Genomic DNA, 57,671 nt, shown 5'->3' on the forward strand with positions numbered 1-57,671 from the left:
GTTACCCATGTGAGAGTAAGTCATCGCCAGCTCATTATTCTAAACACCCCCTTCAATACAAGGGGGTGTTTTTTTATATATATAAATTGAATTTGAAAATAATTAAACCCTTGTAATTAAATAAGAAGCTCCATTCAGTTAATTTATGCTAAACAATAAATGCCTTAGTGATAAGGCTAATATCATAAAAACAACCCAACTAATTAGTTGAAAAGCTAAATAATAAACAATAATGAATGGTTCAAAAAATGAATGATTTACAATGAAATTTTTATTTACAAAGAGCATCAAAGTTGACTATTAAATAAAATGCCAATCCTAATTTGCAGATTGAGTATTAAAAATCAAGATTTCAGTCGAAAGGTTATATAAGAATTCATTCTTAGTAACTAAGAATAAATATAAAACTCTTAAAACTTGAATTTTCATGATTTTTTATGCCAATTGAATTATTAATCAATCTATTAAATGAATAGTCCACTAGAAAGTTGTATAGACAAAAATCCTAATTTATTGCATTTATATAAAATATGAATCTAGGTTCATTATTTTAAAAATACTCACAATTGGAGGTGAGATAAAAATGACAGCGCAGACAATGAATGTGAATGCTGTAATTGATAATGCAAAATTTAAACCCTTTCATTTATCAATCGTATTATGGTGTTTATTTATCGTAATTTTTGACGGTTATGATTTAGCAATTAATGGCGTAACGTTGCCACTTCTTATGCAAGAGTGGGGTATGACTTCTGTCCAAGCTGGGTTACTAGCGAGCACAGCGCTAGCGGGAATGATGTTTGGTGCGATGCTTTTTGGTATGTTGGCAGATAAAATTGGTCGAAAAAAAGTTATTTTAATTTGTGTAACCTTGTTCAGTGGTTTTACTTTTTTAGGAGGATTCGCAAGTAATCCAACAGAATTTGGAATTTTAAGATTTATTGCTGGACTTGGTATAGGCGGTGTTTTGCCAAATTTAGTAACTTTAACTTCTGAATATGCACCACAAAAATTGAGAAGTACCTTAGTTACGATTATGTTTAGTGGCTATGCAGTTGGCGGAATTATGGCGGCTTTATTGGGTGTAAAATTTACACCTGAATTTGGTTGGCAGATTATGTTCTTTATTGCAGGAATTCCATTATTAGTATTACCGTTTATATGGAAGTATATGCCTGAATCACTAACATTTTTAGTGAAACAAAAAAATTATGAACCTGCCTCAGGAATTATTAATAAGATCAACGCAGATTTAAATGTTAATTCTACAACTCATTTGGTTCTAAACGAAATTAAATTACCTGATGCATCGGTTAAATCTCTTTTTACTGATAATAGAGCGACAACGACGTTGTTATTTTGGTGCTGCTTTTTTATGTGTCTTTTAATGACATACGCATTAGGAAGTTGGTTACCAAAGTTAATGATGGCTGCAGGTTATTCTTTAGGAAGTAGTTTAACGTTTTTACTTTCATTAAATATTGGCGCTGTCATCGGTACTATTGGTGGTGGAATTCTAGCAGACAAATTTCATCTCAAACCTGTAGTGATTTCGATGTTTGTAATTGGAGCTTTTGCTTTATTTGGATTAAGTTTCAATTCGCCGCCAATGGTTATTTATCTACTTGTGGCATTGGCTGGTGCAGCATCAATTGGTACAAGTATTTTAATATATAGCTATGTAGCGCAATCTTATCCAATTGCTGTACGTTCAACTGGGATTGGTTGGGCTTCAGCAGTAGGGCGTATAGGTGCAATTGTCGGCCCCATTGTCATTGGTATTCTTTTAGGAATGGAATTGCCGCACAAATGGAATTTCATTGCAGTTGCTATACCAGCAGTAATTGGTGCAATAGCCGTATTATGTATTAAAAGGTCAAAAGTGATTGAAACAGTTCCTGAAAAAATAAAAATCGCATCTTCAATTACACAGTAGAATAAAAGCCTCATAAGAGGCTTTTTTTATAAATGTGATTTTAAAATTTTTTGATGCTCTTTAACCTGTTTGGCATAACGTTTACCTTGTTTTTTCATTTTTCGATTTGTGTTGTATCCAGTAGGTCCAACGTTGTAATAGGCCAGTGCTTTTTTCCAGCTACCAGCAGATTGATTATATTTTGATAGGATAAAAGTCCCACATTGTATATTAATATTTTCTTGAAAAAGGTCACCTGGACAAGATTGTTGCCAATATCTAGGGATAATTTGGGTAAGACCTACAGCACCTGCTGGTGATACTGCATAATTTCGATAACTCGATTCTTGTCGAATAAGTGCGGCCATTAACAGGGGGTCGACATCAAATTGTTGCGCACTTTGCACAATTAGTGGTGAAACCCTATTTGCGGTGTCTGGGTGTACAGAGTATGCCTTTTGAATACCTGTTGAAAGTTTTGCGGCGCGTTTTTGTACTGAACCACCACCTAAAGATGAGCAACCAACAAACACGATACACGATGATAGAACTAAACTATATTTAAGGAAAGTAAAGGATGGGGGAGGTGATTGTAAACGTTGTAAAAAAAGCAAAATAGTAACCGTGCAAATTCAATTTGCAAAAATCATAAGTAAGCTGGTGATTGGGGTCAAGCCCTAGATAAATTGGAGTGTTGTAGTTTTGCAATATATTGATGAGTAAGATAAATAGATCAGAAAAAATTTAAAATTGATTCAAAATTTTCTTATAATAATGCCATTATTAAATGCCTGAAATCATCATGACGCCAGCTTGTAAATTTTTGAAAAACAAAAAGATAGATTATTCTGTTCATGAATATGAGCATGATCCTAATGCTGAAAGTTTTGGTTTAGAAGCAGCTCAAAAATTGGGTTTATCTGTACATGAAGTTTTTAAGACACTTCTAGTGACAGATGATGTCAATTATTTTGTGACAATTTTACCAGTGGACCATCAACTTAATTTAAAAAAGGCGGCGAATGCTTTCAGTTGTAAAAAACTTAAAATGGCTGATCCGAAAGTGGCTGAGCGTCTGACCGGTTACTTAGTGGGTGGGATTAGTCCAATTGCTCAAAAAAAGCGACTTAAGACAGTCATTCACCAATCGGCAAGTTCTCTTAAAAAGGTGTACGTGAGTGGTGGCAAACGAGGGCTAGATATCGGATTAGATCCTCAATCATTGGCCCAAGTATTAGATGCTCAATTTAAGGACATTGTGGATCACACTTAATGTTTGATCACTACATTTGACGTAGATTGGTTAGATATTCTTGAGCGATAAAAATTTCTTGATCATCAGTTGGGCATACCTTGTTCCATTGATGTTCTTGATCTAATTCCCAAGCACGTTGATTATCGTTCAGATAATTCAGTAGACCATCTTTAATAATCATTTTCTTTAGTTTTTTATCTTCAATCGGAAAACAGGTTTCTACTCTTGAAAATAAATTACGTCCCATCCAGTCTGCACTTGAACAATATAATTTCTCATTGCCTTGATCTAGAAAATAGTAGACCCGTGTGTGTTCTAAAAAACGTCCTACAATGGATCTGACGCGGATATTTTCTGATAACTGTGGTACTTGAGGTCTTAATGAACAGATGGAACGAATGATCAGATCGATTTGAACACCTGCATTTGACGCTTGATAAAGTGCCGCGATTAATTTGGGTTCAGTTAAAGCGTTAACTTTGATAATAATATGCGCTTTATGACCAGACTTAGCATGGTGGATTTCATTGGCAATGAGTTTTAAAAGCTGTTCATGCAAGGTAAAAGGTGCATGGAACAGCTTTTTAGGCTTTGCCATTTTTCCCATACCTGTCAATTCTTGAAAGATTTTATGGACATCTTCACAAATGTCATCATCAGTGGTCAGAAGACCGTAATCGGTATACATTTTTGCATTACCAGCATGATAATTGCCAGTTCCCAAATGAACATACCGTTTCAGATGATCTGCTTCTCTACGAACAACCAGAATCATTTTAGCGTGAGTTTTATAGCCCACGATGCCATACACAACAACAGCTCCAGCTTCTTGTAGGAGGTTGGCGACCATGATATTGGATTCTTCATCGAATCTAGCACGTAATTCAATAATCGCAGTAACTTCTTTACCATTTCGTGCTGCTTCTGCTAAGACTTGAACGATCTCTGAATCTGGTCCGCTGCGATAAAGAGTTTGCTTAATTGCCAAGACATTAGGGTCTTTTGCAGCTTCTTTTAACAGGTTGATGACGGGTGAAAATGAGTCAAAAGGATGATGTAAAAGGACATCACGTTGTTTTAATACATCAAATATACTTTTTGATTGTCTCAATATCTTCGGTATCACGGGTTGATAGGGTTTAAACTTCAAATCTGGACAATCAAAATCTGAAAATAATCGAGCTAAATTTACAGGACCTTGAACACGATAGAGTTGTGAAGGTTCTAAAGAAAATTTTTCAAGTAGATATTTGTTAATCGTTTCTGGGCAATTGTGATCAATTTCAAGTCGAACTTCACGTCCAAATCTTCGCGAAGAAAGTTCATCTTTAAGAGCAACTGCCAAATCGTCTACATCGTCAGCTAAATTTAAGTCAGCATTGCGTGTAACACGGAATTGGTAGCATCCTGTCGCCTTCATTCCTGGAAATAAGTCATTGATATGTCGTTGCAGAATAGCCGACAACAGGATGTAATGTTGCTTACCTTCGCATAAGTCATCAGGAATTTTGACCGCCCTTGGCAAAGTTCTCGGTGCAGGTACGATCGCGAGCTCAATCTGACGACCAAAAGCATCTTTACCTTCAAGTGTGACAATAAAATTAAGGCTCTTATTGACTAAACGGGGAAAAGGATGGGCAGGGTCTAAACTGATGGGCGTGATTACTGGTTGAATAAATTTACTGAAGTAGTTTTGAATCCATTCAGTATATTTATCTAAAATTCCATTATATTGAATAAATTCGATACCATAAGATTTAAGTTGAGGAATGAGCTCGTTATTAAGTATCTGATATTGTTCTTGAACCGCATGATGCGTTGTTTTAGATATTTGTTCTAAAATAATTTCATTGGGAATAGCATCAGGTGCAGTTGTTATTTGATTTAATTCGATCTGTTTTAAAAGTCCAGCAACGCGTATTTCAAAAAACTCATCTAAATTCCGAGAAAAGATGATTAAAAAATTTAGTCGCTCTAATAAGGGGTGGTGAGGGTCTTTAGCTTGAGCTAAAACTCGTTTATGGAATTCTAATAATGAAAGTTCGCGATTAATGTAAGTGTCTGAATTGTGTTGAAAGTTTTCGAAAGAGTGCATAGTACCAATTATTGCTTTAAAAGCCGTCAGGAAAGACCTTGCAGCGATGGTACGTTTGATGTGTGACAGTAATATTACATTGGTTGGTATATATACGATATATATAAGTTATTGGATTTATTTTATTTCAATAAAAAAGCACACTTTTGAAGTGTGCTTTTTTGTCCTTTCTAATTTAGAAGTCGTAGCGGAAACCAAGTGAGAGACCTGTAGAATTTTCACCGTTGGCGCCTGCAACATTATTCGTTCTTGCTTGAGACCATGGATTTAAATTAACATTTTCATCATTAAGTACAGTTGCTAAATTGGCATAGACACGCACAGCTTTGTCTAAACGATGCTCAACACCTAATGCTAATAGAGTTGAGTCTCTTTCATCAGCATCTACACTACGTTGAAAAACTTGACCACGAACTGTAGTTTTTGGTGTTAATTTATAGTCTGCAGCTACACCATACACATCTGAATCACGATTGTCCTGACCGTCAACTTTAGCCATTTGATAGAATGCGCCAAGATTTAAGCTGTCAGTAAGTTTGTAGGCGCCAGCGATACGTAATGCATCACGATCAGAACTAGCACGAGCATTCGTTGCATTCTCTTCATACATCGCATATGCAATAGCAAAATCGATAGGGCCTTCTTTGTAGGTCAAAGCAAGATCGTACGCTTTGTTGTCTTTTTCAGCTTGACCATTCTCTTGTTTATCGATGGTAGTTCCAGAGTGTAGTGATAATGCAGCAGCAACATTAAAACCATTTCCGAATTTAGGAGATTTATATTCAATGGTATTTTCATTACGTTCATCGAAACGTTGATCACTTACACGAGTCACGTTACGTAAATCACCAACTTGATCACCGAAATAATTTACTGGAGAACGAGCTGCTTTAAAGGGTGTGTCGAAACGACCAACTTTTACTTGACCAAAGTTACCTTTCAAACCAACGAAAGTATCACGAGTTGAAAATTCAGTACCACCATCAGTGTTACCACTTGTAAAGTTAATTTGTTGTTCGATTTGGCCAAAAACAGTCATGCCATTTTCTAATTTTTGTTCAGCTTTAAAGCCTAGACGAGATGAGTTAGATGATAGACCTACTTCATTATAATCTTTACCATCATCAAGGTAATCTAATGAAACATGTGCGCGACCATAAATTTTAACGTCAGCTGCCATTGCGATTGCTGGTGTAATTAGTGTTGCCCCAACTGCTAATGCACAAAGTGTTTTTTTCATTTCTAGCTCCAGTAAAGACTGATTTATTGTCCTAATAATCATGATCAGTAGTTTTTTTGTAACTACTGTTCTCTATTGGTGCTAAGTATTCATTACAAATAAGTCAGTAATATTAAGAATTTATTTCATTATCATGAAAATGGATAGAAACAATTTATAGTAATCAAAAGGCATAAAACAAAAAAAAGGAGCCAAAGCTCCTTTTTTTATGAGGATCTGTTATAAAGCAGCTTTAATCTTCTCAGCCAAAGCCTTGATACGTTCTTGATCACCCATTTGTGCTGCGTGTTTCCCCAGTTCATGGATTGAACTTGGAATAAGATGAAAGTGTACGTGAGGCACGGTTTGCCCAGCTGCAGCACCAGATAGCTGCATCAACACTATACCTTTTGCATCTAGTGCTTTTTCAATCGCTTTTGCAATTTTTTGAACGATTTGAATCGTGTATGCTGCAGTGTTTGGGTCCAAGTCGAGTAAAGTTACGGCAGGTGATTTAGGGATGACTAAAGTATGACCATCTGCTTGAGGCATAATGTCCATAAATGCAAGAACTTGCTCATCCTCATACACTTTAATTGCAGGAAGTTCACCACGTAGAATTCTTGCAAAAATATTTTGATCATCGTAAGCCATAACTATTCCCAGAATGTAATTAGATTGAATTATTTACAGTTCAATTCTTTCTGACGTTGCTTAATGGAGTCAAGCTTTTGTTGCTCTTTTTCAGAGAACTTAGGTTTAGTTGTATTGCAATTTTCATTGCCGAACTTTGCCTTAGTATCTGGATCTTTAAAACAGAAGCCTTTTGATGCATAGATGATGTTGTAATCATCTTTAAGTTTTTCACACTCTTTTGTAGTGTCGGCAAAAGCATTGACCCCAGCTGAAATAGATACAGCAGTAATTAAACCTAATAAAAACTTATTCATGAGTATCCTCATTTAGAAATGGACATTTGAAATTGTCACATTTCAATTATATGGGCTTTATATGTGAATTCAATGGCGAAAATTTATTCTAAGGTAATTTTGCTCCATGATTCGTACATTTTAACTGCTGTCGAAAAATCACTATTAGGTTCAGCTATTGCATTAGCAGCACCAATTAGACTTTGAGTAAGCGTAATGACAGGTGCGGATAATTTTGCTTGATGGATGAGGTCTACTGCGATACCAGTGTCTTTGCTCAGTAACGGTAAGGCAAAAGTATTTGGAAAACTTCGATTTAATACCCTTTGAGGCAATACATTTTCAGTCACACCGCTTTTACCACTTGAAGCATTGATGCACTCTAATGCTTCATTTAAATCCACACCATGTGCTTTGAGTGCAGTAAAACCTTCAGCAGCGGCACATAAGTGAACAGCCAAGAGCATGTTGTTCACTGCTTTCACAGCAAAACCAGATCCTGAGTCTCCTACATGCTTAATCAGTTTACCCATGGCTTGCATTGCTGGTAATGCAGCTTCAAAAGCAGCTTTTTCACCACCTACCATGAAGGTTAAAGTCGCATTTTCAGCACCGATAGTTTGTCCGCTAACAGGTGCGTCTAGAAAAAATACACCTTTTGATTTTAAAAAAGCTTGTTGTGCTTTAGCTGCATCAGGCACGCCACTGGTGCAGTCTACCCAAATTGATCCAGATTTAATGTCGACTTGATGAATGATCTCATTGACTTGCTGACTCGTTGGTAAGCAACTAAAAATGATATCAGCTTGGGCAGCTTCTTGCAGTGATACAGCTTGAGTTTGATATTCAGTTGCATGTTGTTTGGCTTTCTCGAAATTTCGATTCCATACCAAAACTGATTCAAAGTGTTTTGGTAAATGAGCTGCCATACGGTAACCCATTGCGCCTAATCCAATAAATGCAACTGTCGTCATTTTCTTTACTCTATTTGTGTTGAACGCTCTGCTAACCAGTAAGCAAGTTCAGGCCAAAATTGATCGGCACTTTTTTGACTCGACATTAAACCTAAATGCCCACCAGGAATAAGAGTAAACGTGACATCACGACTATTTGTCAATTCAGTCAATGGTCTAACAGCATCAGCTGTGACCATTTGATCGCTTGAACCCGCGCCAATCATAAGAGAGCAGTCTATATTTTTTAATTCGATTTTCTTATCTTGAAGTTCGATATAACCATTTTTTAACGGATTTCTTAACCAGACATTGAATAACATGTCTTGGTTTACCCCAGCAGGATAATCAATCATATGATTGAGGAAATAACCTAAAGTGGCATGTTCATGCAAAAGTTTTTTATCATCAAGATTCAGTAATAATTGTTTATGGCCTTCATACCAACCTTTTGGATCTAAAATTTTAAATCCAATTGCATTTAAAATACCTGGGGAGTGAATGAGGCGATTAGGAATACGACCGTTATAGACTTTATGTTTGAGTAGTCGAGTTCTTTCAAGATAGCGATTCATCTTAGCATATAGCTTTCCGATACTGCCTGAAGCAAAGCTATCAATTGGACTACCTAAAACGATTAGATTTTTTACATGGTTCGGCTGTCTGAGCGCTGTGTACAACAGAACAAATATTCCTGCCATACTCCAGCCATGTAAAGAAATTTGATCAGATTTAGCGTGTGTGCATATTTGATCGATACAATTCGGGATTGCATCATCAATAAAACCTAAAAAGTTGAGATCGCGATCTTTATAGCTAAAGTGTCCCCAATCCAATAAATACACATCAAAACCTTGCTCTGTATAATATTTGATAAGAGAACGGTATGGATAAAGATCATAAATATCCATCTTGATCGCTAAAGGCGCGACAAAGACCAATGGCTCAACATATTTTTTATTTTCAGATGCGTAATATCGAATTTTACTCGATTTATGAGTACCTATCACTTCATACGGCGTTGCTTGAGATAAAACCAAAGATTTACCGTAAAAAATGCGAGTCCCTAAATTTTTTAACTTGCTTTGTTTAGAACGCCAGTTAGTTTTTAAATGTTCCATGAAGGTTGAAGATCTCATAAGCATGTGATTTGAACGAAGTCTAAGCGATATTTATATATTTTACCTTGACCTTAAATGCTTTGGGCGCTCAAAATGTTGGCAATTATTCACAAAGGCAGTTTTTAGGACTGATTTAGAGCAATGAGCCAGCAAGACGACATTGAATACCAACTTGATACATTAGCACTTCGTACAGGTCATACGCGCAGTTTTGAAGGTGAGCATGCTGAACCTATGTTTCTAACTTCTTCGTTTGTATATGCAAATGCAGCAGAGGCAGCAGCTAAATTCTCTGGGAAAGAGCCCGGTAATATTTATTCTCGCTTTACAAACCCAACAGTCGCAATGTTTGAAAAAAGATTGGCTGCAATGGAAGGTGCTGAACGTGCAGTGGCAACAAGTACGGGTATGGCTGCGATCATGGCGGTGGCGATGTCATTCTTAAAGGCTGGTGATCATGTTGTATGTTCTCGAGCAGTATTTGGTTCAACCGTGGCCTTATTTGAAAAATACATTTCTAAGTTTGGTGTGACTGTCAATTTTGTTGATTTAACAGATTTAGATGCTTGGAAAGCTGCGATCAAACCAGAAACTAAACTACTATTTGTAGAATCTCCGTCAAATCCATTATCGGAAATTGCTGATATTCGTGCATTAGCAGATATCGCGCATGAAAATGATGCCTTACTCGCAATTGATAATAGTTTCTGTACGCCAGTGCTACAACAACCATTAAACTTGGGCGCGGATCTAGTTGTCTATTCAGCGACAAAATATTTAGATGGTCAAGGTCGTGCGTTGGGGGGTGCTGTCGTAGGTAGTCATCAATTACTTGAAGAAGTTTTTGGCTACGTTCGTACAACTGGGCCTTCTATGAGTCCGTTCAATGCTTGGGTTTTCCTAAAAGGTTTGGAAACGCTTCGTCTACGTATGAAGGCTCATTCTGAAAGTGCACAAAAGATTGCTGAGTGGCTTCGTCAGCACGATAAAATCGAGAAAGTATTCTTTGCTGGCTTAGCGGATCATGTAGGTCATGATTTGGCTAAACAGCAACAAAAAGGTTTTGGTGGTATCGTTTCATTCGTGGTAAAAGGTGGGCGAGAAGCTGCTTGGAAAGTGATTGATCACACTCAATTTATTTCTATTACTGGAAATCTTGGGGATGCAAAATCAACGATTACTCATCCTGCAACGACTACTCATGGTAAATTGTCTGATGAAGCGAAGGCTGCAGCTGGCATTGCAGAAGGTTTAATTCGTCTTTCAGTAGGTTTGGAAGACGTTGATGATATTATTGCAGACATTCAACGTGGTCTTGATTTAGTCTAATTTAAATTTGTTCGGAGTATACAAATGAACATTAACATGCTTATGCAACAAGCACAGCGCATGCAAAAGGAAGTAGAGTCCAATATTAAGAAAGCGAAAGAAGAGCTTGCACAGAAAGAAGTGCATGCTGAAGCTGGTGGTGGTTTGGTAAAAGTGACAATGACTTGCCGTAATGTGGTAAAACGCATTGAAATCAATCCAGAATTACTTCAAGACGATCCAGATATGATTGAGGATTTGATTGCAGCTGCTATGAATGATGCTGCACGCCAAGCCGAAGCGATTTCAGAAGAAACAATGAAGTCTGCAAATAGTGGTATGGGATTACCTCCTGGCTTATCAGGTTTATTTTAAGGATATTGCCGAGTGTTCAGCGAACGGTTTGACCAACTCGTCCAAGCACTGCGAATTTTACCAAGCGTTGGGCCTAAGTCGGCTCAGCGCATGGCGTTGCATTTGATCATGAAGAATAAGCAAGGTGCTTTGGCATTATCTGAAGCACTTAGCGATGCCGCTGATCATATCCATGAATGTTCTATTTGCCACTCATTGACTGAGAATGAGGTGTGTGACATTTGTCTGTCGCAAGACCGAGATGATACCTTGCTCTGTGTGGTTGAATCTCCTGCAGACGTGATGGCAATTGAGCAAAGTGGAAGTTTCAGAGGCAAATATCATGTATTGGGGGGGCATTTATCTCCTTTAGATGGTATAGGGCCTGAAGAGGTTGGCATACCTGCATTAGTTCAACGCTTAGCTGAAGGTCAGGTAGCAGAGGTTATTCTCGCTACCAATGCAACGGTTGAAGGACAGGCTACGGCACATTATTTGGTAGAAGCTACACGTCATTTGAATATCAAAATGACACGTATTGCTCAAGGTGTACCACAAGGGGGTGAGCTTGAGTATGTCGATATTCACACCTTAAGCCAAGCAGTTCATAATCGTATGCAAATGAAATAAGCACAAATTGTGCTTATTTTTTTGATTAGAGAAATATCACTTTTCTGAATAGTTTTTTAGTCAAAAAAAATATTAAATTTTTCATGTTTTATAACTATTTACAGTGTATACATAGATTTGCTTGACGCTTTAATTGAAAATTTATATTTAAAATTGATAATTTAAGCTAAAATACATCTCGATACCAATCTAGCACATTGTTTTTTATGATGTTTCAATTTATCCAAGAGCAAAAAGAACTCGAGCATGTTTTGACATTAATGAGTCAACAAGATGTTTATGGTTTAGATACTGAATTTATCAAAGTTGATACACTATGGCCAAAATTGGGTGTCTTGCAAATCAATGTCGCAGATCAGGTGTTTTTATTAGATGGTACACGTCTAGATTTTTCGAGTTTCTGGCCTAAAGTTTTTGCTGCAAAGCAAAATATTTTCCATGCTTGTAGTGAAGATATTGATCTGATTTACCATTATTCAAAAGGCAATCATCTTAATAATGTATTTGATACTCAGGTGGCTTTGTCTTTTCTCGGACACGGATTACAGGTCAGTTATCAAAATGCTCTCAAAGAAATTTTAAATATTGAAATTGATAAAGATCAAACACGTTCAGATTGGCTTGCACGTCCTTTAACTGAAGAGCAAAAAGTATACGCAGCGAATGATGTCTTATATATTATGAATTTAGCCGATGCGCTAAAAAATGAATTAGAGAAAAAAGGGCATTATCAGTATGTACTAGAGGATTGTAAGAGCCTCACGCTTGAGATTGCGACAGAAACGCCGAAAGAGAAACTATACGAAGATGTCGGAAATTATAGACACTCTCGAAAGCAGTTAATGCAGCTACAATTGCTCAGTGTTTGGCGTGAAGAAATGGTTAAGGCTTTAAATCAGCCTCGAAGTTTTATTCTGAAAAATGCCACTATGATTGATTTGGTGGAAAAAAATCCAAAAAATACATTTCAATTATCCCAAGTTAAAAATATTCGTCCGAATGTGGTTCGTGAGCACGGTAAAACGATTTTGGATATTATTGCGTTGCTGCCCCCAATGGAAGAATGGCCATTACGAATTGCTCGACCAATTAAACATTCATCTAAAGATATTACACATGATGTTGATAACATGATTGGTAATCTTGCAGAAGAGTTGGTGATCCCCAAAGAAGTGTTAATGCGAAAAAAATGGCTCGGGGCTTTATATCAGCATGTGGTTTTTCATGGCGATGAACAAGACTTACCTCAATATTTACTCGGTTGGCGTTATGATTTACTGACGAAGCCATTAATTGAGTTGCTTCATAAAGATGCACAATATTTGAGTATGCAAATGAAAGTCAATGAATGACTTCTCTCAAAATTTGATTAAAGAATTACCAGTCATCCTAAACTAGACTGATGCGTTAACAAACGCTAATGTTTCGACGTTTTTTTTGATGTATGCTTTGCTTTGAGTTTAAAAGGTGTTGTTTGAATCATGTGGTGTGAAATCTACAAATCTAGTAAGAAAGACGAAATGTATATTTACGTTGCGCGTCCTGAACAAGCGGAAAACCAAGAAGCTGTTGATCCGTTATCAGTATTATCTGATGCAATGAAAAATGCATTTGGCCGAGCGACATTTGTGATGTCACTGGAATTACATGCAGAACGCAAATTAGCGCGTGCAAATGTTTTACATGTGATGGATTCAATTCAGACGAAAGGATTCTTTTTACAATTGCCGCCTGAAGGATTGATCAATCCTAATGAGGTAGAGCCAGAGGGACTACGCGGTGCGTGATAATCAAGTTGGAGGATGGGATCAGTTTGTTTCAATGTTGGATTCAATTCCAGAATATAACATTGCAATTACCGTCTATATTCTCGGAACTTTGATTATTCTGTGGTGTTGGTACGGCATAGCGAAACGCCTACCTTCACCTTTAGGTGGAGTGACTTGGATTTTTGTATTTGCTGTTTTGGCAACACCAACGATTTCTGAAGGGCCCAATTCTGCCTTAGCACCCGCAACTTTTGGTTTGATCTTTGGGGTATTAACAAAAGATTCACCTTTGATCTGGTCCAATTTCTCATTGATTACCTTTGTTATTGCTTTAGGGTTATTGGCAGGTTATTTCTGGTCTAAGTACGCTTCTAAACAAAAGAATCCGAGACACACATCGTCAGTGAAGACACCACCACTTTAATTATCCAAATAAAAAAATAAGGTTTCATTATGTCTGTTGATGCACATCAATTTACGGGTACAGATCAATATATCGCCACAGATAGTCTCAAGCTTGCTGTGAAGGCCGCTCGAGCGTTGCAAAAGCCTCTTTTAGTGAAGGGTGAGCCAGGTACAGGTAAAACATTATTGGCTGAACAAGTTGCTGATAGCCTGGGTTTAAAACTGATTACTTGGCATATCAAATCAACGACGAAGGCTCAACAAGGTCTTTATGAATACGATGCCGTTTCAAGATTACGCGATAGTCAATTGGGTGATGAGCGTGTTTATGATATTAAAAACTATATTAAACCAGGTAAATTGTGGGAAGCATTTACCTCTGAAGAACGTTGCGTTTTATTAATTGATGAAATTGATAAAGCAGATATCGAATTCCCAAATGATTTGCTTCATGAACTAGACAAAATGTCATTCTTTGTTTATGAAACTGGTGAAACAATTACTGCAACACAGCGTCCAATTGTGATCATCACTTCAAATAATGAAAAAGAACTTCCTGATGCTTTTTTACGCCGTTGTTTCTTTCATTATATTGAATTTCCAGATGAACAGACCATGCGTGAAATTATTGCAGTACATTTTCCAAGAATTTCAACGACATTGGTCAGTGAGGCACTTCAGGTCTTCTTTAAGCTTCGCCAAATACCTGGTCTTAAGAAGCCACCTTCAACTTCTGAATTAATTGATTGGTTAAGCTTATTGATGGCTGATGATATGCCTGAAGATATTTTAAGAAACCATGATAAGTCAAAAGCAATTCCACCGCTGTATGGTGCGCTCATCAAAAATGAGCAAGATGTGCAGCTACTTGAGCGCCTCGCATTTATGACTCGTCGATAGGTGATACTATGTTCGTAAGACTGTTTTACACCTTGCGAAAATACGGAATTCCCGTAACGACGCGCGAGCTGATTGATCTGAATCAAGCAATTAGTCTAGGTTTGGTTTTTGCAGATCAAGATGATTTTTATCAGCTTGTGAAGACAGTCATGGTCAAGGATGAGCGTTACTTCGATAAGTATGATCGTGCTATGAAGGATTATTTTCAGGGCATTCAAACCTTTGATGTGGATGATTTGCTCAGTAAAGTTAATCAACTTCCTAAAGAATGGTTTGATTTAGAACTCCTTGAAAAACACTTAACACCAGAGCAACGTGAAGCACTACAAAGAGCAGGTTCTTTAGAAGAGCTTATGAAAATGCTGGAAGAGCGTTTGCGTGAGCAACATAAAAAACACCAAGGTGGTAATCGTATGATTGGCACTGGTGGCACTTCACCGTTTGGAGCTTTTGGTGATCACCCAGAGGGGGTGAGAATTGGAGGGCCGGGACGTAAAAAATCTGCGGTGAAAGTGTGGGAACAACGTAAATACCAAAATCTTGATGATGATCAAATTTTGGGAACACGTCATATGCAAATGGCGTTGCGTCGTCTGAGAAAATTTGCGCGTCAAGGTGCGGAAGAAGAGCTTGATATAGATCAAACGATTCGCGAAACGGCTAAGCAGGGAATTCTTGATGTACAGATGGTGCCAGAGCGTCGTAATCGAATTAAAGTTTTGATGTTGTTCGATGTAGGCGGTTCTATGGATGCCTATATTGCACAATGTGAAAAACTGTTTAGTGCAGCCAAAACAGAATTTAAGACTTTAGAATATTTCTATTTCCATAACTGTCTTTATGATTACGTGTGGAAAGACAATCATCGCCGTACTTCGACAAAAATGAATACCTTAGATTTATTTAATACCTATGGTAAAGATTATCGAGTGATTGTTGTTGGTGATGCAAGTATGGCGCCATACGAATTAAAATCTGCTGGTGGTTCTGTCGAATACATGAATGAAGAGTCGGGTGAAATTTGGTTGCGTCGTTTGCGCCAGCATTATGAAAAGACGGCTTGGTTGAATCCTGAAACTGAGAATTACTGGCATTACACTCAAACGATAGGAATGATCAAAGAAATATTTGAAGATCATATGTATCCAATGACTTTAAAAGGCATTGAAGATATGACTAAATTCCTCTCGCGCTAACTTTTTTAAATAATATTCATCTAAAGGATCTTGATATGAGCTATCAAATCAATGGTGTGGCATTGCCAAATGAAGAAGGTTTTTTTGGTGAATATGGTGGTCAATTCATTCCACCTCATTTAAAAGCAGCAATGGATGAAATCAATGTTGCTTATGAAGAAATTCGTAAAACACCTGAATTTCAAAATGAGCTTTCAGAGCTGTTTGCGCATTATGTAGGTCGTCCAAGTCCTTTATTTCATGCCAAACGACTTTCAGAACAATTGGGCGGTGCTCAAATTTATCTGAAGCGTGAAGATTTGAACCATACAGGTGCACATAAAATTAACCATTGTTTGGGTGAAGCTTTACTTGCTAAATACATGGGCAAGAAAAAAGTCATTGCTGAAACTGGGGCAGGTCAACATGGTGTCGCATTAGCCACCGCTTGTGCCTTGGTTGGTATCCCATGTGAAATTCATATGGGTCAAGTTGATATTGAAAAAGAACATCCAAATGTCGTGAAAATGAAAATTTTGGGTGCGAATCTAATCTCAGTCACTCGTGGAACAGCAACATTAAAAGATGCTGTTGATAGTGCTTTCGAAGAGTATTTGAAAGACCCTGATAGCTTTATTTATGCCATCGGATCAGTCGTTGGTCCACATCCATTTCCTAAAATGGTGCGTGATTTCCAAGCAATTATCGGTGATGAAATTAAAGTTCAATCACAAGACAGATTTAACAAATATCCTGATTATATAGTTGCTTGTGTTGGCGGTGGCTCAAATGCAATGGGAGCATTCAGTGCATTCCTTAATGATGGTAGTGTGAAATTGATTGGTGTTGAACCAGCAGGACATGGTTTAGATACTGATCAACATTCGGCAACACTAACTTTAGGTAAACCAAGTCAACTTCATGGTATGGCGTGTTATGTACTGGAAGATGAAAATGGCGAGCCATTACCTGTGCATTCAATTGCTTCTGGATTAGATTATCCTGGTGTGGGGCCTCAACACAGTTTCTTAAAAGATATTGGTCGTGTTGAGTACTCAACAGCAACTGATGAAGAATGTCTGAATGCATTCATGACTCTATCTCGAGTTGAAGGGATTGTGCCTGCATTAGAAAGTTCACATGCTGTTGCTTGGGCGATACGCGAAGCACCACAATTGTCCAAAGATACCATTATTGTGGTGAATTTATCAGGTCGAGGTGATAAAGACTCGGACTATGTGGCAGAAAAATTAGGTTTAAATTAACACATAAAAAAACCAGCTTAGGCTGGTTTTTTTAATTACATTTCTGGTGGTTCTTCATTCAAAGGCGTAAGAATATTTTCAAAGGAGGAAATTTCAATTGGAATGAGCGGCGTTTCGATTGAAAGATCTTGAACAGGTGTTTCAGTCGCTTGTTGAGCTTGTTGAGCTTGTTGAGCTTGTTGAGCTTGTTGAGCTTGTTGAGCTTGTTGAGCTTGTTGAGCTTGAACCATGGTTTTCATTATTTCATCAGCTGGTGCACTTAGTTCGTGTGCTTTTTTGCTGTCATATTTGGTGGCAAGTTCTTTTAAAATTGCGTAAGACAAATAACTTGTAAATGCTGGATTCTCGGATTTAGCCTTGGATGGAAGTAGAGAAACGCAAGCGGCATGAAATAAACCATGTTGTACGTATGTTGCATTGAATGCAGGATCTTTAGCTTTATCAGGATCACCTAAATAACCAATCTTGAAGCCAATTTCAGATGCAGCACAGGCATTGGTCACTTCAGAGGAGGGATTGCGATAGTCAGCATTTTTTTTGAAATATAGCACTTCTGCGATTGACATCATTTCATCTTGAATTTCTTTGAGTCGGCCATCTAAATTTTGGACTGCAAAATAATTTTTTAACTTAAATAGTGTTACAGTGCCTTCGAGCCATTTTTGAGGTTGTTCTGTATAATTCAAATTTGTATAACAGGCAGAAGTTTGCAGGGCGGCTTCAACAAATTCTTTGTTTTTTCTTGGATTTTTCATATCTTGATCAGCCCCTAAATATCCCATTTTGTAGGCTTTTTCATAGGTATTACATGCAGGCGTGATGAGCGTCTTTTTTTGATATGTCTTTGCTTTTTTTAGCAGCTCTATTTGATTCTTTATCGTTGGTTCAAGTTCAGATGCATAAGTGGAAGCAGTTACAAATAAAGCGGTGTAACACAATAACTTTTTATACATCATTAGTCCTTAGGCAAAAAAAATTCCATAATGTGATGACTTTACTAATGCTGTTTAAATAGTTCAATGACTCAATAAAAGAAAATCATTGTAAAAGATGACCAATTTCAATCTATTGTTCAAAATTGAGATCATGATTGAATTATCAAAAAAGCCCCCGAGATGGGAGCTTAGCTTTATCCTGAAATATACTGTTGAAGTTGTTCAATCAACACTTTTTGGTCTTCCATCGCGGCTTTAACCAAATCACCAATAGATACAATTCCGACGAGTCTATCGTCTTCTAATACTGGCAGATGGCGAATATGACGTTCTGTCATTAAATCTAAACACTCATCTACGGTGTTGCTTTTGCTTACAGATAAAACCGTACCAGTCATAATTTCTGAGACTGTAGTTAAGTCGGATGTACGTTGCATAAGTGCAATTTTACGCGTGTAATCCCGTTCAGATAAAATTCCAACAAGTCTTTCATCTTGTACGACAACAACGGCACCAATACCTTTTGTTGCCATTAATGTGATTGCTTCTAAAACCGTAGCATCAGGTGTGATGGTAGAGATTTCTGAATTGTTTTTATTTTGTAGGACTTGAGCTACTGTTGTCATAAAGGTTCCTCTTGTTGGTTATTCGTCCATGTATAAGTTAATAACTGAAATCTTAAATCTTTACAATCTTTTTAGTGGAATTTTCTGCTAAATAGATGGGCTCAAATGATTTTGAAAAAAGAGCATCTGCATGTGTGGAATAGTGAGCTTAAAGTGGCGATCTCGATGATTGCACAGAGCAGGTGTGACTTTTAGTCGCGTTAGGGTTGGGAGTAATGAATTTTTAAAATCATCAGGCGTTATTTTTCGAGGCTGATAGTGCGGCCAGTGAATTTTTGCATAATGTAAAGCCTGCACTGAATTGAGCCAGAAGGGAAATATGTAATCTTGATTGATTGATCGAATGGCCCAACCTTGATGTTCTGGATTGTACAGTCCCCACAGTACTCCACAATACATCATAGTTTTAAGGATATTAACTTTGAGTAAAAAATGCTTTGAATTTGGCTGCAACTGTACAAAGGTGTTCATGATCGTTCGATGATTCATTACCAATGATGATAAGTTCAGTCTAATGATTTTTTCTTAAAGTTTAGTTGCATTAATTTAAAGTTTGGTAAGCAAATATGTAATAAAAGAGCTAAAAAAAACGCCACGAATGTGACGTTTATTTATGCTTGCATTGTGGCCATATTTTGCCAATACTGTGCTTTCAAAGAATCACGTTCTACACGGAAACCTTGAAGATAGAGTTCAGCTAGAAACATCGCTGCTTTACCGTGACCCGCACGTGCTGCATTCTCAAGTTCTGAAACTGCATCTGTAAAATTCATTTCAAATTGAATGGTATTTACAGCATTCGAATACATATGTTCGAGGTCTTGTTGAGAGAATTGTTTAATCATATAAAACTCCTTATTCTAATTATGATTAGTACTACAGTTATAAAGACCTAAATTAGGTCAAAATGGAATATAACAAAGTAATATTAAACTAATATTACAATTTGCGTTAATTGTCAAATAAATTTTCAAGATAAATCTTTTAAAAAATACTTACATGATTAAACTTTAATCATTTTATATTGAGTTTATGATAAAACTGTAAATAACTATAAAGGAGAATGACTTATGACTAATACCATTGATGGTTTTACATTTGGCAATCCACCAGAGCCATCCGATATTATTGCGCTTGCACATCATCATAAAAAACAACTTGATGAAGCAATTTTTCATCAAGAAATCCATTTAGGTCACTACTGTTTAGAGCAGCGTAAACGTGTGCATGATTACACGCAGACGCTTGATCCTGCAGCGAAAGCTGAATTTTATCGCTATTATGACGGCGAATTAAAACGTATCGCCGTCATTGACGAAGAACACCCTGATGATGCTGAAGGTGGTTTAAGTGTTTTCACTATTTTTATCGTACTCGCGGTGATCGCTGCTATCTTATATTTTGGTGTTGTGCAGAATGTAGTCTCTTAAAGGTGAATAAGCGCCATTTTTGCATAATGGTTCTTCTTTAAATCAACGTTAACACTATATTTTTAAAGCATCTCGGATTACACTTAAGCTAATCCGAGGTTGTACATGCTCCATTTAAAAAAAATTTCGTCTGATCTTTTCTCACAATTAAATATTGAGCAGATTCAAAATGCTTTCATCATAGGCATTGTACTTTTTATTCTTATTGTCTCTAGTATTGCACTGAATCGTCCAATTAATTCAACCCACTTTGAACAAGTTCAAGCGCTCGCGGCTCAAAATCGTTTAGAGCGAACGCATGAAATGGCAACTTTGTTACTTGCAAAACCTAAGATTAAAAATATTGAATTTTATCGTTTGCTGAATGCTTATCATATCGAGAATGCTCATATAAAAATTTATCCAGCTATTGAAAAGTTGGATTAGTTTTCAATCTTATTCAGATTGAGCCCAAGATTTTGATTCAGTATTTCTTCGATCTCCTTGGCAGTGACACGGTCAGAGACAGCAATAACAGTCATTTGATCGGGGTGTAAATGTTTTTGTATTGCATTTTGAATATCTTGGCGAGTTAATTTTCGAATCTGCTCCTGATACTCATTTAGATAATTGGAATTAAGTCCATAAAAACCAATTGATGCGATTTGGGCATTAATATTTGCATTACTATTTAAGGTCATTGGAAAAGACCGAAGAATACTTTCTTTATTTTCTTTAAGCAAAGAGTCAGTAATTGGCTGTTTTTTGAAGTCAATGAATACTCGATGTGCGAGCTTTAAGCTTTCGAGCAATTGGTCTTGTTGTGTCGCATATCCAAAACTAAAAACGCCAGGTACCTGTGGTGTAGTCAGCGTACTCGATGCGCTATAGGTGAGTCCTCGTTTAACTCGTAACTCTTTTGATAAGATTGAATTAAAACTCCCACCACCAAACATTCTGTTGGCAACTTCCAAAGCGGCACGGTCTGGATGTGCTCGTTCTAAAGATAAATGACCCAATAATGCATGTGCTTGTAGGCTTTCGCGTTTTAGTACTGAAATTTTAAAACCTGATTCACTGACGGGAGTTGGAAGGTCGGGCTGCTTTTGCCCTTGCGGTAAATTGATACTGATCAGTTCCGAGATCTGTTGAGCTTGATCTTGAGTGAGTTGTCCTGTGATTGCTATATTGGAATTTTGAGCGACAAGCAATCGATCTCTAAATTCTTTGAGTAATTCAGGCGTAATGTTTTTTAAACTACCGACTGTCCCAGCTGTTGGTTGAGCATATGGATGATCTCCATACAGCATACGGTACAGTTGTATTGACATTAGTCTAGATGGATTCTCTTGAAGTTGTTTTTGCCCAATTTGAGTATTACTGAGCGCGAGATTAATGCCTGATTGTTTGAAGGTGGCATGTTTGATTAAATGCAGTAGTAAGTTCAATGCAGGGTCAAATTTTTCAGGATCATTTAACACTCTTAGTCGAACAACAAACATATCGCGATAGGCATTGAAAGAATATTTGGCGCCTAATCCCTCAAATGTGGTGGTAATCTGTTTGGCACTGAGCTGATCTGTTCCTTCAAGCATAAGGCGAGCTGTCATATTGGATATACCGTAAAGTCCTTTACCTATGACTTCATCTCGTGCAGATCCAGCATTAAATGTAATTTGAATGTCGACCATTGGCAGATCATTCGTTTCGACAAATAAGGTTCGTACATTTAAAGAGTTTTTAAGTTCTTGAACAAAAGGCGCTTGATAATTGTGCGAATTTTTTTTGATCTCTTTTAAGCTTAACAAGTTTTTGATTGAGCTTAGACCACTGGAATCTTCTTCGATGATTTGTTCAATTGGTTCAGCTTCTATAAGTTCCTCAGCATGCGACATTGAACTCAAGATGGCACCACACAATACACTCGTTAAAAATAGAGAAGACAAATAATTCATAAAACGCCTAGTTGTTGTTTTTCTGTTCAGGATAAAGATGTAAAATGCTCAAATTGTCACGATTAAAATAAATATTGGCAATGCGTTGTAAATCATGCGGTGTGACTTTATCGAAGTAATCAGGGAGTTGATCAATCATGCGATAGTCTAGATCATTGATGCTGAGCAAACCAATGAGTCGAGCTTGCCCAATAATATCATCTTGGCTATACACTAAATTGGAAACGAAATTCGCCTTGACCCGATTGAGTTCTTTTTCATTGACCAATTCTGATTTGAATAAATCTAGTTCCTGCTGTATGCGTTTTTGCGCTTGCTCAAGACTGATACCCTCAGCAGGTATGGCAGAGATTAAAAATAGGCTATCCCCACGATTATATGGATCATAACTCACATTAATTGAGGTCAGAATTCGCTTATCTCGGATCAGTCTGTCTTGTAGACGTGCTGAAATTCCGCCGTCCAATAGATTTTGAATAATGGTTAAAGCGTAGGCGTCTTGAGGGTTCTTTGCTGTTTTAATGGAATTGACATTCCAAGCCATAAACAAGTTGGGCACATGTACACCCTGATATTGCTCCATAAAGCGATATCCAATTCTTGAAAATTCAAGCACATCATTTCGCTCAGGAACTGATTTTTTTGGAATCTTATTAAAATATTTTTTGACTTCTCTAATGGTTTGTTCAGGATCTACATCCCCAATAATGACTAATGTTGCATTATTCGGTGCGTACCAAGTTTGGTACCATTTTTTTAAATCATTTAATTGAATGTTATTCAGATTTTTCATTAAGCCAATCACTGGTTGGCGATAGTGACTGGTCGGGTATGCAATCCATTTAAATCTTTCAAAAGCAAGGTTGCGAGGATTGTCCTCTGTTCGTTGCCGTCGTTCAGCCATTACAACTTTAATTTCGGGTTCGAAATCTTCTTGGCGCAGAACTAAATTTTGCATTCGATCTGCTTCTAACTCTAATGCCAGTGGAAGATATTTTTTAGGATAGAATTGATAGTAATTGGTGTAATTTGTGGATGTGAATGCATTGACACTACCACCATAAATTCGACTAAGGCGTGTAAATTCATCATTCGGTACTTTTTTAGTGCCTTTGAACATCATATGTTCTAGTACGTGTGAGATGCCGAGTAAATTCCCTGACTCGTCACTACTGCCGACGGCATACCAAATTTGACTAATTACTACAGGTGCGCGGTGATCTTCTCTAATAATGACTCTTAAACCATTATCCAGTGTTGTTTCGACGGTGTTTCGAGAGAGTTGAGCAGTTTGCTGATTTGCAAATGTCATCATCGGTGCTGATGTAATTGCAGCAATGATGATTGTCTGTTTGAAAATGAGTTGCAGAGAGAATTTGAGCCGGCTGAGAGACACAATTAATCCGAATAATGACTTTAAAATTATTCTTGATGATGTCGTATATTTATTCAAGATTGAACTGTTGCAATTTGGTTGATTGTTTTAAAAGTAATTGCAGATCGTGAATTTAAAGCAATCTATGCTAAACTCCATTCTTTTAATCGCAATGCTTTTCAAGGAATCGGCATGCAAGAACAGCAAAATAAATTCTTGATTGATGCGGATATTGGTGATGACGATGTCACCTTACCGAGCCTCCCGGCCGTTAATGTGCCTATTATCGAAAACAATGAAGTAGAAAAGCTGGAAACGGTGCCGGCCGTTGAAGAAACAAAACCGAAAGGTGGTTTCTTCAGTCGTATGAAAGAAGGCTTATCAAAATCTCGTAAAAATTTAGCTGATGGAATGATGAATATTCTAGTCGGTGGTAAAGAGATTGATGATGAGCTGCTCGAAGAAGTTGAAGAACAATTATTGGTCGCAGATATTGGGGTAGAGGCGACGAAAACAATTATTGCCAATTTGACTGAAAGAACTGCGCGTGGCGATTTGATCTACTCTCATTCTCTCTATAAAGCTCTTCAAGAAGAATTAGTTGCTTTATTAGCACCACGTGTCAAACCGTTACATATCGATCCTAATAAAAATCCCTATGTGATTTTGGTTGTGGGTGTAAATGGTGTAGGTAAGACAACCACAATTGGTAAACTCGCAAAACGATTACAAGGTGAAGGTAAAAAAGTCATGCTCGCGGCAGGCGATACTTTCCGTGCTGCGGCGACTGAACAGCTACAAATTTGGGGTGAACGTAACGATATTCATGTCGTTGCACAAGGTCATGGTGCAGACAGTGCTTCTGTAATTTTTGATGCTTTTGAAAGTGCACGAGCGAAAGGGATCGATGTATTGATTGCAGATACCGCAGGGCGTTTGCATAACAAAGGTCACTTGATGGAAGAGCTCAAAAAAGTAAAACGTGTTATGCAGAAAATTGATGCGACTGCACCGCACGAAGTGATGCTTGTTGTGGATGCTGGCACAGGACAGAACGCGATTAATCAAGTTGAAATATTTGATGAAGCTGTAGGTTTAACGGGTCTTACTATTACCAAATTGGATGGTACTGCAAAGGGTGGTGTGCTATTTAACATTGCGAGCCGCACACATGTGCCAATCCGATTTATTGGTGTAGGTGAAAAGATTGATGATTTGAGACCGTTCTCAGCAAAATCATTTGTCGCTGCATTATTTGATAACGAAAAATAATTATTCTTGGGTTAATTTAAAAAGCTCCTTATACGGAGCTTTTTTTATAAATAATTAAAATTCATAAGGTTAATCAAATATGAGAAAGCCGAATCTTTAGACTCAATACATTAAATACGCAATTTGTTCCAAAAATAGAACACTTTGTTATAAAGATAAGGCTGAAAAGGTTTCGTAATATGAATAAGATAGCATTATCGTTAGCACACAATGAATGTTAAAAATAAGGAATAAGTTATGTCTTTTCTAAATCAAATTAAAAATCGCCGTACCATCTATGCAATTGGTAAGAATGTTTCTTTAGACAATACTCAGATTGAAGAAACCATTAAAGAAGCGGTACGTCAAAGTCCATCGTCATTTAACTCACAGACATCACGTGTTGTAACACTTTTTGGTGAGTCACATGACAAATTTTGGAATATCGTTTTAGAAACGTTACGTAAAATTGTTCCTGCAGAAGCATTTGAGGGAACTCAAAATAAGATCAATAGCTTTAAAGCGGGTCACGCAACTGTATTGTTTTATGAAGATCAAGATACGGTGAAAGGTTTACAAGAGCAATTCCCACTTTATGCTGAGAATTTCCCAATTTGGTCTGAACATTCAACAGCTATTGCTCAATTTGCGGTTTGGACTGCATTGTCAGAAAAAAATATTGGAGCATCATTACAACATTACAATCCAATTGTGGATGAAGAAGTGGCTTCAACATTTGAAATTCCATCTTCTTGGAAACTTCGTGCTCAGCTTGTGCTCGGTTCAATCGAAGCGCCTGCAGGAGATAAAACGTTTATTGATGACGAAATTCGTTTTAAAACTTTTAATTAATCCAAATCATATAAAGGCACTTCGGTGCCTTTTTTTTATGACGAGTTCTGTCATTAAATTGTCATCGCTTGGTAGCATAGTAGTCATATCTAACAATCTAATATTGAGTTATTTATGAAATTAAAAATTGCGTCTGCATTGATATTTACGGGTTTGAGCAGTCAAATTTTTGCAGCGGCGACCTTGGAGGTTCCAGAGGAACTGGTCGTAATTTCAGTGAATAATCAAGAGGTTAAATCAGGACTATTTAAATCAAAAAAACAATACCAAATTGATGTGAATCAACCTTTGGTGAATGTTCGATATAATCAATACTTTGAACTACCTTTAAATAATCATGAGATCGTAAAGTCGGATATTCTTACTTTGAAATTGCCAGCCCTAGAGGATAATAAGTCATACAAATTGGATTTAATTCATCCACCACGAGATTTGGACCAAGCAAAAACATTCGCCAAAAATCCTCAATTGGCAATTTATAATCAAAATAATCAACTCATTTCAAATAATCTGATTGTTCAAATGACCTCGCAAAGTTTGCTAGGCGGTACGATCAATCAAATATTGCATAATGAGCCACAAGCTAGCCCAATGACCAAGTCAAGTTCATCATCAATAAATACTCAAACAGTGGAACAAGCTGACATTAAAAATACAAATTCAAATACTCATGTTGGTCAGACGTTGATTGAAGTATGGAAAAATTCTTCAAAGCAGGAACGTCAAAAATTTATGACTTGGCTTGCAACGCAATAAAACATTTAATATTTCATAAACAGATATAAAAAAGCCCTCATAGAGGGCTTTTTTATAAATTAAGTGAACAGCCAAGTATAGTAACCATAAATCATTAATGGCCATGCTACAAATGGACTAAATAAATACTTCCATATCCAATAACGTGGTATAAACCCTACGCCATGGATAAATCCACCAGATATTCCAATCATAATCAGCATCATGGCACGGTGACTGTAATTACCACTTGCATCCAACATCAGACTTGGGTGGATGAGTAATATGGTAGCGAGAGGCAATGCCATCAGAAATGAAATGATCATTGCGAATGAGTATTTACGTTTTTCAGAATTTGACATTGCAAGCTCACTCATTTCATTCACCATCTAAGTCTTGATGTTGTTCCATGTAAATGGCTGCAAGTACACTCGCGAAACATGCCATTAACACACCTAGTATCCATGCGAAGTACCACATAATTATCTCCTAACAGTGATTCGGTTTTAATACAGACTATGCGTGTGGTCTTGAATATGTTTCTTGGTGATCACACCCCACATTTTGTAGTAACACCAAGTGGTGTATGCCAAGATCAGCGGAACAAAAATACACGCAGCAACTGTCATTACTGAAAGCGTCATTTGGCTAGATACTGCATCCCACATCGTCAAGCTAATGTTTGGATGAATACTAGATGGCATCAGGAATGGGAATAGGGCAAAACCAGCAGTGAGAATTGTGCCAATCACAGCGAACGATGTACCCAGAAAACTAAGTCCCGCTTTATTTTTAGACGATGCTAAAACCACAATTATTCCTCCGATAATCGCCATTACCGGTGCCAATATTGTGATTGGATAAATAGAATAATTGTTCATCCAGCCATGATTGGCATTAGTGAGTACTTCTTTAGCAAGTGGATTAGCAACACCATTCGTATCATAAGGTGTTACAAGCGTGTAGCCTTCGATATTGCCGAAATACAACCATGCACCAGCACCGAGAAAACAGATGAGAAAAAGAATACCCATATATCGTGTAGCTTGAGCAGAGCGTGTTCTTAATGCACCTTCAGTGCGTAGCATTAACCATGCACCACCATGCGCAGCAAGCATCGTCAAACTGACCAATCCACAGACCAAGGCAAATGGATTTAAAAGTGCAAAGAAGCTTCCTGTGTAAGTTGAACGAACAGTTTCATCAAGTGTAAAGGGGATGCCAAGGAACATATTGCCAAATGCAACACCAAAAACGAGTGCTGGTACTGCGCCGCCAATACATAAGCCCCAATCCCAAGCATTACGCCATTTAGTATTTTCGAGCTTAGAGCGATAGTCAAAACCAACAGGTCTAAGGAATAAAGCAAATAATACGAGTAACAGCGCCCAGTACATACCCGAGAAAGCTGTTGCATATACCATTGGCCAAGCTGCGAAAAGTGCACCACCCGCCGTAATAAACCAAACTTGGTTTCCATCCCAATGTGGTGCAATGGTGTTGATAGCAGCACGACGCTCTTCATCGTCTTTACCGACGAACGGCATCAGTGCCATAGAGCCCATATCAAATCCATCAGTCAAAGCAAACCCAATAAGGAGGACGCCGACCAATACCCACCAAATGATTTTGAGAAGTTCATATTCAATCATGTTAAATCTCCTCAGTTGACTTATTGGCTGCTGCTAGTTTTTCGAAATGATACTTTCCAGTATGTAAAGAGCTTGGTCCTAGTCTTGAGAACTTGATCATTAAATACATTTCTATGATGAGCAGCACTGTATAGAAAGCAGCGAGTGCTAAAATTGAACCCCATACATCCGCTGAACTAATACTTGATGCAGATAGGTGTGTTGGTAAAACTTCACCAATAGTCCATGGTTGACGACCAACTTCAGCAACGTACCAACCTGTTTGAGCTGCAATCCATGGAAGTGGAAGGGCGATCAGTGCAAACTTGAGCAACCAAGTTTTATTTTCAGCATTACGTTTCATGACGGCATACGTTGCAAGAATGAACAACAAGAGCATTAAGAAACCTGACGCCACCATCGCTCTAAATGCCCAAAATAAACTTGGAACATGAGGGATAGTATCTAAAGCTGCAGATTTAATTTGTTGTTCAGTAGCATCAACCACAGTTGGTGTGTATTTCTTCAACAATAGACCATAACCCAAATCTTTTTGAGTCTCGTCAAATGCAGCTTTGAGTTCTGGTGATTGATCTCCAGCACGAAGTTGTTCAAGCTGTGCATAAGCGACCATACCATTACGGATACGTTGCTCATGTTGTGCGATTAAATCTTTGATCCCTGTGACTTGTTCAGTTGTAGAGCGAGTCGCAATTAAACCCATGACATATGGAATTTTCACAGCATAGTCTGTTGTTTGCGTCTCGGGATTGGGGATACCAAATAATGTGAATGCAGCTGGTGCTGGATGTGTATCCCATTCTGCTTCAATTGCAGCGAGTTTGGTTTTCTGAACATCACCTAATTCATATCCTGATTCATCACCCAGTAAAATTACGGATAATGTCGAAGCAAGACCGAAAATAGCAGCAATGGCAAATGAACGACGGGCAAAGGCCAAATCACGTTTTTTAAGTAGGTAATAACTTGAAATTGCCAATACAAAAATTGCACCAGTCACGTAACCCGCAGAAACAGTATGGACAAATTTAACTTGTGCCACTGGGTTAAAGATTAGTGCGGCAAAATCTACCAGTTCCATACGCATGGTTTCATAGTTAAATGCGGCACCGACAGGGTTTTGCATCCAACCATTTGCAACCAAGATCCAAAGTGCTGACATATTAGAGCCTAAAGCCACTAACCATGTCACACATAAATGTTGGACTTTAGAAAGACGTTCCCAGCCGAAAAAGAATAAACCAATAAAAGTAGATTCTAAAAAGAAGGCCATTAATCCTTCGATTGCTAATGGTGCACCAAAAATGTCACCTACATAATGTGAGTAGTAAGCCCAGTTTGTACCAAACTGGAATTCCATCGTTAGTCCAGTGGTTACCCCTAAAGCAAAGTTGATCCCGAATAACTTACCCCAAAACTTGGTCATGTCTCGGTAAATCTCTTTGCCTGTAATGACATAGGTGGTTTCCATGATGGCAAGGATAAATGCCAAACCTAGAGTGAGGGGTACAAATATAAAGTGATACATTGCGGTCATTGCAAATTGAAACCGCGATAGATCGACCACGCTTTCAGAAATCATCAACGTGTCTCCTTCATTTTAAGTTCGCTGCCCGTAATTCGTTCAGCGACTTGATGGTCAAAGTTTTTGGGAATGGTAGGTGCATCAAACCAGATATTTTTAATCACGATAAGAATGATTACTTTGATAATAAGAATCAGAGTAATCTCTTTGATTAAATTTTTATTTAAACTTGAAGGTTTAATCATCATATTTAAATGCATTATTTGAATCTATTTTAATTATTATTATCTTTTTTTTATTTAAAATAAATACTTTATAGTCATAAATATTTTTAATATAAAAAATATAATAAAAACAGTTATTTATAATTTTTATTTTTAATAAAATTAAATCCTACTAAAATGGTTATATTAAAAAATAAAATAGACTAAAATACTTGGTATTAATGTTTTAATTCCAACTAAAATAATAGGATTATTGTTTTAAAGTTTATTAAATTAGTTGGTTTTAAATCTGATTGAAATGGTTGGTTATAAGAATTTTATTAATTTTTATATAATCGTTGAGTTGGTTGGATTTAAATTTAATAGGCGTCACAAAATACCTTGAATGAACTATTTTCAAATCAAATGCATATAATTGAAGTGGGGTGTTAATAGCTAATTAATGCTGATCAACATTGAAAAGTTGATTTGTTTTTGCAATTTTTTTAGCAATAAAATGAGATTTTTTTGCACGGATCAGGAGGATTTGAGATTGAAATTCAAGTTCCCCAAACTCTGGTTCAACTTGTACATAATGTAATTGACCGAATTCATCGCGAACGCGTGCTTGAGCAGAGAAACCAGGTCGTGCATTACCACTAGAAACAGTTGCTAGTCGACCAAGCAAATTTGAGTGCTCTGATTTGTATTTGGGTTTGATTACTTGATCCAAACAATGAATCATAAATACCGTAAAGAAGATTGCGATAATTAAAGCGGGTAATAAAACATAGTACCAAGCTAGAAAGGTTTTCTGGCTTGCAAATACAATGAGCTGAAGAAAATATCCAGCAAAACTAAAATTGATCAGAAAAAAAACAAGAATGAGAACTTTGGAAAATTTAACTTGAAGCAAAGGAAGGCGAATAAGCCAATAAGGTGTTAATTTTTTTATAAATTGACTAGGTCTTAAGCCAACAAAATAGCCTAAGGTTTCAGCCATGCTGAGCATTAGCAATGCAAACACGCACATATGAAATGGCATTAAATCAATTTCCATTAAAAATGCCAGCATGTCCTTCACCTCATGACTTAAGATTCTAAGTAAATTCCACCATCAGAATGAACTTTAATCTCGACTTTTTCTAAAGATTCACCTTGGCATGGGCCTGAAATGCACACACCAGTTTCTACATCAAATAAAGCACCATGAGTAGAGCATTCAATGAACTCTTGATCACGATCTAAGAATTGATTTTCAAGAAACTCGAGCTCAACTTGTAAATGTGGGCATACATTTTGATACGCATAGAAGCAACCATCTCGTTGCGTAATGAAAATGTTGTCACCATTTTCAGTTTCAAAAGATCGAGATTCTCTTTCAGGAATGTCTTCAGTCATGCAAATTTTATTCATTTTATGCGACTTCTATTTGAAAATCTTTAAGAAGTTTAGCGTAATCAGCTACGTCTAAACGTGGACCAAATTGAGCAACCACTTGGCTTGAGATTAAAATAGCCAATTCAGTCGCTGTTTGTAAATCTTTACCAGCATTTAATGCATATAAAAATGCACCAGAGAAAGCATCACCAGCACCGTTCGTGTCTAAAGCAACAACTTTACGTCCTTTCACTTGAAGTTCAGTTGATTCCGTTGCTACAAGAGCGCCGTCTGCGCCAAGCGTAATAATGACGGTAGAGCTTAATTTTTTAAGTGCAGCAAGAGCATTTTGTAAGCCATCAGTTTGTGTATACATCAATGCTTCTTGTTCATTACAGAATAGAACATCTACACCATCATCTAATAATTCGTCCAAGCCTGTACGCGCATACTGCACCATAGCAGGATCAGAGAGCGTTAACGCAATTTTCACATTATTTGCTTTCGCAATTGCACGCGCTTGCTTTACGGCAGCTCGTGCTGTATCACTCGTAGAAAGGTAACCCTCTATATATAACCATTTAGCGGTTTTTAGCGCTTCAAAATCAATTTGTTCATTACTGAGTTCAGCTGTAATACCTAAGAAAGTATGCATGGTACGTTCTGAATCAGGACTGACCAAAACCATGCAAGTCCCAGTTTCGCCTTCACTGATCGAACGTTCAGAGGTTTGTATTCCTGCATCATTTAGACCTTTTAAGTACAACGCTCCAAGATCATCATTGCCGACACGGCATCCATAAAACGCTTGACCACCTAAGGCACTAAAAGCCACTGTTGAGTTAGCTGCAGATCCCCCAGAGGCTTGACCTTTATATTCTTGAGAATTTTTTAAGTTTTGAAATAGACGGGCTTGAGTTTCCCCATCTGTAAGCTGCATAGTACCTTTTTGCAAATTTTGCTCTAAAAGAAATTCATCAGATACTTTGAATTCTTGGTCAATGAGGGCATTGCCAATCGCAAAAAGGTCAACTTTAGCCATGTCTAAATTCACATCACGAAAAAAGAAAACGATTTTACACCAATGCGATTGAATTCAGTAGCGTATTGCTTGATTTTCAAGCTTTAACCCGCATTTAATCGAAATGAATTATTTAATTCCGATATAGTTCTATTGATTTAGTTTTAATCTGACTATTTTACTCGGAAAATAGTTAGAGTTTGTTGTATAAATGATGAATTGTATTGAACTATCAGTATAATGATCTTTGTTAAAATTTATGTAAATTAAGGAGCACACATGACCGTAGATGTTACTGAAACCATTCAAAACACCGTTCATCCCGCGTTTCAGTTGGTACGTCAACATCATGTAGCCGCACTCGATATATTAGTTTCAGAATACCGTCATAAAGAAACTGACGCTGTGCATTTTCATCTAGCAACTGAACATGATGAAAATGTTTTTTTAGTTGCTTTCCGTACACAACCGATGGATTCAAAAGGCGAAGCACACATTCTTGAGCATACTGCATTATGTGGTTCTGAAAAATTTCCTGTACGTGATCCATTCTTTTTAATGATCCGTCGTTCTCTAAATACGTTTATGAACGCATTTACAGCTGCCGATTGGACAGCTTATCCATTTGCGACACAGAATAAAAAAGATTTCCAAAACTTACTTTCCGTCTATTTGGATGCAGCATTTGCAGCCAATTTAAACCCTTTGGATTTCGCTCAAGAAGGTATCCGAATTGAGTTGGAGAATGGTGAGCCTGTTTACAAGGGTGTGGTTTTTAATGAAATGAAAGGTGCAATGAGTTCACCTTCAGATCAGTTATATCACCAACTTGCTCATCATTTATTCCCTAAAACGACTTACCACTATAATTCAGGAGGTGATCCGAAGGATATTCCTGATTTAACTTACGAAGAGTTAGTCAGTTTCTATAAGTCACATTACCATCCAAGTAATGCTATTTTCATGACTTTTGGTAATCAATCTGCCTATGAGTTACAAGAGCAGTTTGAAACTTTAGCGTTATCTAAGTTTAAGAAAGGTCAAACCTTATATTCGACACCAGAACAGCGTCTAGAAGCACCTATTGAGGTGACAGAGACTTACGCGGTAGATGCTGAAGATTTGAAAGATAAAACCTACCATGTACTGGCATGGTTACTTCCTGAATCTAGTGATATTCAACTTCGTTTAGGCTTACGTTTGGCTGAAGGGATCTTATTGGAAGATTCTGCTTCACCATTACGTCACTATTTAGAAACGTGTGGTTATGCTCAATCTACAGGACCAATTTTAGGTCTTGATGATTCTAACTATGAAATGACTTTCTACTGCGGTATTCAAGGTTCAAATCCTGAACATGCAGAAACATTCAAAAACGGTGTGTTGAATGTGCTGAACGAGGTTGCCTCGAAGCCTGTAGATCAGTCATTGGTTGATGCGATTTTGCATCAAATTGAATTACACCAACGAGAAATTGGTGGAGATGGCACGCCTTATGGTCTAAGCCTCATCCTCAATGGTTTAAGCAGTGCAATTCATCATAATGATCCAATACATGTTTGGGACGTAGATTCGACCATTGAGCAAGTGAAAGAGCAGTTGAAAGACCCGATGTGGTTGCCTAATCTGATTAACACCCATTTGATTGATAATCCGCATCGTGTACAGATGACGCTTGTACCAGATGCGAATAAGTCGAAATTAGAGGCTGAAGCAGAAAAACAGCGTTTAGCTGATATAGGCGCACGCTTAACAGATGCCGAAAAAGCGGAAATTGTACGCCAAACTGAGGCATTAAATGAAAGACAGGCGACTCCTGACAACTTAGATTTATTGCCGAAAGTTGGTCTAGAAGATATACCCGCTGAGCTTCCAGTCGTTCAAGGTCAATTGCGAGAAATCATTTCTAATAACTTAGATACACCTTTGAACTTATACCATGCTGGTACTAATGGAATTTATTACCAACAAGTGATTATTCAAATTCCTGATCAAGTCGTGAAATCACCATATTTTAACTTACTCTCCGTGCTCATGGGCGAGGTCGGTGCAGGTCAATATAATTATTTAGAATTACAGCAATTACAAACAGCGGTAAGTGGTGGCCTTGGTATGGGGGCATCTCTACGTAGTAAAGTTGATGATAAAGGTAAAATTAGCGCATTTTTAACGCTGACAACAAAATCGCTTGCCCACAAACTAGATACGATTCAATTGTTAAAACTGGCATTTGAGAAACTGCGTTTTGATGAAAAGGACCGTATTATTGAACTCTTACAACAGCGTAAGACGCGTTGGGCATCTCGTTTGTCTGGTTCTGGACATAGCTATGCCATGCAAATTGCTTCTCGTAATATGAGTGCATTGGCATTACGTGATTATAATAATACCGGCTTAGGTGCACTTAATTGGTTGAGCGAGCTTGTTCAAAGCATTGAAACAGATGAAAAAGCATATGCGAACCTCATTCAAGAGTTGCAAAATATTCACCGTTTGTTGTTACTCGCGCCTAAACAGTTCCTACTGGTCTGTGAAGAGCAACAGTCTGAACGTTTAATTGAAGAAATTCAAAATGTTTGGGATAAACTTGAAGTGAAGCGTGAGCCAGTGCATCTTACTGAAGTTAATTTTGAACAAACGCAAAATGACGAAGCATGGCTGATTCAATCCAATGTCCAATTCTGTGCTTCTGCTTATCCAGCAGTTGAAGTTTCTCATCCGGATGCAGCACCGTTAATGGTGCTTGCGGGTTATCTACGTAATGGTTTCCTACATAGTGCAATCCGTGAAAAAGGAGGCGCTTATGGTGGTGGTGCAAGCTATGATGGCAATGCTTGTGCATTTAGATTCTATAGTTATCGTGATCCACGTTTAGCAGAAACTTTCCAAGATTTTGAAGCAAGTATTGATTGGTTATTGAATACTGAACAAAAACCACACCAACTTGAAGAGGCGATTTTGGGTCTTGTATCGAGTATGGATAAGCCTGGTTCTCCTGCAGGTGAAGCAATTACTGCATGTTATGCATTATTGCATGGACGTACGCCTCAATTCAGAAAAACTTTACGAGAGCGTTTGCTCAATGTAACGTTAGATGATCTAAAACGTGTAGCAGAAACGTATTTAGTGAATCAAAAACCAACGAAGGCTGTTGTAGCACCAATGGCTAAAAAAGAGCAACTTGCAGAACTTGGATTTGCAATAAAACAAGTGAATTAAAATTAAAAATGGGGCTTTGCCAATGCGAAATAGAATAAAATGTTCACCAATATGGTTGGGTGTGTCGTCGTTTATGTGTTTGCCTATACAAACTGTTTGGGCAACAGATGTGGTACCAGCGAATCCAGCGTCACCACAAGCGTGCGTTGCACTTGATTCAAATGCAGAGCGTTTAGCCTGTTATGATGCATTGTTCAAAGCCCCTGAACTTGAGCAACCTGCTTATGTTTCTGAGCGTCAGGCCGCGCGTGAAATACCAGCACCGCAGGTTGAACCTCAGGATTTAAAGTCTAAAATTGAGCAAAAAGTTGAAAACTTGTTTTCGGTGGAAGGTCCTGTAATTACACCAAATTCATCATTGCTTGATAAACGATGGGAATTGGCTGAAGATAGTAAATTAGGAACATGGAATATCCGTGCACATCAACCTGTGTATTTGCTTCCTGCATTTTGGACGTCTGATAAGAACGAATTTCCGACAAGTTTAAATCCAGACAATTCTGTTAAAGAAGATCAAAACCTTAAGTCTTTAGAGTCTAAGTTTCAAATTTCACTCAAAACTAAAGCTGTTGAAAACTTAATCGGGAATAATGGCGATATTTGGTTGGGTTATACCCAGTCATCTCGATGGCAGGTTTACAACTCTGAAGAATCACGACCATTTCGTGAAACGAATTATGAACCTGAAGCAAGTATTGTGTTTAGAACCAACTATGAATTTTTAGGTTTAAATGGTCGCTTACTCGGTTTAACGCTGAATCATCAATCAAATGGACGTTCGGATCCTTTATCACGTAGTTGGAACCGTGTGATGCTGAACTTAGGATTTGAGCGTGATAATTTCGCTATGATGATTCGACCTTGGTATCGAATCGAAGAAGATTTCAATGATGATAACAATCCTGACATTAAAAACTACATTGGTCGTGGTGATTTGACGACTTTTTACCGTTGGAATGATCATGATTTTAGTTTGATGTTAAGACATTCACTTAAGGGTGGGGATGATTCTCGAGGAGCTGTACAATTTGATTGGGCATTCCCAATCAGTGGCAAACTTAGAGGTCATTTTCAATTATTCGATGGGTATGGTGAGAGTTTGATTGATTATAATCATCGTGCTACCTATGCGGGTATAGGCGTCTCTTTAATGAATGCTTTCTAAATAAAAAACCACGCTTAGGCGTGGTTTTTTTAGCGATCTTATTTCGATTGAATTAGGGGAACACCAGTCACTTTCTGTATCTCATCAAAGGTGACGTCATGAGCCAGTTCTATCAGTTTTACCCCTTGAGGCGTGATATCCAAGACCCCTAGATCTGTGATCACGCGATGAACGACTGCTTTACCTGTAAGAGGCAGTGAACATTGCGGAACAATTTTTGGGGTGCCATCTTTGGCACAATGTTCCATCAGCACGACGACTTTTTGTACGCCAGCCACCAAATCCATTGCTCCACCCATACCTTTGACTTTTTTCCCTGGAATCATCCAATTCGCAAGATCTCCTTGCTCAGAGACTTCCATAGCGCCAAGTATAGCTATATTCACATGCCCACCACGGATCATGGCAAATGAATCAGCACTGGAAAAGAATGCAGCGCCTGCTCGCGCCGTAACAGTTTGCTTACCCGCATTAATCAGGTCAGCATCTACGGTTTCTTTTGTTGGAAATTCGCCAATTCCCAGCAAACCATTTTCAGATTGGAGCCAAACATTGATATTTTCAGGAATATAGTTCGCAACCAATGTAGGCAATCCAATCCCTAAATTGACATAAAATCCATCTTCGAGTTCCAAGGCAGCTCGTTGCGCCATTTCATTACGCGTCCATGCCATAACTTATGCCTCCGCCTTTAAGGTCATTTGTTCGATTCTTTTTTCTGGTGTGGTGTTAAGAACGATACGATTTACATAAATGCCGGGCAAATGTATCGAATCGGGATCGAGCTCACCGATCTCTACAATTTCCTCAACTTCAGCGACTGTGATTTTCCCAGCCATCGCACAAACGGGATTAAAATTTTGAGCTGTTTTCCTAAAGATTAGGTTACCTGCCTTATCTGCTTTATACGCTTTGACCAAAGCGACATCTGCAGTTAAAGAGGGTTCTAAAATATATTCTTTACCATTGAACTCACGTACTTCTTTACCTTCTGCAATCAACGTACCTACGCCTGTTTGGGTAAAAAATGCAGGAATCCCAGCTCCACCAGCACGGAGTTTTTCAGCCAAAGTGCCTTGAGGGGTTAGCTCGACTTCAAGTTCACCATTTAAGTATTGTCGCTCAAATTCTTTATTTTCTCCGACATAGGACGAGATCATTTTTTTAATTTGTTTTGTTTCGAGTAGTAATCCCAAACCAAAACCATCTACACCTGCATTGTTTGAAATACAAGTCAGCTCTTTAGCTCCTGTTTGTTTCAGGGCAGCAATCAAAGCCTCAGGAATACCACATAAGCCAAAACCACCAACAGCTAAGGTTTGACCATCTTGAATGATATCGTTCAGTGCACTTTCAGCACTTTCATACACTTTGTTCGTCATTGAACACCTCATTGTATTTTTATTTTGTTCATCCTGAATCAGCTTCCGATCTTCATCATTTCATAATGCTGATACGTACTAAGCACATTTTTTTTGCCAATACGCATTGGCATAGTTAGATGGATTGTTTCGTTGCAAAACTTGACTAATGTTACGACTCGCAAGCATCAGGGCATCTAGGTCAATGCCAGTTTCATAGCCCATATTGGACAAGAGATAAAATAAGTCTTCAGTGGATACATTACCCGAAGCACCTTTTGCATAAGGACAACCGCCAAGTCCTGCAATCGATGAGTCAAATATGCGGATGCCTTGTGTCAGTGATTGATAGATATTGGCAATTGCCATGCCGTAGGTATTGTGAAAATGACCAGCTAAAAGTTGTGGTTCAATTCGTTCCAAACATGCATTCCAAACTTTGGAAACACGATCAGGTGTAGCTGTGCCGATGGTTTCACCCAAGGATACTTCGTAGCAACCTAGATCAATTAACTTTGCACTGACTTCAGCAACCTTAGATGGATCAATTGGACCTTCATAAGGGCAGTCGACGATACATGAAACATATCCGCGTACTTTAATATCATGTTGTTGAGCAAGCTGTAATACATCAGCAAACTTCTCAAAACTTTCCTCAATTGAACAATTTATATTCTTTTGAGTGAAGCTTTCAGAAGCAGCGGTGAAAACCGCAACTTCTTTACAACCTACAGCTAAAGCTGACTCAAATCCCTTAAGGTTTGGTGTCAGTAAGCTGAACTGGATATCTTCATCATGTGGTAGGCTGGCATAGAGTTGATCACTTTCTGCCATTTGAGGTACCCACTTTGCAGATACACAAGAACCGACTTCGATATTCTTCAAACCAGTTTTCATCAAATCAAGAATAAGATTGCGTCTGTCTTCGAATGTTAAGGGTGTTTTTTCATTCTGAAGACCGTCACGAGGTCCAACTTCAACGATTTTCACAAAATTATCGTGATTTGGTGTGGTTTGATTGGTTGTTTTCATCATGCCGCATTCTCCTCAGCAGCTTGAAACTCAACCAGCTCATCACCAGCTTTCACTTGATCACCTTGTTGGAAATAAGCTGCGACTACGACACCATCAAATGGTGCACGTATAGCGTATTCCATTTTCATTGCTTCTAACGTTAATAACACGTCATCTTTTTTTACACGTTGATTTGCTGAAACAAATACTTGTGTCACTGCACCCGGCATTGGCGCTTTTAGATTTGAGTCAGATGAGGATTGATCATCTGTATTAAAATTAGCTTTGATAAGTTCAAATTTAAAAGTCTGCCCATTTTTAAAGAGGGTGACCGCATCATTGGTTTTTTTAAAACTGATTTTCTCTTGACCAAAAGAGGTATAGATCGCCATGAGATTTTCATTGAGCAACTGACCTGAGATAGCGTAGCTTTCGCCATCAAGCTGTGCTTCGAACCCTTGTGAAGTTGAGATAAATTCAACTTGATACGTTTGTCCGAGATGTTCAAGTTTTATCGGTATACGCGCATCAACATTACTTCTCCAAAGGGGTTTTGCTTTCCAAACTGGATGGCTTCTATGCTTGGATTCATTTAACTGAGAATGCAGTTCAATAAATGCTGCTGTGACAATTGTTTCAGACGAAGAAGGAGTAGTGGTTTTAAATAGGAACTCATCTTCACGCTGAATTAAATTAGTATCTAGATTGGCATTTTTGAAAGAGTCACATGCCACTAAGCGATCTAAAAATGCAATATTGTTGCCTAAGCCTTCGACATGAAAGTGGCTCAAAGCATGATGCATTTGGACGAGTGCTGCTTCACGATTTTCTCCCCATACGATGAGTTTAGCAATCATTGGATCATAGAACGTTGTGATCTCATCACCTTGCACAATGCCACTATCAACACGGACACATTCATTTTGAGTCGGATAATGAAGATAATTAATTTTTCCAATTGCTGGGAGAAATCCTTTCTCTGGCTCTTCTGCATAAACACGAGCTTCAAGTGCATGGCCATGAATTTTTAATTCAGACTGTTGTTTTGGCAAACGTTCACCATAAGCAACACGTAATTGCCATTCAACCAAATCTTGTCCTGTGATCATTTCCGTCACAGGGTGTTCAACTTGAAGGCGAGTGTTCATTTCCATGAAGTAAGCTGTACCATCTTGTTCAACAATGAACTCAACCGTTCCAGCACCGACATAGTCTACTGCTCGGGCAGCATTAATCGCAGCTTCACGCATCGCTTCGAGTTTAACTTCGGCCATTTTAGGGGCTGGGGCTTCCTCTAGGACTTTTTGGTGACGGCGCTGCACAGAGCAATCACGTTCAAAGAGGTGAACATAATTGCCATGTTTGTCACCAAAAACTTGCACTTCAATATGACGAGGATTGACAACATAACGTTCAATTAGAACGTCATCATTGCCAAAGCTTGATTTCGCTTCACTTTTGCATGAGTTCAGTGCAGGAAGAAAGTCTTCAGCACGCTCAACTAAGCGCATGCCTTTACCACCACCACCTGCACTGGCTTTAATCAGTACAGGATAGCCAATCTGATCAGCTTGTTGTTTTAAGAAATCTGCATCTTGATTGCTGCCATGATACCCAGGTGTGAGTGGTACACCTGCTTTTTCCATCAATGCTTTAGACGTTGCTTTTAAACCCATGGCTAAGATGGCAGCCACTGGAGGCCCTATAAAAGTAATATTGTTTTTTTCACAGGCTTCCGCAAATTGATCATTTTCAGATAGGAAACCATAACCTGGATGGATGGCTTCAGCCCCTGTTTTAAGTGCAGCTTGAATAATACGATCTGCTTGTAAATAACTTTGTGCAGCAGGGGATTCACCAATATAAATAGCTTCATCCGCTAATTTGACATGCTGCGCTTGGGTATCTGCATCTGAGTAAATTGCAACCGTTGCGATACCTAATTTTTGTGCACTACGAATCACACGACATGCAATTTCGCCACGGTTTGCAATGAGAATTTTTTTAAACATATAGAATCCCTTTTTATTGTTCTGCCGTTGCTTGAATCCATGCTGGGCTTTGTTTATTTAAAAAAGCAGTTAAGCCATTTTTGGCTTCATCACCTTGACGTACGTGCGCAATGTGTTGAGCGGTTTGAATCAGTAAATCTTCTGTGACTTCTTGATGATCAACTAAACGAATCAAAGACTTTGATGCAGCTTGAGCTTCAGGGCCACCAAGCAAAATTGCATCAATGATTTCCGATACGGTGGCATCCAACTGTTCTGGCTGACAAACTTCATGGACGAGACCAATATGCTTTGCTTGTTCTGCAGAAATACGTTCAGCCGTGAGAAAATATCGAGATGCTTGACGAGCACCGATGGCACGGATCACGTATGGACTAATCGTTGAAGGTGCTAAACCTAATCTCACTTCTGAAGTGGCAAACTTAGCATCAGTGGAAGCCACACAAATATCGCATGCTGAAGCAAGCCCCATGCCGCCGCCAAATGCAATACCATGGACACGTGCAATAGTCGGTTGTTTCAGCGTGGCTAAACTTTGTAACATTTTGGCAAGTTTCAAAGCATCCTCTTCATTTTCCACTTTTGATGCTTGACCTGCTTGTTTCATCCAATTGAGGTCCGCACCTGCAGAAAAGCTTTTACCACGACCTGCCAAAACGACAACACGAACGTCATCATTAGCATTTAAAGTTGTGAAACAGTGATTCAGCTCTTCTATCACTTGTGTATTGAATGCATTGTGTAATTCAGCACGATTAATCCAAACGGTCGCAACTTGGCGTTCAATTTCAAGCTGTAAAAATTCATAACTCATGTCATTTTCTCCTTACATGCGGAACACGCCGAACTGAGTTGGTTCAATTGGTGCATTCAATGCAGCAGCCAAACTCAGACCTAAGACATGACGTGATTCTGCTGGATCAATCACACCGTCATCCCACAACCGTGCAGATGCATAATAAGGGTGTCCTTGCTTTTCAAATTGATCACGATAAGGTTGTTTGAATTGATCTTCTTCTTCAGCTGACCAAGTTTCACCACGTTGCTCAATTTGATCACGCTTAATCGTGGAGAGAACACTAGCAGCTTGTTCACCGCCCATCACGGAAATACGTGAATTCGGCCAAGTCCATAAGAAGCGAGGAGAATATGCTCGACCGCACATTCCATAGTTGCCTGCACCAAAAGAACCACCGACCACCAAGGTGATTTTAGGAACATTTGCGGTAGCTACTGCCATGACCAATTTGGCTCCATTTTTGGCAATACCTTCATTTTCATATTGGCGACCGACCATGAAACCGGTGATATTTTGGATAAAGAGCAGTGGAATATTGCGTTGCGTACACAGTTCAATGAAATGCGCACCTTTCTGAGCAGACTCTGAAAATAAAATTCCGTTATTGGCAATGATTCCGACCTTCATGCCGTAGATAGATGCAAAACCTGTAATTAAGGTTGTACCAAAACGAGCCTTAAATTCATCAAGTCTTGAACCATCCACGATACGCGCAATCACTTCACGGATGTCAAAGGGCTTGCGTGAGTCACTCGGAATGACACCATAGAGTTCCTCAGCACTATAAAGTGGTTCTTCAATTTCTGTCTTAAATGCTTTCGGTTCGATATTTAGGTTTTGAACAATATTGCGTGCAATTTGAATCGCATGTTCATCACTTTCTGCAAGATGATCTGCGACACCAGATAAACGGGTATGAACATCGCCACCACCAAGGTCTTCAGCACTCACCACTTCACCTGTTGCAGCTTTTACCAAAGGTGGACCACCGAGGAAAATCGTACCTTGATTGCGGACAATAATTGTTTCATCGGACATGGCAGGGACATATGCGCCACCCGCAGTACAACTCCCCATAACCACAGCTATTTGTGCAATACCTTTACTCGACATGCGTGCTTGGTTGTAAAAAATTCGTCCAAAATGATCGCGATCAGGGAATACTTCATCCTGCATTGGCAGAAATGCACCGCCTGAGTCGACCATATAAATACAAGGAAGATGATTTTGTTCAGCAATTTCTTGCGCACGTAAATGTTTTTTTACAGTTAAAGGATAATATGTACCTCCTTTAACTGTTGCATCATTGGCAACGATCATGCATGTCACACCATGCACTTGACCAATACCTGCAACCACACCTGCGGCTGGTACATCGTCAGCATAAACTTGATAAGCAGCGAGTTGACCAATTTCAAGAAAGGCAGTTCCTGCATCAATGAGTTGATCAATGCGCTCACGCGGTAATAGTTTTCCACGTGCTAAATGCTTCTGACGTGCTTTTTCTCCACCACCTAAGGCAATGGTTTGAGCTTGTTTTTTTAAGTCTGCGACCAATTCAAGCATTGCAGCTTGATTGATTTTAAACTCTTCACTACGTGGATTGATTTTGCTTTTAATTTCGTTCATCAATGACTTCCTTGTATTAACTTGAATTATTTGGTTTCGTTGAATAACTCACGACCAATTAACATGCGTCGAATTTCAGAAGTTCCTGCACCAATTTCATAAAGTTTGGCATCACGCCATAATCGACCTGTGTTGTAATCATTGATATAACCATTGCCCCCAAGGGTTTGAATTGCTTCACCAGCCATCCAGGTTGCTTTTTCAGCTGAGTAGAGAATGGCACTTGCTGCATCTTTACGTAAACCACGATCATGATCAGCTTTATCACATGCTGCACCCACGGCATAAACCAAAGCCTTGCTTGCCAACCATGTAGAATACATATCCGCAATTTTGCCTTGCATGAGTTGGAATTCACCTAAACATTGACCGAATTGCTTACGTTCATGAATGTATGGGATGACCACATCTAAACATGCATCCATAATGCCTAGTGGTCCACCACTGAGAACTGCACGCTCGTAATCCAATCCACTCATGAGCACTTTTGTACCGTTACCCACACCACCCATCACGTTTTCTTTAGGCACTTTGACATTGTCAAAGAACAGGGGATAAGTATTTGAACCACGCATTCCGAGTTTGTCTAAGTGACTCCCATGACTAAAGCCTTCCATGCCTTTTTCAATAATGAAAGCAGTCATGCCTTTGGCACCAGCATTGATGTCAGTTTTGGCGTAAACCACCAGCACGTCAGCATCTCCACCATTGGTAATCCACATTTTTGAGCCATTAAGTACAAAGTGATCACCATGCTCTTCAGCACGTAATTTCATACTCACGACATCTGAACCCGCATTTGGTTCAGACATTGCCAAAGCACCGACATATTCGCCAGAAATTAATTTAGGAAGATATTTTTGTTTTTGTTCTTCGCTACCATTACGGTTAATTTGATTCACACAAAGATTTGAATGTGCCCCGTATGAAAGTCCAATGGAAGCAGATGCTCGTGAAATTTCCTGCATGACAATGATATGAGCCAAATAACCCAGATTGACACCACCGTATTCTTCACTCACGGTAAGTCCAAGTAACCCCATATCACCAAATTTTTTCCATAAGTGAGCTGGAAATAAGTTGTCTTGATCAACTTGTTGAGCAATAGGTGCGATTTCCTTTGCACAGAATGCAGCTACAGAATCACGTAAAGCGATTAGTGTTTCGTCTAGTCCAAAGTCGATACTCTGTAAATTCATTTTCATTCATCCTAAAATTTAATTTTTATTTCCAGTGAAGCATTTTGTCCTTGCTTGAGAAATACAATACAGTTATTTTTTAAAAAAGTGAATATAGATTCAGAAAATGATTTATAATTCATTTTAGTTGATTGGGTGAACAATTATGAGTTATAAAAGATCCACTTTGATGCAAGAGCGTATGGAGCAAAATCGTCAATCGATATTGCAATCCGCGCGCGAACTTATTGCGGGTGGTGGTTTTAAAGATGCACAAGTGCAAGCGATTGCAGATAAATCTGGTGTCTCGAGTGGTTTGGTCTATCGCTATTTTGAGAACAAAAATCAGATTTTGATTGAAGTGCTTTCACAGGCCATCAAAGGTGAGGTCGATATTCTGAATCAGATTGCAAAAAATGATTGGACTTCGACTGAGAAGTTGACAAAGGCCGTCACTGCTTTCGTAAAACGTGCTCTGAATAGCCCTCAACTTGCATATTCACTCATGTTTGAGCCCGTAGACCCAACGATTGAGCATGAACGTTTTAGAAGTAAGCAACTGATAAAACAATCCATTAAGGAGATTCTTGCCGAAGGAAAGGTCAATGGTGAGTTCGAATTTGAAGATTTAAATACAGCTGCATTATGCGTGGTTGGTGCGATGACATTCGTTGTGATTGAACCTTTAAATCCATCGCGTAATGTGATGTTTGATGACGGTTATAAAGGTTATTTCGTTAAGCAAATTGCAGACTTTTGTGTCAATGCAGTTAAGGCAAAGGAGGAAAATTAATTTAATTCACACAAAAGGATGTCATGTTTAAACGAGTAATCGCGTAATTAATAACGAAATATTGGATTGATATAAGAAAATAGAATCAAGGAGTGTGATTCAATGACGCAATTACGACTCAGTTATGCCTATGGCACCAGTGAGCAACCCTTATTGGGTATGACCATAGGCCATAAATTTGATCAAGCATGCCTACAATATGCCGATCAGGATGCTGTGGTCAGTGTGCATCAAAATGTACGTTTGACCTATCAGCAGTTACAAGAGAAAGTAAATGCTTTTGCATGTAGTTTATTAAAAATCGGTTTAGAAAAGGGAGATCGTCTAGCGATTTGGTCCCCTAATTGTGTGGAATGGACGATCGCACAATTTGCAGCCTTCAAGGCTGGAATTATTTTGGTCAACTTAAATCCTGCGTATAAAAGCTACGAGCTAGAATACGTACTCAATCGAGTATCTTGCAAAGGATTGATCATTGCATCGACCTTTAAGACGACCAATTATCAAGAAATTTTGACGCAAATTGCACCAGAAATTTTGCATACGACCAATGGCGTTTTAAATGCTGAAAAATTACCGCATTTAAAGTATTTGATCAAAATAGATGATCAACAACATACTGGGTTTTATCGCTTTAGTGATTTATTGGCTGAACCGACTTCAGAGCAGTTAGATCAACTTAATGAGATAGCATCTGGTCTTCAATTCGATGAAACCATCAATATCCAGTTTACCTCCGGAACGACAGGTAGCCCCAAAGGGACCATGCTGACACACAATAATATTCTGAATAACGGGTATTTTGTGGGAGAGGCAATCAAACTGACTTCTAAAGATCGAGTTTGTATTTCTGTACCGTTATTTCATTGCTTTGGTATGGTGATGGGTAATCTTGCCTGTATTACACATGGATCAACCATGATCTATCCATCAGCTGTATTTAATCCTCTTGATAGTCTTAAAGCGATTGAACAAGAGAAATGTACCGCAGCTTATGGTGTGCCTACCATGTTTATTGCCATGCTTGATCATGAGCAATTTGACGAATTTGATTTGACCACATTACGTACAGGCATCATGGCTGGCAGTCCATGTCCAAAAGAAATCATGAAGCGCGTCATTGAGCGTATGCATATGCGAGATATCACGATTTGTTATGGCATGACTGAAACAGCGCCAGTAAGCGCACAAAGTTCGATCACAGATTCGCTAGAACAACGAGTGAGCACTGTTGGTCGAGTTCATCCACATATCGAAATTAAAATAGTCGATGAACACGGTAAAGTAGTGCCTCGTGGCAAACTCGGAGAGTTGTGTGTACGAGGATACTCAGTCATGCTGGGCTATTGGGATGAAGAAGAAAAAACCCGAGAAGTCGTAGATGTCGCAAAATGGATGCATACCGGTGATATCGCTGAAATGGATGATGAAGGCTTTATCAAAATCAAAGGTCGCATTAAAGATGTCGTGATTCGTGGGGGGGAGAATTTATTCCCTAAAGAGATTGAAGATTTCTTATATAAACATCCTGCTGTTAGCGATGTCCAAGTGATTGGACTTCCTGACCCGAAATATGGCGAAGAGTTATGTGCTTGTATTATTTTGCATGAAGGACATGAATGTTCTGAACAAGTGATCAAAGATTACTGCAAAGCCAATATCTCACATAATAAAGTGCCACGATATGTACATTTTCTTAAAGAGTTCCCAATGACTGCTTCTGGTAAGGCTCAGAAGTTTAAACTCCAAGAATATATGCGTGAGCAACTCAATATTTTTGATGAGAGTGCTTAATCGTCATTGAGTGATATTTTTAACTTCAAGCTAGAAAAACAACAAAGCCGAACTTAGTTCACTAAGTTCGGCTTAATTTTAAAAAATAGTAGAAGAGCGATATGGCAAAGAATTTTGATCACCCAAAAATCGTAGAAAACTATGATGAACATATCAGGCAGCTCATACCAGGATATGAACTGATGCATCTACATATACTGGCGTTGCTTGAAACTCATCTCAAAGAAGAGGCTAAAATTGCCATTGTCGGGTGCGGAACTGGATTTGAACTGAATTATTTATTAGATCATTTTCCAAAGGCGGAGTTTGTAGTGTTTGATCCATCGGCAGCGATGCTTGAAAAAACAAAACAGATCGTTCAGTTTAAGCAGCAAATGCACCGAGTCATAATTCTGCAAGGTGACACGACGGTGCTCCAGAAATATTCTGAAAATTTTGATGCAGTATTAAGTATTTTGGTTTTTCATTTTGTTTCACATGCATACAAAAAGAGTTTTTTAGGTGATATTTACCATGCTTTGAAACAAGATGGTGTGGTTCTGAGTTTCGATCTGATGCAATTCGAAGAACCAAATGATCAGTTAGTATTAAAAAATTTGGTGACAAAAATAGGATTAAGTGAAAAACAAAGTCAGGTCATGTTGGAAAGAATACATGATGACTTTAATTTAATGACGGTGAAAGAGATTAAGAATCTATACCTTCAGGCTGGTTATCAAAATTTAAGAACTTTTTGTCAAATGTCTAATTTTTATGGATTAAAAGCAGTAAAGTGATAATTTCATATTTAGAATAACCTATTCATTTTATCTTATATGAAAATCGTACAAATGGTTATATATCTAAAATGAAAAAGGATTATGATAAAAGTATTGTTTTATGAATATAAGGATTGTTCATGACCACAGAGACTCAATTTCCACAAACTTCAAATCGTGGAATCGCGGTATACAGTAATAACGCTGAAGCGATTGGTAATACACCGCTTATTCGCATTAATCGTGTAATACAGGGTGGGGCTACAGTTCTTGCTAAAGTGGAAGCACGTAACCCAGCATTTTCAGTAAAATGCCGTGTTGGTGCAGCTTTGATTGCAGATGCAGAACAACGTGGTGTGCTTAAAGCAGGAATGCATATTGTTGAACCTACGAGTGGTAATACTGGAATTGCGCTAGCTTTTGTTGCTGCTGCTAAAGGTTATGACATCACACTGACTATGCCTGCAAGTATGAGTATCGAGCGCCGTAAAGTACTCAAAGCATTGGGTGCTCATTTAGTATTAACCGATCCTGCTAAAGGGATGAATGGTGCTGTTCAAGAAGCAGAACGTTTAGTTGCTGAGAACCCAGAGCTTTATTATTTACCTCAGCAATTTGAAAACCCAGCAAATCCTGCCATTCATGAAACTACAACTGGACCTGAAATTTTTGAAGCAACGGGTGGTAAGGTTGATATTTTAGTGGCTGGTGTAGGTACGGGAGGTACGATCTCTGGTATTTCGCGTTATTTTGAGAAAGTTAAAAATCAATCCCTTTACTCAGTTGCAGTTGAACCAGCAGACTCACCAATTATTGGACAAGCTAAGCGTGGCGAAACACTGACTCCGGGACCACATAAAATCCAAGGCATTGGTGCAAACTTTATTCCTAAGAACTTAGATTTAGATTTGGTGGATGAAGTTATCGCGATTGAAAATCAAACTGCAATTGATTTTGCTCGCCAATCTGCAATCAAAGAAGGGATTTTTGTGGGGATTTCAAGTGGTGCAGCATTAGCGGCCGCTCATGAACTTGCTCAACGTCCTGAAAATGCGGGTAAAACCATAGTGGTGATTTTACCTGATGCTGGAGAGCGCTATTTATCTTCAGTTTTATTTGAAGATATCTCAGCAGATTAAGGAGAAAATCAAAGCATTCTAAAAAACGGTCTTCATGGCCGTTTTTTTGTGATTTATTCGATTCAAACAATTTTAAACTCTTCTTAAGTTACCAATCATTTTAAATTTATTACATCACACGACTATTTTCACAGTTTTGAACGCGATATCTTTAAGCGAATTTTTTCTAATAAAAAATGAATGAACGACTTTAATCATCCTATTTATATTATCGGCGCTGGTGTTGCAGGATTAAGTTCTGCTCAGCATTTAAAATCAGCAGGATTTAATGTTGTTGTTTTAGAAGCACGTGATCGTATAGGTGGGAGAATACATACACAAAACATTGATGGTCATTGTTTTGACCTTGGTGCATCATGGATACATGGTATTGATAATAATCCGATATGGAAAATTGCAGAGTCCAATCGGATAAGTACTCAAGTTTTTAATTATGATCAAGTGGATTATTTTCATGCCAATGGTCAGCCATTTACCGAACAAGAGAGCTTAGAATTTGAAAAATGCCTTCGTGATGTTCAGAAGGTTTTTCAAAATAAATCAAAAGAGCAGGATATCTCCGCTTTTGAGCAACTTGAGAATGTTTTAGGAACGATACGTTTTCAACTTCATTATTTTGATCGAGACGTCATCACACAAAAAATTAAGCAGTATTACTCAAGGCTTGCCAATGATCCTTTTGCGACTGATTTAGAGCAATTAGCCCATAATTTTATGGATTTTGAAGGCTACTTCTCAGGCGATGAAGTGATATTTCCAAAAGGTTATGAACAGATTGTTAAAGTTCTGGCTACTGATTTAGAGATTCATACGAATGCAGATATTGTTGAAATCGATCATGACTCTCATCAAGTGCAGATAAAAACAGCATGTGGACAGCTTTACACAGGTTCTCAAGTTGTGGTGACAGTTCCACTCGGTATTTTAAAGCAAGATAAAATTAAGTTTGAGCCGCCTTTGCCTAGTGGATTAGTCCGATCGATTCAAAAGCTGGGTTTTGGTTCTTTCAATAAAATATTTATACAATTTTCAAAAGCTCTAGAATTTAATGGGAATGCACTTAAACACAATACGGCATTTTTTTGGGATGAGCGTGAGCTGTATAGTATTTTAGATTTTAGTCGTTTATATAATAAACCGACTTATCTACTTCTCGTTGGAGGTACAAAGTCAGAATGGGTTGATCAAGCAACGGATCAACAGGTGCATGAATATATCAAGAAAATATTGAAGATTTGCATGCACTCCAATGAAATTCAGAACATCATAATTACCCGCTGGGGAAGTGATCCGTTTAGTTTAGGTTCATTTAGTTTTCCAAAAGTTGAACATACTAAAGATGATGTAGAGATCTTTAAAAAAGAGCATCCAGCGCAAGTATATTTTGCAGGTGAACATTGTCATACCGATTATGCAGGCACTGTGCATGGTGCATATCTGTCAGGTCGTGATACTGCTAATTTAATTATTCGTAATGGCTTAAATATAAAGCTGTAACTGATGTACAGTTACAGCTTTATTTAGTTAGTATGAGTGAGTTGAGAAATTAACCTGAACTCACATTAATACATGTCCATATTCTTCGCGAAGTTTTCTTTTTAGCATTTTTCCAGTGCCGCTAAGCGGTATGGCATCGACAAAAATCACTTTATCTGGAGTTTGCCATTTAGCAATTTTATCAGCATAGTAATCAATGAGTTGTTGTTCAGTGATTTGGCTATTAGGATGTTTAACGGCGATTAAGACAGGTCTTTCATCCCACTTTGGATGTTGTGCTGCGATGACCGCAGCCATCGCAATTTCTGGGTGACCCATTGCGATATTTTCAAGCTCTACAGAAGAGATCCATTCTCCACCAGATTTAATCAAGTCTTTGGCACGATCACTAATATGCAGATAGCCATCAGCATCTATAGACGCAATATCTCCAGTATCAAACCATCCATCACTGGTCAATGGTGAGTCGGACTGACCAAAGTATTTGTCAACAATCCAATGTCCTTTGATTTGTAAATTACCAATAGTCTCACCATCATGTGGAACAAGATCGGTTCCTCTTTCTTCAGACACTAAACGAATCCTGACTCCAAACGGCGGGCGACCTTGGGAAAGACGTAGATTTGCTTGTTGATCCTGAGAAAGTTGTTTATGTTTGGCTTTGAATTGATTGGCAGTGCCAAGTGGACTAGCTTCAGTCATCCCCCATGCATGAATGGTTTCACAATCATATACATCACGGAATGTCGCTAACATGCTTGGTGGGCAAGCCGAGCCACCAATGACATTACGTTTTAAAGAGGTCAGTGAACTGTTCATTGCTTTTGCAGCAATCAACAAGCTTTGCCAAATGGTAGGAACACCAAGTGCAACAGTCACTTCATATTGATCAATGAGTTTAACTAGACTCTCGCCATCAAGACCCGGCCCTGGTAATATAATTGAAGCACCTACCATCGCTGCGGCATAAGGTGTTCCCCATGCATGAACGTGAAACATCGGAACTACAGGTAAAATAATGTCTTTGGCTGACAGATTGAGTGAGTCAGGTAAGCTGGCCGCTAAACTGTGAAGAACAGTTGAGCGATGAGAATAGAGAGCACCTTTAGGATTGCCTGTTGTGCCAGAGGTATAACATAGTGAACTAGCAGTGGTTTCATCAAATTCAGGCCATGTATATTCTGCAGTTTGACCCGCAATTAAATCATCGTAGAACAAGACTTCGGGTAAGGATTGACGAATCTTTTCATCAGGTGCATCTAAGCAGATGAAATGTTGCACCAGTGGAATATGTGCTTTTATTCCTGTAATCAAAGGTAGGAATGTTTTATCAAAAATAATCGCTTTATCTTGTGCATCATTAATAATGAAAATCAGTTGTTCTGGAAATAATCTTGGGTTAATGGTGTGACAGATTAAACCACTACCAGAAATAGCATACCAAGCCTCTAAATGACGATGATTGTTCCAAGCTAATGTTGCAATACAATCGCCGTGAATGAGTTTAAGTTCATTTAATGCCTTTGCACCACGTTTAGCATTATCCGATACATCGCCCCAATTGGTTTCGTAAAGTGATCCATCGGTGTTTTTTGAAACGATCAGGGTGTCTTTATGAAATTCAGCAGCATGTTCTAGTAAACTGCTGATTAATAAAGGTTGAAACATCATACGTCCGTGCATGCAAAGCTCCTGCTATTGATCATTTAAGTTTTTATTTTGAGTTGATTATATTTATGTAAGGTGAGTGCTCACGATTAACGTAACACTCACTGATGACCTAGAAATACACTAAATTATGCAGTCAGTAAAGAACCAACTAATTTACGGATTGAAACCAAAGGTTTACGCTCTGGAATGATGACACCAGCAGTTTTAAGGTCTGACACGAGTTCAGCGCGGAAGTCATTATAGTCAACCTCTGCTGCATGACGTTGACCGCCTTCAAAGTTGTAATGTGGATGATCTAACTCATGCTGAATCGCTTTTTTCATATCAGCAGGACGTTTATATTTTCCTAAGATTTCCTGACATGCCAAATTGGCTTGATGATCTGAAATTGGCCAAATACAACCTAGTGGCTGGAATAAACCAATGAAATAAAGATTGTCATGTTCTGCATGCATCATTTTACGGTAAAGCGGTAATTTTTCAGCATGTTGGAAATCTATAAAATCTTTATCGAAGAAAGGGAAGACGGTCCAGAAACCAGTACAACAACAAATAATATCAAACTCTTGTTGAGTACCATCGACGAATTCTACAATTTTACCATTGAGACGCTTGATCGCTGGTTTTGGTTTGATTTTACCGTGACGTACATAGTCAATGAAGTCAGAGTTTGCCGTTGGATGTTGTGTCAGCATCGGTTTGTCATTTACAGGCAAGCCAAAATCTGCGTAATTTCCACTGAATGCTTTTACCAATTTGGTCAGAATTTTTTGGCGCATTTTGGGCGGAAGTTTTTCCATTGACTTGACGAGTATGTCTGCGGGATGTCCAAACATAAATTTTGGAACAAACCATTGTGGGCTGCGCATCGATATATACACATCTTTTGAGACACGTGCTGATTCTACAGCAACATCACAGCCTGAATTACCTGCACCAATGACTAAAATTTTCTTTCCACGCCAGTCGTCATTTACACCTTTAAAATCATGTGAATGCATCCACTTGCCAGTAAATTCACCTTCATACTCAGGGTATTTCGGTTTCCAGTGATGACCATTTGCAACCATTAAATAGTCATATATTTTCTGTTGTTCTTTACCTTGATCATCGGTGTAATCCACCACCCATTTTTTATTTTCATTTTTATGAATATGGTTAATAGTGTGATGAAATTTAATCTTGTCATATACACCAAAATGTTTGGCATAATTTTCAAAATACTGCTGCAAATGATCATGTCGTGGATAATCAGGGTAACTGTCTGGCATTGGATAATCTTCATATTCAGACATTGTACGCGAGCTAATAATGTGTGTATTCTCATAGACTGAAGAATGACCAGTTTTAGAATTAAACACCCAATTCCCACCGACTTTGTCATTCTTCTCGAAGATATCGTATGCAATACCATTTTGTTGACAATTTTTAGCAGCCGTAATTCCTGACGGACCTGCACCAATGATACAGACTGTGTTCATATTCATATCCTTGAATGATGTTCTTTTTATTCATAACCAACTATAGTTGGTTTTATGACTATAATCGATTTATTTTTAAACAGCAAGACAGGGGATTTGTTTAAATGCTTTTTGATGAAATTAAGCTTCCTGTACAAAAAAGAAGTAAAGCAAGGTTAGAACTTGTATTAGAAACAACGAAGAAAATATTAGAAGAACAAGGCATCAATTACTGTACTATTCCCGAAATTGCAGCACAGTCCGATCTTCCTAAGATTACGATTTATCAATACTTTCCAACAGTTAATCATTTGTTCAGCATATTGGTGAAACGTTATTTAGATGAACTGCAGGCCTATGTTTTGTTTAAAAATGAGTGCTATCAAACTTGGTCAACACGTGATATTTGTTTTGATCTAATTTCTAAGGTGGCTGAGTTCTACAATTCAAATCCTGCTGCAAGTATTTTGATTTTGGGTGGGCCAGTACATGTTGATGGTTTTAATTTACAGGAAATCGTGATTGAGAAGATTGCTCATGATTTACAAGCGGTATTTGAGCAGAAAGTACATCCGCTGAGATTGAATAGAAAAGAGGAAGCGGTGTATCTGGTTGAAATGGTTTTTGCATTAATGAAACACAGCTATTATCAGCATCAACAAGTCACTGATGACATTCTAAAAGAATGCCATTTCATCAGTGAATTTTACTTAAGCAGTAAGGGATATAACTACCAACTTTAAAAGTTTATTTTAGTTTTTCCAAAAAATGTTGATGCGCTGCGATGAGTTGATCAAAAACGGGCGAATGAAATAGATCGAAGTGACCGCAGACGAACTCACGATATTCACCTTGTTTTAGTTTTTGTGCGAGTTTACGTGTTGCTTTGACAGGAATAAGTGAATCTAGTTCCGCACCTGACACAAAAACAGGGCATTGAATTTTATGAACGATCATCGTTGGTCGGTATAAACCAATGGTTGCAACGATTCGAGCTGGTACAGCATTTTTCCAATGCATCCCGTCTGGGATCAGTCGATAATATGCATCGTAGCAATCTTCACCCGCCAAAATGGCAAACCGATCTTTTGCAACTACAGGCATGGTTTTGACTCTACCTATTTTTGCTAGGGCTAAATCTTGTAATGCAATCATGGTTGCAGGCAATAAATATTTTTTCGGATACAGTGTCAAGCTCGCTAAACCATCAACGTGTGGAAAATTAGAGATCACTGCTTTAAAGGTGTGTTCACTTGCTAATGTTAGAACATGCGCACCACTGAAAGAATACCCCCATAAAATGATATTTTTTTTCGGGATATAGAATCGGGATTGAATATAGTCGATAACGACGTTCCAATCCTGAAGTTGACTATTTTTATCGACAAGATGCTGAACAGGACCACTGCTTAATCCAAAACCAGAATGATCAAATACGCATAAGTTATATCCCAATTCTGCATAAGCTTCAGCGAAAGAGTTTAAGCCACAGCTTTTTTCTCCACCTAAGCCATGAGCCATAATGATGATACTAGAATCTTTTGTGATCGGCTCTGGCATATATAAATCCGCTTGGATTTGATAGCTGCCATTCGGAATGAGCAATTCTTGAGTTTGCATCGTGGTTATCCTTAACACTTTTTTATTTTTTAAACCCAACTCAGGTTGGTTTAAGCATATCGTTATGCAGTATAAAAGTCTATTTGATGTCAATTCGTTCAGAAAATTTTAAGCCTGATTGATTTAAATACATTTTTATTCGATGTATTCGTATGAGTTTTTTCTATCGCAAGCAATGTATCGCCTTAATCTTGAGCTATTTCATTTTGGTCAATCTATTTCCAGTACATGGTGCAGTCGACATGAAATTGATTCAATTAGGCTTAAATTCAAAAGGAGTGTTCTATTTAAAAGATGCATTTTGGCCAAGTGTAGTCGGGCATGAATGGGTTAAATATGTGCTAATCGCGATGTACTGCAGTATGCTGATATCTGCAGTCATGGTTGCTCATCCCAAATCGAGAAATCAACGTTTGGAAACCTCTAAAAATTACATCACAATTTTTGCAGTTGCTTTAATTTCAATTATTTTAATAGCGTTGTTCAAATCACAGTCGAACTTGATGTGTCCGTGGGATGCAGCTCAACCTCAGGGAATGACAGTTGTCTGGAGTCTCAGTAGTAAAGTTGGGCATTGTTTTCCTGGAGGTCATGCTTCTGCAGGTTTTGCATTATTGAGTGGGTATTTTGTGTTCAGGAGCAAAAAAAGCAAATTAGCTCAATTTTACTTATTGAGTGCAATTCTCTTGGGAATGCTTATGGGATGGACACAAATGCTCAGAGGAGCGCATTTTTTTAGTCATAATCTTTGGACTGGTTGGCTGATTTGGATGTTCAATGTCGTAATATTTAGTCTAAAAGAAAAGGTTAAATTAGCCTAAGCAATTAATGTAGTTTAATTTCCACTCTCACCAATAAACCACCTAATTGAGGGCTGCGATCAAAGATAAGATTACCCCCCATACGTTCTACCGCTTTTTCAACAATTGATAAACCTAAGCCACTACCAATTTCTTGATGTTGCTCAACTCGATAAAATCTTTTTTTAATACGTTCATAGAGATCTGCTGAAATTCCTGGGCCACTATCTTCGACTTGAATGATAGCTATATCATTCTCTTGAAATGTCGAAACATTAATGATGCCATTGGGAGGCGTGTATTTAATCGCATTCTCTATTAAGTTGGTTAATATTGAATCTATAGCAGATGAATAATTTATAATTTGAACGTGTTCATAACGTTCCATACCTAAATCGATTTCTTTGGCTAAAGCTAAATGAATCAATTGTTCAATAGATTGATAAGCACGTTCATCTAACCGAATACTCATTTTTTTCTCGTTACTGGCATTCAATGAATCTTGTTGAGCGAGATTTAAAAGCTGTCCGACCAAATGCTGAGTTCGGTGTAAACCATTATTCATTTTGATTAATGATTCGTGATGGGGGAGCTCTTTGAGTAAAATTTTAGTTTGAAGATTTAATGCTGTAATTGGTGTTCTTAATTCGTGAGCGGCGTCTGCAATAAATTGTTTTTGTTCTTGTTGGGCATCAGAGATCCTTTGAAATAATTGATTGATTGCTTGAATGCTGGGTACTAGCTCAATAGGGTACTGTTGAGGGTCAATTACGGTCAGCTCATTTGGTTTACGTGTACTTAATTCGGATTTAAATTGCTCAAATGGAGCAAAATTTCTTCTAATTATAAAACCTAAGCCATAAATCGCGAAGGGCATAATGATTAAATAAGGTAAAAACATGTTGATTGCGAGCTCTATGGCTAAAGCTTGTCGAACAGAGTCTTGTTGGCTCACTTGAACTTGAACAGTTTTCAATGGAATCACATAGGTATGCCATTTACCATAATGATTAGTGTGATGATAAAAACCTGAGTTAGCAACTGGCTCAACCAACTGTTTAAACTTTTCGTGTAAATGTGATTGTTGGTCATAGGCCCAAACATCTACAAATAAATCTTCTTCATGGTACTGTTTTAAATGTGAAAATTTGCTTTTTACAGGATCTGGATTAAATTTTGCAACGCGCTCTGCCAGATTTTTCAGCTGAGCATCAAGTATTTCATTTGTTTCCTCTAAAGCTGTTCTATAGGCTGAAAAAACCAATATACATCCCATCACCACACTAAAAATTGAGGTAAATACAACAAGTTGCTTTTGTAAAGAGTAGGGTTGCGTCATGTATCAATTCTTGTTTTATGGTGTAGGCTGACCTAGCCGATAACCTAATCCTCGCACATTACGAATAAAATTTTTACCTAATTTTGAGCGTATGCGATGAATATAGACTTCAATGGTATTACTGCTGATTTCATTTTCAATATCATACAGTTTTTCTTCAAGATTAGACTTCGAAAAAATCTTATTTGGATAAGTTAAGAGTGGAATTAAT

Annotated in this window: 58 protein-coding genes (1 of these 58 running past the window's edge); 25 read left to right on the forward strand and 33 right to left on the reverse strand. The window is 38.1% G+C overall.

What is annotated here, in order from left to right:
- Positions 1-583 precede the first annotated feature (583 nt).
- The gene (locus AC1M9L_RS12205; RefSeq protein WP_481592274.1) at positions 584-1,936 is read left to right on the forward strand and encodes an MFS transporter; all 1,353 of its coding nucleotides are present in this window, start codon (positions 584-586) and stop codon (positions 1,934-1,936) included.
- 26 nt (positions 1,937-1,962) lie between these two features.
- On the opposite strand, the gene AC1M9L_RS12210 is transcribed toward AC1M9L_RS12205, so the two are convergent.
- The gene (locus AC1M9L_RS12210) at positions 1,963-2,451 is read right to left on the reverse strand and encodes a lytic transglycosylase domain-containing protein (RefSeq protein ID WP_481592311.1); all 489 of its coding nucleotides are present in this window, start codon (positions 2,449-2,451) and stop codon (positions 1,963-1,965) included.
- 266 nt (positions 2,452-2,717) lie between these two features.
- Here AC1M9L_RS12210 and ybaK point away from each other — a divergent pair, with 266 nt between their 5' ends.
- Positions 2,718-3,188: a Cys-tRNA(Pro) deacylase gene (gene ybaK / locus AC1M9L_RS12215; RefSeq protein WP_481592275.1), complete on the forward strand. Its 471-nt coding sequence runs from the start codon at positions 2,718-2,720 to the stop codon at positions 3,186-3,188.
- Between the two features lie 10 nt (positions 3,189-3,198).
- Here the strand turns inward: ybaK and ppk1 are convergent, their stop codons facing one another.
- From ppk1 to AC1M9L_RS12245, 6 genes are all read right to left on the reverse strand, one after another.
- Positions 3,199-5,265 carry a polyphosphate kinase 1 gene (ppk1, locus tag AC1M9L_RS12220; protein WP_481592276.1) on the reverse strand — a complete coding sequence of 689 codons (2,067 nt, stop codon included), beginning with the start codon at positions 5,263-5,265 and terminating at the stop codon, positions 3,199-3,201.
- 175 nt (positions 5,266-5,440) lie between these two features.
- Positions 5,441-6,505, reverse strand: coding sequence for a porin (locus AC1M9L_RS12225; protein ID WP_035266542.1), 1,065 nt, complete (start codon positions 6,503-6,505; stop codon positions 5,441-5,443).
- 219 nt (positions 6,506-6,724) lie between these two features.
- On the reverse strand, positions 6,725-7,138 hold the full coding sequence (locus tag AC1M9L_RS12230) for an HIT family protein (protein ID WP_481587969.1): 414 nt from the start codon (positions 7,136-7,138) through the stop codon (positions 6,725-6,727).
- 29 nt (positions 7,139-7,167) lie between these two features.
- Complete coding sequence (locus tag AC1M9L_RS12235) at positions 7,168-7,434, reverse strand: YARHG domain-containing protein (protein ID WP_481592277.1); 267 nt, start codon at positions 7,432-7,434, stop codon at positions 7,168-7,170.
- 83 nt (positions 7,435-7,517) lie between these two features.
- Positions 7,518-8,387 (reverse strand): NAD(P)-dependent oxidoreductase, encoded by an 870-nt coding sequence (locus tag AC1M9L_RS12240; RefSeq protein ID WP_481592278.1) that lies wholly within the window; start codon positions 8,385-8,387, stop codon positions 7,518-7,520.
- Between the two features lie 5 nt (positions 8,388-8,392).
- Positions 8,393-9,487: an alpha/beta fold hydrolase gene (locus AC1M9L_RS12245; protein WP_481592279.1), complete on the reverse strand. Its 1,095-nt coding sequence runs from the start codon at positions 9,485-9,487 to the stop codon at positions 8,393-8,395.
- A 141-nt stretch (positions 9,488-9,628) separates the two neighbouring features.
- Between AC1M9L_RS12245 and AC1M9L_RS12250 the strand changes: the two genes are divergently transcribed.
- The 9 genes from AC1M9L_RS12250 to trpB all read left to right on the forward strand — a co-directional run bounded on the left by AC1M9L_RS12250 (position 9,629) and on the right by trpB (position 17,293).
- Positions 9,629-10,816 carry an O-succinylhomoserine sulfhydrylase gene (locus AC1M9L_RS12250; protein WP_481592280.1) on the forward strand — a complete coding sequence of 396 codons (1,188 nt, stop codon included), beginning with the start codon at positions 9,629-9,631 and terminating at the stop codon, positions 10,814-10,816.
- 24 nt (positions 10,817-10,840) lie between these two features.
- Entirely contained in the window at positions 10,841-11,170 is a 330-nt protein-coding gene (locus tag AC1M9L_RS12255) for a YbaB/EbfC family nucleoid-associated protein (protein WP_035266548.1), read from the forward strand.
- Between the two features lie 12 nt (positions 11,171-11,182).
- Positions 11,183-11,779 (forward strand): recombination mediator RecR, encoded by a 597-nt coding sequence (gene recR / locus AC1M9L_RS12260; protein WP_481592281.1) that lies wholly within the window; start codon positions 11,183-11,185, stop codon positions 11,777-11,779.
- A 209-nt stretch (positions 11,780-11,988) separates the two neighbouring features.
- Positions 11,989-13,131, forward strand: a complete 1,143-nt coding sequence (locus AC1M9L_RS12265) for a ribonuclease D (protein WP_481592282.1) — start codon at positions 11,989-11,991, stop codon at positions 13,129-13,131.
- 129 nt (positions 13,132-13,260) lie between these two features.
- Entirely contained in the window at positions 13,261-13,566 is a 306-nt protein-coding gene (locus tag AC1M9L_RS12270; protein ID WP_481592283.1) for a YcgL domain-containing protein, read from the forward strand.
- Positions 13,567-13,600: 34 nt separating this feature from the next.
- Positions 13,601-13,972 carry a hypothetical protein gene (locus AC1M9L_RS12275; protein ID WP_481592312.1) on the forward strand — a complete coding sequence of 124 codons (372 nt, stop codon included), beginning with the start codon at positions 13,601-13,603 and terminating at the stop codon, positions 13,970-13,972.
- Between the two features lie 29 nt (positions 13,973-14,001).
- Positions 14,002-14,853 carry an AAA family ATPase gene (locus AC1M9L_RS12280; RefSeq protein WP_092768445.1) on the forward strand — a complete coding sequence of 284 codons (852 nt, stop codon included), beginning with the start codon at positions 14,002-14,004 and terminating at the stop codon, positions 14,851-14,853.
- Between the two features lie 8 nt (positions 14,854-14,861).
- On the forward strand, positions 14,862-16,049 hold the full coding sequence (locus AC1M9L_RS12285; RefSeq protein WP_092768443.1) for a vWA domain-containing protein: 1,188 nt from the start codon (positions 14,862-14,864) through the stop codon (positions 16,047-16,049).
- A gap of 35 nt (positions 16,050-16,084) precedes the next feature.
- Complete coding sequence (trpB, locus tag AC1M9L_RS12290) at positions 16,085-17,293, forward strand: tryptophan synthase subunit beta (protein ID WP_481592284.1); 1,209 nt, start codon at positions 16,085-16,087, stop codon at positions 17,291-17,293.
- 35 nt (positions 17,294-17,328) lie between these two features.
- Here the strand turns inward: trpB and AC1M9L_RS12295 are convergent, their stop codons facing one another.
- The 4 genes from AC1M9L_RS12295 to AC1M9L_RS12310 all read right to left on the reverse strand — a co-directional run bounded on the left by AC1M9L_RS12295 (position 17,329) and on the right by AC1M9L_RS12310 (position 19,699).
- Entirely contained in the window at positions 17,329-18,246 is a 918-nt protein-coding gene (locus AC1M9L_RS12295) for a hypothetical protein (protein WP_481592285.1), read from the reverse strand.
- A 176-nt stretch (positions 18,247-18,422) separates the two neighbouring features.
- A complete protein-coding gene (locus AC1M9L_RS12300) occupies positions 18,423-18,854 on the reverse strand; it encodes a CBS domain-containing protein (protein ID WP_035266567.1) in 432 nt (143 codons plus the stop codon).
- 87 nt (positions 18,855-18,941) lie between these two features.
- Positions 18,942-19,325: a DUF2750 domain-containing protein gene (locus AC1M9L_RS12305; protein WP_481592286.1), complete on the reverse strand. Its 384-nt coding sequence runs from the start codon at positions 19,323-19,325 to the stop codon at positions 18,942-18,944.
- Positions 19,326-19,465: 140 nt separating this feature from the next.
- Positions 19,466-19,699: an SEL1-like repeat protein gene (locus AC1M9L_RS12310; protein WP_035266572.1), complete on the reverse strand. Its 234-nt coding sequence runs from the start codon at positions 19,697-19,699 to the stop codon at positions 19,466-19,468.
- Positions 19,700-19,924: 225 nt separating this feature from the next.
- Between AC1M9L_RS12310 and AC1M9L_RS12315 the strand changes: the two genes are divergently transcribed.
- Positions 19,925-20,284, forward strand: a complete 360-nt coding sequence (locus tag AC1M9L_RS12315; protein ID WP_481587962.1) for a hypothetical protein — start codon at positions 19,925-19,927, stop codon at positions 20,282-20,284.
- A gap of 105 nt (positions 20,285-20,389) precedes the next feature.
- Positions 20,390-20,710, forward strand: coding sequence for a hypothetical protein (locus tag AC1M9L_RS12320; protein ID WP_481592287.1), 321 nt, complete (start codon positions 20,390-20,392; stop codon positions 20,708-20,710).
- Here AC1M9L_RS12320 and AC1M9L_RS12325 read toward each other — a convergent pair.
- A complete protein-coding gene (locus AC1M9L_RS12325; RefSeq protein WP_481592288.1) occupies positions 20,707-22,218 on the reverse strand; it encodes a M16 family metallopeptidase in 1,512 nt (503 codons plus the stop codon). The two genes, AC1M9L_RS12320 and AC1M9L_RS12325, sit on opposite strands and share 4 nt — an antisense overlap.
- Before the next feature lie 7 nt (positions 22,219-22,225).
- The gene (locus AC1M9L_RS12330) at positions 22,226-23,533 is read right to left on the reverse strand and encodes a M16 family metallopeptidase (protein WP_481592313.1); all 1,308 of its coding nucleotides are present in this window, start codon (positions 23,531-23,533) and stop codon (positions 22,226-22,228) included.
- 252 nt (positions 23,534-23,785) lie between these two features.
- Here AC1M9L_RS12330 and ftsY point away from each other — a divergent pair, with 252 nt between their 5' ends.
- The 3 genes from ftsY (at position 23,786) to AC1M9L_RS12345 (ending at position 26,452) form a co-directional block, all read left to right on the forward strand.
- Positions 23,786-24,865, forward strand: a complete 1,080-nt coding sequence (gene ftsY / locus AC1M9L_RS12335) for a signal recognition particle-docking protein FtsY (RefSeq protein WP_481592289.1) — start codon at positions 23,786-23,788, stop codon at positions 24,863-24,865.
- Positions 24,866-25,102: 237 nt separating this feature from the next.
- Positions 25,103-25,696: a nitroreductase family protein gene (locus AC1M9L_RS12340; protein WP_481592290.1), complete on the forward strand. Its 594-nt coding sequence runs from the start codon at positions 25,103-25,105 to the stop codon at positions 25,694-25,696.
- A gap of 114 nt (positions 25,697-25,810) precedes the next feature.
- A complete protein-coding gene (locus tag AC1M9L_RS12345; protein ID WP_481592291.1) occupies positions 25,811-26,452 on the forward strand; it encodes a DUF2057 family protein in 642 nt (213 codons plus the stop codon).
- Between the two features lie 59 nt (positions 26,453-26,511).
- Here AC1M9L_RS12345 and AC1M9L_RS12350 read toward each other — a convergent pair whose 3' ends face one another.
- The 8 genes from AC1M9L_RS12350 to AC1M9L_RS12385 all read right to left on the reverse strand — a co-directional run bounded on the left by AC1M9L_RS12350 (position 26,512) and on the right by AC1M9L_RS12385 (position 32,233).
- A complete protein-coding gene (locus tag AC1M9L_RS12350) occupies positions 26,512-26,808 on the reverse strand; it encodes a cyd operon YbgE family protein (RefSeq protein ID WP_092768427.1) in 297 nt (98 codons plus the stop codon).
- Between the two features lies 1 nt (position 26,809).
- Positions 26,810-26,911 carry a cytochrome bd-I oxidase subunit CydX gene (gene cydX, locus AC1M9L_RS12355; RefSeq protein ID WP_035266590.1) on the reverse strand — a complete coding sequence of 34 codons (102 nt, stop codon included), beginning with the start codon at positions 26,909-26,911 and terminating at the stop codon, positions 26,810-26,812.
- 26 nt (positions 26,912-26,937) lie between these two features.
- Positions 26,938-28,083 carry a cytochrome d ubiquinol oxidase subunit II gene (gene cydB / locus AC1M9L_RS12360; protein WP_092768425.1) on the reverse strand — a complete coding sequence of 382 codons (1,146 nt, stop codon included), beginning with the start codon at positions 28,081-28,083 and terminating at the stop codon, positions 26,938-26,940.
- A 1-nt stretch (position 28,084) separates the two neighbouring features.
- Positions 28,085-29,665 (reverse strand): cytochrome ubiquinol oxidase subunit I, encoded by a 1,581-nt coding sequence (locus tag AC1M9L_RS12365; protein WP_035266593.1) that lies wholly within the window; start codon positions 29,663-29,665, stop codon positions 28,085-28,087.
- Positions 29,665-29,856, reverse strand: coding sequence for a cytochrome oxidase putative small subunit CydP (cydP, locus tag AC1M9L_RS12370; protein ID WP_481587955.1), 192 nt, complete (start codon positions 29,854-29,856; stop codon positions 29,665-29,667). The genes AC1M9L_RS12365 and cydP overlap by 1 nt, the downstream gene beginning before the upstream one ends.
- A 415-nt stretch (positions 29,857-30,271) precedes the next feature.
- A complete protein-coding gene (locus tag AC1M9L_RS12375; protein WP_481592292.1) occupies positions 30,272-30,886 on the reverse strand; it encodes an OB-fold-containig protein in 615 nt (204 codons plus the stop codon).
- 17 nt (positions 30,887-30,903) lie between these two features.
- Positions 30,904-31,212: a Rieske (2Fe-2S) protein gene (locus AC1M9L_RS12380; RefSeq protein WP_171076765.1), complete on the reverse strand. Its 309-nt coding sequence runs from the start codon at positions 31,210-31,212 to the stop codon at positions 30,904-30,906.
- A gap of 16 nt (positions 31,213-31,228) precedes the next feature.
- Complete coding sequence (locus AC1M9L_RS12385; protein ID WP_481592293.1) at positions 31,229-32,233, reverse strand: adenosine kinase; 1,005 nt, start codon at positions 32,231-32,233, stop codon at positions 31,229-31,231.
- A gap of 258 nt (positions 32,234-32,491) precedes the next feature.
- On the opposite strand from AC1M9L_RS12385, the gene AC1M9L_RS12390 reads away from it, so the two are divergent.
- Positions 32,492-35,431 carry an insulinase family protein gene (locus AC1M9L_RS12390; RefSeq protein ID WP_481592294.1) on the forward strand — a complete coding sequence of 980 codons (2,940 nt, stop codon included), beginning with the start codon at positions 32,492-32,494 and terminating at the stop codon, positions 35,429-35,431.
- 73 nt (positions 35,432-35,504) lie between these two features.
- Positions 35,505-36,596 carry a phospholipase A gene (locus tag AC1M9L_RS12395; protein WP_051586555.1) on the forward strand — a complete coding sequence of 364 codons (1,092 nt, stop codon included), beginning with the start codon at positions 35,505-35,507 and terminating at the stop codon, positions 36,594-36,596.
- Between the two features lie 38 nt (positions 36,597-36,634).
- Here AC1M9L_RS12395 and AC1M9L_RS12400 read toward each other — a convergent pair whose 3' ends face one another.
- From AC1M9L_RS12400 to AC1M9L_RS12430, 7 genes are all read right to left on the reverse strand, one after another.
- A complete protein-coding gene (locus AC1M9L_RS12400; RefSeq protein ID WP_481592295.1) occupies positions 36,635-37,270 on the reverse strand; it encodes a CoA transferase subunit B in 636 nt (211 codons plus the stop codon).
- Between the two features lie 3 nt (positions 37,271-37,273).
- Positions 37,274-37,978 (reverse strand): CoA transferase subunit A, encoded by a 705-nt coding sequence (locus AC1M9L_RS12405; RefSeq protein WP_092768413.1) that lies wholly within the window; start codon positions 37,976-37,978, stop codon positions 37,274-37,276.
- Between the two features lie 78 nt (positions 37,979-38,056).
- A complete protein-coding gene (locus AC1M9L_RS12410) occupies positions 38,057-38,989 on the reverse strand; it encodes a hydroxymethylglutaryl-CoA lyase (RefSeq protein ID WP_051586556.1) in 933 nt (310 codons plus the stop codon).
- Positions 38,989-40,983 (reverse strand): acetyl/propionyl/methylcrotonyl-CoA carboxylase subunit alpha, encoded by a 1,995-nt coding sequence (locus AC1M9L_RS12415; RefSeq protein WP_481592296.1) that lies wholly within the window; start codon positions 40,981-40,983, stop codon positions 38,989-38,991. The genes AC1M9L_RS12410 and AC1M9L_RS12415 overlap by 1 nt, the downstream gene beginning before the upstream one ends.
- 13 nt (positions 40,984-40,996) lie before the next feature.
- Positions 40,997-41,797: an enoyl-CoA hydratase/isomerase family protein gene (locus AC1M9L_RS12420; protein ID WP_481592297.1), complete on the reverse strand. Its 801-nt coding sequence runs from the start codon at positions 41,795-41,797 to the stop codon at positions 40,997-40,999.
- A gap of 12 nt (positions 41,798-41,809) precedes the next feature.
- Positions 41,810-43,411: a carboxyl transferase domain-containing protein gene (locus AC1M9L_RS12425; protein WP_481592298.1), complete on the reverse strand. Its 1,602-nt coding sequence runs from the start codon at positions 43,409-43,411 to the stop codon at positions 41,810-41,812.
- A gap of 26 nt (positions 43,412-43,437) precedes the next feature.
- Entirely contained in the window at positions 43,438-44,610 is a 1,173-nt protein-coding gene (locus AC1M9L_RS12430) for an isovaleryl-CoA dehydrogenase (protein WP_481592299.1), read from the reverse strand.
- Positions 44,611-44,755: 145 nt separating this feature from the next.
- On the opposite strand from AC1M9L_RS12430, the gene AC1M9L_RS12435 reads away from it, so the two are divergent.
- The 5 genes from AC1M9L_RS12435 to AC1M9L_RS12455 all read left to right on the forward strand — a co-directional run bounded on the left by AC1M9L_RS12435 (position 44,756) and on the right by AC1M9L_RS12455 (position 50,570).
- Positions 44,756-45,382 (forward strand): TetR/AcrR family transcriptional regulator, encoded by a 627-nt coding sequence (locus AC1M9L_RS12435; RefSeq protein ID WP_092768402.1) that lies wholly within the window; start codon positions 44,756-44,758, stop codon positions 45,380-45,382.
- 102 nt (positions 45,383-45,484) lie between these two features.
- Complete coding sequence (locus AC1M9L_RS12440) at positions 45,485-47,176, forward strand: AMP-binding protein (protein ID WP_481592300.1); 1,692 nt, start codon at positions 45,485-45,487, stop codon at positions 47,174-47,176.
- Between the two features lie 101 nt (positions 47,177-47,277).
- The gene (locus AC1M9L_RS12445; RefSeq protein WP_481592301.1) at positions 47,278-47,952 is read left to right on the forward strand and encodes a class I SAM-dependent methyltransferase; all 675 of its coding nucleotides are present in this window, start codon (positions 47,278-47,280) and stop codon (positions 47,950-47,952) included.
- Positions 47,953-48,074: 122 nt separating this feature from the next.
- Positions 48,075-49,073, forward strand: a complete 999-nt coding sequence (gene cysK / locus AC1M9L_RS12450; protein WP_481592302.1) for a cysteine synthase A — start codon at positions 48,075-48,077, stop codon at positions 49,071-49,073.
- Between the two features lie 180 nt (positions 49,074-49,253).
- Positions 49,254-50,570 (forward strand): flavin monoamine oxidase family protein, encoded by a 1,317-nt coding sequence (locus AC1M9L_RS12455; protein WP_481592303.1) that lies wholly within the window; start codon positions 49,254-49,256, stop codon positions 50,568-50,570.
- 60 nt (positions 50,571-50,630) lie between these two features.
- On the opposite strand, the gene AC1M9L_RS12460 is transcribed toward AC1M9L_RS12455, so the two are convergent.
- Both AC1M9L_RS12460 and AC1M9L_RS12465 read right to left on the reverse strand, forming a co-directional pair.
- The gene (locus AC1M9L_RS12460) at positions 50,631-52,253 is read right to left on the reverse strand and encodes a long-chain-fatty-acid--CoA ligase (RefSeq protein ID WP_481592304.1); all 1,623 of its coding nucleotides are present in this window, start codon (positions 52,251-52,253) and stop codon (positions 50,631-50,633) included.
- Positions 52,254-52,366: 113 nt separating this feature from the next.
- Positions 52,367-53,722, reverse strand: a complete 1,356-nt coding sequence (locus AC1M9L_RS12465) for a flavin-containing monooxygenase (RefSeq protein WP_218947418.1) — start codon at positions 53,720-53,722, stop codon at positions 52,367-52,369.
- Positions 53,723-53,826: 104 nt separating this feature from the next.
- On the opposite strand from AC1M9L_RS12465, the gene AC1M9L_RS12470 reads away from it, so the two are divergent.
- Positions 53,827-54,444, forward strand: a complete 618-nt coding sequence (locus tag AC1M9L_RS12470) for a TetR/AcrR family transcriptional regulator (RefSeq protein ID WP_481592305.1) — start codon at positions 53,827-53,829, stop codon at positions 54,442-54,444.
- Positions 54,445-54,448: 4 nt separating this feature from the next.
- On the opposite strand, the gene AC1M9L_RS12475 is transcribed toward AC1M9L_RS12470, so the two are convergent.
- Positions 54,449-55,321: an alpha/beta hydrolase gene (locus tag AC1M9L_RS12475; RefSeq protein WP_481592306.1), complete on the reverse strand. Its 873-nt coding sequence runs from the start codon at positions 55,319-55,321 to the stop codon at positions 54,449-54,451.
- A gap of 152 nt (positions 55,322-55,473) precedes the next feature.
- On the opposite strand from AC1M9L_RS12475, the gene AC1M9L_RS12480 reads away from it, so the two are divergent.
- Positions 55,474-56,142, forward strand: coding sequence for a phosphatase PAP2 family protein (locus tag AC1M9L_RS12480; protein ID WP_481592307.1), 669 nt, complete (start codon positions 55,474-55,476; stop codon positions 56,140-56,142).
- Between the two features lie 4 nt (positions 56,143-56,146).
- Here AC1M9L_RS12480 and AC1M9L_RS12485 read toward each other — a convergent pair whose 3' ends face one another.
- Positions 56,147-57,460, reverse strand: coding sequence for an ATP-binding protein (locus AC1M9L_RS12485; protein ID WP_481587940.1), 1,314 nt, complete (start codon positions 57,458-57,460; stop codon positions 56,147-56,149).
- Between the two features lie 15 nt (positions 57,461-57,475).
- On the reverse strand, positions 57,476-57,671 hold the 3' end of the coding sequence (locus tag AC1M9L_RS12490) for a response regulator transcription factor (protein ID WP_092768381.1). Its footprint extends 485 nt past the window's final position; the window shows 196 of its 681 coding nt (coding positions 486-681); its start codon lies beyond the right edge, outside the window — the gene reads right to left on this strand; the stop codon is at positions 57,476-57,478.

It is taken from the genome of Acinetobacter sp. ANC_7511 (genome assembly GCF_056779975.1).

Bases quoted from the DNA above. Each gene is read 5' to 3' on its own strand.
- AC1M9L_RS12385 (WP_481592293.1), bottom strand. From the start codon at position 32,233: ATGGCTAAAGTTGACCTTTTTGCGATTGGCAATGCCCTCATTGACCAA.
- ftsY (WP_481592289.1), top strand. From the start codon at position 23,786: ATGCAAGAACAGCAAAATAAATTCTTGATTGATGCGGATATTGGTGAT.
- AC1M9L_RS12305 (WP_481592286.1), bottom strand. From the start codon at position 19,325: ATGAACACCTTTGTACAGTTGCAGCCAAATTCAAAGCATTTTTTACTC.
- cysK (WP_481592302.1), top strand. From the start codon at position 48,075: ATGACCACAGAGACTCAATTTCCACAAACTTCAAATCGTGGAATCGCG.
- AC1M9L_RS12345 (WP_481592291.1), top strand. From the start codon at position 25,811: ATGAAATTAAAAATTGCGTCTGCATTGATATTTACGGGTTTGAGCAGT.
- AC1M9L_RS12415 (WP_481592296.1), bottom strand. From the start codon at position 40,983: ATGTTTAAAAAAATTCTCATTGCAAACCGTGGCGAAATTGCATGTCGT.
- AC1M9L_RS12400 (WP_481592295.1), bottom strand. From the start codon at position 37,270: ATGGCATGGACGCGTAATGAAATGGCGCAACGAGCTGCCTTGGAACTC.
- cydB (WP_092768425.1), bottom strand. From the start codon at position 28,083: ATGATTGAATATGAACTTCTCAAAATCATTTGGTGGGTATTGGTCGGC.
- AC1M9L_RS12465 (WP_218947418.1), bottom strand. From the start codon at position 53,722: ATGAACACAGTCTGTATCATTGGTGCAGGTCCGTCAGGAATTACGGCT.
- ybaK (WP_481592275.1), top strand. From the start codon at position 2,718: ATGACGCCAGCTTGTAAATTTTTGAAAAACAAAAAGATAGATTATTCT.
- AC1M9L_RS12455 (WP_481592303.1), top strand. From the start codon at position 49,254: ATGAACGACTTTAATCATCCTATTTATATTATCGGCGCTGGTGTTGCA.
- AC1M9L_RS12440 (WP_481592300.1), top strand. From the start codon at position 45,485: ATGACGCAATTACGACTCAGTTATGCCTATGGCACCAGTGAGCAACCC.
- AC1M9L_RS12230 (WP_481587969.1), bottom strand. From the start codon at position 7,138: ATGGCTTACGATGATCAAAATATTTTTGCAAGAATTCTACGTGGTGAA.
- AC1M9L_RS12325 (WP_481592288.1), bottom strand. From the start codon at position 22,218: ATGAATTATTTGTCTTCTCTATTTTTAACGAGTGTATTGTGTGGTGCC.
- AC1M9L_RS12250 (WP_481592280.1), top strand. From the start codon at position 9,629: ATGAGCCAGCAAGACGACATTGAATACCAACTTGATACATTAGCACTT.
- AC1M9L_RS12350 (WP_092768427.1), bottom strand. From the start codon at position 26,808: ATGAGTGAGCTTGCAATGTCAAATTCTGAAAAACGTAAATACTCATTC.
- AC1M9L_RS12405 (WP_092768413.1), bottom strand. From the start codon at position 37,978: ATGACGAACAAAGTGTATGAAAGTGCTGAAAGTGCACTGAACGATATC.
- AC1M9L_RS12320 (WP_481592287.1), top strand. From the start codon at position 20,390: ATGCTCCATTTAAAAAAAATTTCGTCTGATCTTTTCTCACAATTAAAT.
- AC1M9L_RS12480 (WP_481592307.1), top strand. From the start codon at position 55,474: ATGAGTTTTTTCTATCGCAAGCAATGTATCGCCTTAATCTTGAGCTAT.
- AC1M9L_RS12255 (WP_035266548.1), top strand. From the start codon at position 10,841: ATGAACATTAACATGCTTATGCAACAAGCACAGCGCATGCAAAAGGAA.
- AC1M9L_RS12340 (WP_481592290.1), top strand. From the start codon at position 25,103: ATGTCTTTTCTAAATCAAATTAAAAATCGCCGTACCATCTATGCAATT.
- AC1M9L_RS12420 (WP_481592297.1), bottom strand. From the start codon at position 41,797: ATGAGTTATGAATTTTTACAGCTTGAAATTGAACGCCAAGTTGCGACC.
- AC1M9L_RS12310 (WP_035266572.1), bottom strand. From the start codon at position 19,699: ATGATTAAACAATTCTCTCAACAAGACCTCGAACATATGTATTCGAAT.
- cydP (WP_481587955.1), bottom strand. From the start codon at position 29,856: ATGATGATTAAACCTTCAAGTTTAAATAAAAATTTAATCAAAGAGATT.
- AC1M9L_RS12205 (WP_481592274.1), top strand. From the start codon at position 584: ATGACAGCGCAGACAATGAATGTGAATGCTGTAATTGATAATGCAAAA.
- AC1M9L_RS12235 (WP_481592277.1), bottom strand. From the start codon at position 7,434: ATGAATAAGTTTTTATTAGGTTTAATTACTGCTGTATCTATTTCAGCT.
- AC1M9L_RS12330 (WP_481592313.1), bottom strand. From the start codon at position 23,533: ATGATGACATTTGCAAATCAGCAAACTGCTCAACTCTCTCGAAACACC.
- AC1M9L_RS12445 (WP_481592301.1), top strand. From the start codon at position 47,278: ATGGCAAAGAATTTTGATCACCCAAAAATCGTAGAAAACTATGATGAA.
- AC1M9L_RS12470 (WP_481592305.1), top strand. From the start codon at position 53,827: ATGCTTTTTGATGAAATTAAGCTTCCTGTACAAAAAAGAAGTAAAGCA.
- AC1M9L_RS12225 (WP_035266542.1), bottom strand. From the start codon at position 6,505: ATGAAAAAAACACTTTGTGCATTAGCAGTTGGGGCAACACTAATTACA.
- AC1M9L_RS12315 (WP_481587962.1), top strand. From the start codon at position 19,925: ATGACTAATACCATTGATGGTTTTACATTTGGCAATCCACCAGAGCCA.
- AC1M9L_RS12460 (WP_481592304.1), bottom strand. From the start codon at position 52,253: ATGCACGGACGTATGATGTTTCAACCTTTATTAATCAGCAGTTTACTA.
- AC1M9L_RS12265 (WP_481592282.1), top strand. From the start codon at position 11,989: ATGTTTCAATTTATCCAAGAGCAAAAAGAACTCGAGCATGTTTTGACA.
- AC1M9L_RS12380 (WP_171076765.1), bottom strand. From the start codon at position 31,212: ATGACTGAAGACATTCCTGAAAGAGAATCTCGATCTTTTGAAACTGAA.
- AC1M9L_RS12425 (WP_481592298.1), bottom strand. From the start codon at position 43,411: ATGAACGAAATTAAAAGCAAAATCAATCCACGTAGTGAAGAGTTTAAA.
- AC1M9L_RS12285 (WP_092768443.1), top strand. From the start codon at position 14,862: ATGTTCGTAAGACTGTTTTACACCTTGCGAAAATACGGAATTCCCGTA.
- AC1M9L_RS12475 (WP_481592306.1), bottom strand. From the start codon at position 55,321: ATGCAAACTCAAGAATTGCTCATTCCGAATGGCAGCTATCAAATCCAA.
- cydX (WP_035266590.1), bottom strand. From the start codon at position 26,911: ATGTGGTACTTCGCATGGATACTAGGTGTGTTAATGGCATGTTTCGCG.
- AC1M9L_RS12365 (WP_035266593.1), bottom strand. From the start codon at position 29,665: ATGATTTCTGAAAGCGTGGTCGATCTATCGCGGTTTCAATTTGCAATG.
- AC1M9L_RS12275 (WP_481592312.1), top strand. From the start codon at position 13,601: ATGTTGGATTCAATTCCAGAATATAACATTGCAATTACCGTCTATATT.
- AC1M9L_RS12240 (WP_481592278.1), bottom strand. From the start codon at position 8,387: ATGACGACAGTTGCATTTATTGGATTAGGCGCAATGGGTTACCGTATG.
- AC1M9L_RS12280 (WP_092768445.1), top strand. From the start codon at position 14,002: ATGTCTGTTGATGCACATCAATTTACGGGTACAGATCAATATATCGCC.
- AC1M9L_RS12300 (WP_035266567.1), bottom strand. From the start codon at position 18,854: ATGACAACAGTAGCTCAAGTCCTACAAAATAAAAACAATTCAGAAATC.
- AC1M9L_RS12295 (WP_481592285.1), bottom strand. From the start codon at position 18,246: ATGTATAAAAAGTTATTGTGTTACACCGCTTTATTTGTAACTGCTTCC.
- AC1M9L_RS12485 (WP_481587940.1), bottom strand. From the start codon at position 57,460: ATGACGCAACCCTACTCTTTACAAAAGCAACTTGTTGTATTTACCTCA.
- AC1M9L_RS12395 (WP_051586555.1), top strand. From the start codon at position 35,505: ATGTGTTTGCCTATACAAACTGTTTGGGCAACAGATGTGGTACCAGCG.
- ppk1 (WP_481592276.1), bottom strand. From the start codon at position 5,265: ATGCACTCTTTCGAAAACTTTCAACACAATTCAGACACTTACATTAAT.
- AC1M9L_RS12435 (WP_092768402.1), top strand. From the start codon at position 44,756: ATGAGTTATAAAAGATCCACTTTGATGCAAGAGCGTATGGAGCAAAAT.
- AC1M9L_RS12245 (WP_481592279.1), bottom strand. From the start codon at position 9,487: ATGGAACATTTAAAAACTAACTGGCGTTCTAAACAAAGCAAGTTAAAA.
- AC1M9L_RS12270 (WP_481592283.1), top strand. From the start codon at position 13,261: ATGTGGTGTGAAATCTACAAATCTAGTAAGAAAGACGAAATGTATATT.
- AC1M9L_RS12410 (WP_051586556.1), bottom strand. From the start codon at position 38,989: ATGAAAACAACCAATCAAACCACACCAAATCACGATAATTTTGTGAAA.
- AC1M9L_RS12375 (WP_481592292.1), bottom strand. From the start codon at position 30,886: ATGCTGGCATTTTTAATGGAAATTGATTTAATGCCATTTCATATGTGC.
- trpB (WP_481592284.1), top strand. From the start codon at position 16,085: ATGAGCTATCAAATCAATGGTGTGGCATTGCCAAATGAAGAAGGTTTT.
- AC1M9L_RS12390 (WP_481592294.1), top strand. From the start codon at position 32,492: ATGACCGTAGATGTTACTGAAACCATTCAAAACACCGTTCATCCCGCG.
- AC1M9L_RS12430 (WP_481592299.1), bottom strand. From the start codon at position 44,610: ATGAATTTACAGAGTATCGACTTTGGACTAGACGAAACACTAATCGCT.